Origin of the sequence: Amycolatopsis decaplanina DSM 44594 (assembly GCF_000342005.1) — a bacterium.
In the GTDB taxonomy this organism is placed as follows: Bacteria; Actinomycetota; Actinomycetes; order Mycobacteriales; family Pseudonocardiaceae; genus Amycolatopsis; species Amycolatopsis decaplanina.
Window position 1 is genome coordinate 223,570 of sequence record NZ_AOHO01000026.1, and the last position, 56,626, is coordinate 280,195.

The following is a 56,626-nucleotide window of genomic DNA, read 5'->3' on the forward strand; positions in this document are numbered from 1 at the left end:
GGCGCGGAGTTCTTCTTCTTTGGCCTCACGGATCGCGATCGTGCCCTGCATCCCGCGGACGACCCCGACGGTGAGCGGCACGGCCGTCATCACGACGGCCACCGTCAGTGTCCCCATCACCTGCACCGCGGAGAACTGCTTGCCGACGATCTGCCCCGCGACGGTCACGTCGGGGTGGCGGTTGGCGTCGCCGAACAAAGCCCACGCCGTGGCGATGTAGACCAGTACGGACCCGATCCATATGAAACGGTCGCGGCGGCGCGCGGCCAAGGCGGCGAGGGCGACCAACGCCGCCAGCGCGTCGGACCGGAAGCAAAGCGGCGGAACCAAGGTGATACCGAGAACGAGTTCCGGCCATTTGTGCCGCCAGCAGAGCATGACAGCCGCCGCGATCCCGGTGAAGAATCCGAGCGCGGACCACCACGTCGGGTCGAACGATTGCGTCGCCGGAAGATAACCCTGGGCACTGAAGACGAAAATGCTGCTGATCACGCACGCCGCGACCGCCACCACGGTGAGCACCACACCGAGCACACGCCTTGCCATGCGCTGAGCGTACGCAAACCTGCCAGGCCAACCGCATCAGCGGAACCGATCCTTCCGGAAGCGCGAATCAAGACTTTCGTCGTAACGGGTTCGCGCGCCGAGGACGACGCGGCCGCCTCGCGATCACTGGTTGTATGCCGCCTCGTTCATCCCTTTGGAAAGGAAAACCCCGTGACCCAGCAAACCCCCTACACGCCGGCCCCGCAAGCCCCAGCCAGCCCGATGCCACCCCGCAACGGCATCGGCGTCACGGGCTTCGTCCTCGGCCTGGTGGGGCTGGTCTTCTCCCCGATCCCGTTCGTCGGCGTCATCGCGTGGCCGCTGGTGATCCTCGGCCTGATCTTCTCGATCATCGGGCTGATCCGCGTCAAGAACGGGAAGGCCTCCAACAAGGGGCTCTCCATCACCGGTATCGCCTTGTCCGCACTCGGGCTCGTGGTCTGCGTGGTGTGGATCTTCGTGTTCAACGCGGCGGTCAACGAGGTCAACAACGAAATCAACCGCACCGCGAAGGTGTCCTACGAGGTCACTGGCGACGCCACGAACGTGGAGGTCATCTACGGCGAGGTGCTCAACCCCGTCACCGAAACGGTTCCGGCGCTGCCGTGGAACAAGGAAGTCGAGAACAAGGGCGTCTACAAGGGCGGGACGCTCACGGTGACCACGGGCGAGACCGGTGGATCCGTCACCTGCAAGATCACCGTCGACGGCGCGGTGGTTTCGACCAAGACCGCTTCCGGCGAATTCGCCATGGCCGCCTGCACCGGAGTGTGACGGTCGGACCGTGAAAGGCCTCCTTCGCCATTCTCGGGGTGGCGGGGAGGCCTTCGCGATTCCGGCATGATGCGGTCATGACCGAGCCCGTCCATCCGTTCGCCCCGCCCACCCACGAGCGTCACTGGATCGACATCGTCACCGAACTGGCGAAGGACTTCGCGGCGAGCGCCGCCGAGTTCGACGAATCGGCCGAGCTGCCCATCGCCCACCTTCGCGCCTTGCACGCGACCGGGCTCGATAGGGCGATGCTGCCTGCGGAGTTCGGCGGCGAGGATCTCAGCTATCGGACCTACGGCGAGATCGTCCGTATCCTCAGCGCCGCCTGTTCCTCCACCGCCTGTGTATGGGTGATGCACATCGGTGCCGCCGTCGGGCTGGCCCGATTGTCCGTTTCCGATGTGGGCCGCTTCTATGCCGAGGAACTCATCGGCGGCAAGCGGTTCGCCAACGCGCTGTCGGAACCGAGCAGCGGCAACATGTTCCTGATGCCGCAACAGACCGCCGAGCCCGTCGACGGCGGGTACCGGCTCACCGGCGCCAAGCGGTTCGTTTCCGGCTGCGAGGTCGCCGACCATTTCCTGGTCAACGCGCTCGTCGGCGATGTGCCCACCTTCTTCGGCGTGGCGCCGGACGACACGATGACCTTCGTGCCCATCTGGGACACGATGGGGCTGCGCGCCAGCCGGAGCCAGCTAGTCTCCTTCGAAGGGACCGTCCTGCGGGAGGACCGCAGGTGCCCGCCCTCGACCGAGCGGCGCCCGAACCACATCGGGGCAGGCCTCGCCTTCTTGTCACTGGGGATCGCCGACGCGGCGGAGGACGCTCTGGTCGCGCACGCGCGAAGCCGCGTCATCCCCGTGACCGGGCAGCCGCTCGCCGAAATGCAATGGCTGCAGTTCGAAGCCGCGGACGTCCACACCCGCCTCGAAGCCGCGCGTATGTATTCCCGTCACATGGCGTGGCTGGCGGATCAGAACTCGGCGGAGTTCCTGCCCGCGACCATGATGGCGAAGGTGCTCGCGAACGACATCGCCCGCGACGTCGCCCAGCTGGCGTTGAAAGCGGGCGGTGGTTCGGGGTTTCTGCGCACTTCGCCGATCCAGCGGCTGTTCCGTGACGCGCAGGCGGGCGGGCTGATGGCGTATTCGGCCGAAGTCTGCAAGGACCGGATCGGGAAGACGGTGCTCCTGCCGCGGGACTGACCTCGGATGGCCGGCCGGGTGACGTCAAGCCCGGCCGGTCCCGCCGAAGCGGGTCAGCAGCAGCCAGTGCCGCAGCAGTCGCAGTCGCACCAGTCGTCGTTCAGCATGGTCGTTCACCTCCCCCCTCGAGTTCGTGGTCGGGCGGGCACCAGGCGCCGGGAAGCGGATCCGCGCATTTCTCGCCGGACATCCCGGACAGCATGGAAGTGAGTTCGGCGCGCAGTTCGCCGAGGCGTGCCATCTCCGCTTCGATCTCGGCGAGATGGCGTTCCAGCATGGTCTCGGCGGGTTCGCACGGGCACGCCCCGGTGTCGCGCACGCTCAGCAGGTCACCGATCTCCGTCAGCGTCAGCCCGAGCCGCTGGGTGCCGCGGATGAACCGCAGCCTGTCGATGACGCCCTCGTCGTAGCGCCGGTGTGCCCCGGTCGTCCGCGCAGGCGTGGGCAGAAGGCCGATGCGCTCGTAGTAGCGCACGGTGTCCGGCCGCACTCCGGCGCGGGAGGTCACCTGCGACATGGTCAACGCCGTCAGCGCCTTCGTCGCTTCGGTTCGCATGGTGCGAGGGTAGAACTTGGACCCGGCTCCGGAATCAAGTCCGGAGTTCGACTGGGCTCACGAAGAGAAGACGACGGCCCGGCGCGTCCGCATCATTCGAAAGGGTGGAAACGGCGAGAGGACGGCACGGTGACTGACTTCCGGTACGTGATCAGGGACCTCACCACGGAGGGCGAACAGGTCGACGCCCTGGTGGCCGGCCTGGACGACGCGGGATGGGATCTGCCCACGCCCGCGGCGGGCTGGACGGTCAAACACCAGATCGCGCATCTCTCCTTCATCTTCAAGATCGCCGGGTTGTCCGCGGCCGAGCCGCAGAAGTTCGCGGAACTCGCGAAGTCCTCGATGGCGCGCGGTTTCGACGCCGCCGTCAACGCGGCCCTCGACGACTACCTCGGGGACCCCAACGAGGTCCTGCTGAGCCGTTGGCGCAGCGAACGAGACACCGGCATCAAGGCGCTCGCCGCGGTCCCGGCGGACCAGGTCGTCCCCTGGCTCGTCAACCCGCTGCCGCCGGCCATCCTCGCCTGCGCCGGGATGATGGAACTGTTCGCCCACGGTCAGGACGTCGCGGACGCGCTGGGGGTGCGGCCAGAGCGGACGGACCGGCTCGCGTACCTCGTCGGCTTCGCCGTCCGGGTGCGGGACTTCGGCTACGAGGCACGGGGCCTGACCCCGCCGGAGCAGGAGTTCCGGTTCGAGATCACCTCGCCGTCCGGGCAATTGTGGACGTTCGGACCCGAGGACTCGCGGCAGCGGGTCACCGGGAGCGCGGAGGACTTCTGTCTCCTGGTCACGCGGCGCCGTCACCGCGACGACCTCGACGTCCGCGCCGAAGGGGCGCTGGCGGACCAGTGGCTGGACATCGCGCAGGCGTACCGCGGTCCCGCGGGCGAGGGCCGCTCGCCGGGACAGTTCGGCCGCTGAAAAATCTCGCACCTCCCGGTGATCAGGCATCCTGGAAGTCGCGATCAACTCCGCTCGGTGCGATCGTCGATGGCACACGGGGTCTAGGAGGCGATCGTGGCACGGGTCTGGCTGATCAGACATGGGGAGAGCGAGTCCAACGCGGGGCTGCCCGGTGGGGAGCCGGGTGCCTCGGCGCTGACCGAACTCGGCAGGCGGCAAGCCTTCGAAATCGCGGACTCGCTGGCCGAACCGCCTCGTTTGATCGTGACATCGCCGTTCTTACGGGCGCGACAGACCGCCGAGCCGACGATCGAGCGATTCCCCGGCGCGGAGCGCGAGGAGTGGCCTGTCCAGGAGTTCACCTTTCTCGGCGAACTTCATGGACAGGTCACCACCACCGCCACCCGTAAGCCGTACACGGAGGCCTACTGGTCGCGTGCCGATCCGCACCACGCGGTGAACGGCGCGGAATCCTTCGCTGCCCTCTTCACCCGCACCCAGGAATTCCTGGCGCGGCTGGGAGAACGGGAACCCGGGCCGATCGCCGTCTTCACACACGGGCTCTTCATCCGTGCGGTCATGTGGTCGCTGCTGACCGGGGTCACCACCCCGGACAGCGAGGCCATGCGCGGATTCCGCGCGTTCGCCGACACCTACCTCGTGCCGAACGGCAACATCACCGAACTGCGGTACACGCCCGGGAAGCGGGTCCCGCGAGTGGTGGTCCCGCTCGCCTCCCGGTTCGCTGACCGCTAGGGCTTCAGCAGCAGTTGGAGCTTGTTCACCCCGGTCATGTTCGGGCTGGGGATGAACGACGGCGGAACCGCCGGATCGGTGCGCAGGTCCGGGAAGCGGTCCAGCAGGATGTTGAGCGCCGTCTTGCCTTCCAGCCTGGCGAGCGGGGCGCCGATGCAGAAATGGATCCCGCGGCCGAAGGCCAAATGCGGGTTGTGCGCCCTCGCCGGATCGAAGGTGCCCGGATCCTTGAACGTGCGCGGATCGCGGTTCGCCGCCGCGACCCAGATACCGAGCATGCTGTCCGCCGGGACCGTCTGGCCGCCCAGTTCGACTTCGGTCGTCGTGGCGCGGGCGACGAGTGCGAACGGGCTGAGGAAACGCAATGATTCCTCGATGGTGGCGGGCAGCAGCGCACGGTCCTCGCGGACACGCCGGTACTCGTCCGGATGGGAATCCAGGCACAGCACCGTGTTTCCGAGCAGCATCGTGGTGGTGATGTGCCCGGCGAGCAGCAGCACGTTCGCGAAGTTGACGACTTCGTTCTGCGTGAGTTTCGCACCGTCGACCTCGGCCTCGACGAGTTTGGTCAGCAGGTCCTCGCGCGGGTTCCGCCGTCGGTCATCGACGTGCTCGGCGAGGTAGTTCACCAGGTTCTTCAACTGCCCGACCGTTTCCTCGGAGGCCTTCTTGTCCTCCTCGGTCTGCTGGATCAGTGACCGCTGCTGACTGTTCCGCAGCAACGTGTCGACCCATTCCTTGAACAGGTCGCGATCGCTCGCCGGGATGCCGAGAAGTTCGGCGATGACGATCACCGGCAGCGGATAGGCCAGGTGGGTCACCAGTTCCATCGAGTCCGCGCCGTCGACGGCGTCGAGGAGTTCGTTCGTCAACGTGGCGATCCGGGGTTCGAGATCCGCGACGACCTTCGGTGTGAAGGCGTGGCTCACCAGCGTGCGCAGCTTCTTGTGATCCGGCGGGTCCATCACGAGCAGGTTGCCGTCGACGAACAGGTCCTTGTCCGGTGCGATCTCCTCGGGGATCAGCCGGGTGGTGTCGGAGGAGAACACCTTGGGATCACTCAGGGTCTTCAACGCCTCGGCGTGGCCGTAGACGTTCCACATGCCCGTCTCGGGGTCGAAACGGACCGGTTCGGCCGGGAACTCACCCCGAAGCCAGAACTGGCCTTCATGGACGCCCCAGGTTTCGGCGATCGTGGTCATGGCTTGCCCCCTTCTTCTCGTGGTGGAGGAGCTCGGATCAAGCGGGCTCCTCAGGGCCGTCCTTCCGGTAGATCCAGGCGCGATAGGACGAGGTCAGATCCTGGAACGCCAGGATCACTTCGGCCGCGGTGGCGGCCAGATTCGCCGTGGCCGGTGGCTCCGGCGGCTCGAACGCCGTCCGGATGATGTGCGCGAGAGCGTCGGCCTTCTCTTCGGGTGCGAGGTCGGCGCTGTCAGTGGTGAAGCTGTCCATCAGGTAGAACCCCAGCGCAGAGGCGCGCAGGGAAAAGAGCAGGTTCGGGATGTCGTCGCGAAGCAGACCCCGGTCGGTCATCGTTTTCAGGTACCGCTCGGTCACGACCGCGTCCTGATCCTGCAAAGGATGTTTCTTCAACCGGCCCAGCAGTTCGGTGTTGCCGGTGAGGAGCGCGCCGAGCAGCGGGTTTCGCTGGGTGAACAGGTAAGCGGCCCGCTGGAACCGATGCGGGACGACTTCCGCCGGATCTTCGGCCAGCCGATCGAGGAGATTCTCGGCGGCACGGAGGGATTCACGCAGGAGCAACGCTTGGAAGAGGTTCTCCTTGGTGGGCCAGTGCAGGTAGATCGTGCCCTTCCCGATGCCCGCCTGACTCGCGATGTCCTCGATGGTCACCTTGCGATAGCCCAGCCGCGACAGCAGGACGCCGGCCGCGTCGAGGATGCGATCGGCGCGGCCGGCGGTGCGGTCCGGACGTTCTGCCACGTGCGCTCCCAGTCTCTGACTTTATGACCGGATTCGTTTATCTGGTCATCGGTCGGTTCGACGGTAGCGCCGGGCGTACGGGTCCAGCAAGGAAATCGACGAGTTCTTAACGCAGTTGGTGGGCGAGCATGAACTTCCAGATGACCGGAGTCGCGTCGATGACGGTCGGCGTGGCGGAGTCGTTGTTCGGTGTTGTGCTCGGCCAGACGTGCCCAGCGCCTTCGACCCGGTAGTGCTGGAGAGAGCAACCGAGCCACCGCTGCACGGTGACGTCGGTCTTCGGCGAGTACTGGACCGGACGCGGGAAGCAGCTGTTCCGGTCCGCCCACGCGGCGAGCCAGTCCGGCAGTGTCGGCAGACCCTTGGCGGGATTCCCGGTGTAGGGGATCGTCGCGTCGGCCGTGCCGTGGAAATCGAGAATCGGAGCGGGACGCGACGGATGGCACTCGCCGCCTTGCGGGTAGAACGCGCCGGCGACCGGGGCGAAAGCCGCGATCCGGCCCGGCATCCGGCAAGCGAGGACGCCGACGAACCCGCCGCCGTTCGACTTGCCCGTCGCGTAGATCCGGCGGGAGTCGACGCACAGTTCACGCTGGAGCGTGTTCAGCAGATCGCTGGTGAAGAGCACGTCGTCGGCGGCCGCCGAATACGGCGCGCCAGTCCATGCCGACTCGCCGTCGGTACCCGGAAGTCCTTGCGGGTAGACGGAAATCGCGTCATACGCGGAAAACCCGGACAGCTCCTCCTGATATTTCGACGTCCGTTTGTGGCCGTGGAACGACAACACCAGCGGGTACGGCCGCGAAGGCCGGTACTGCGCCGGAACGTGCACCGTGTACTCGCGGACCAGACCTCCGGACGTCAAAGTCCGCAGCGTCGTCGTCCCGGCGGGAACCGGGGACGGACGCTGACAGCCGGTCGTCCGCACCGGATGGTCGATCGGCGACGGCGCGGCCGATGCCGTCGGGGCGGCGAGCAGGCTCAGTCCGGCAGCGACGGCGGCCGTCAGCGCGAGACGACGCAGGTGCTTCGTGGGACCAGGCACGCGATCCTCCTTGATCGGGCGGCAGGGCGGTGATCAGGGTCACTCCTGTCGCGGGCCTGGTCAGCATTGTGTTCATTGAGTTTTCGGACCGCTCTTCACGTCACCCTGCCGGGCGACGTGGCCTGCTCCGCTCGCCAGGGGCCTGCGGCCGGTCAGCCGCAGGCACGTTTCGCCATGAGCACCCGGGTCAACGCCTCATCGACTCGGGCGGCCGGGAGATCGCCGGACGCAAGCGCTTGCTCCAACGTTGTCAGCACTATGCCGACGTTGCCGCCGGAGGACCACAACGCCTGATCCGCGCCCGCCTGCAAGGCCTTGAGTACAGCAGTCTGCAGCGGGTACTGCGACGTGATCGCCTTCATCGCTCCGAGATCGTCCGTGATCACCGGGCCGTCGAACGCGTAGTCCTTCCGCAGCAGCCGGTACGCCGGCGCCGACAGGGTCGACGGTGTGCCGCCGGTCAGATCGGGCACGTCCAGATGCCCGACCATGACGCCGACCTCGCCGTACTCGCCGATGTCGCGGTACGGCACCAGATCGACCTTCCGCAGCGAGGCCAGCGGCGGCGTCCGCACCAGTCCCTTGTGGGAATCCCCGGAGGCGTGCCCGTGCCCGGGGAAGTGCTTCAGCACCGGCTGCACCCCGGCGTCCCGCAGGCCTTGCGCGAACGCCAGGACATACTTGCGCGCGACTTCCGGATCCGCGCCGAACGATCGATCGCCGACGATGTCGCGGTCCGGCTGGTCGGTGATGTCGGCGTCGGGCGCGTAGTCGACGGTGACGCCACGGGCCCGCATCTGCCGTCCTCGCTCGGCGGCCTTCGCTCGCACCTGCGCCGGCGTCAGGGTCGAGGCCATCTTCCGGGCGCTGGGCATGTTGCCGTCGAGGTCATCGATCCGCTGAACACGACCGCCTTCCTCGTCGATCGCCACCGATACCGGTACCTTCGCGGCGCGTTGGACCTCGTCCAGCGCGCGGTTGCGCAGCAGGGCCGTCTCGTTGCCGCCGAGAAAGATCCCGCCGACTTGCTGATCGCGCACCAGCTTCACCGCCGCCTGCGGGTCACCGGCGTTCACGCCGACCACCACAAGCTGGGCCAGCCGCTGCCTTGGGCTCATCCCGGCGATGACGGCTTCGCAGCCTGGAACGGGCGCCTGCTCCGTCCTCGGTGACGGCGAGGGCGTGGGCCGGTCGGAGCTGGGCGGGCTCGAAGCCACGCTGCCGCGTGGCGGAGATACCGTCCCCGCCGGCTGTGCCGATCCGGCCTCGTCGTTCGCCGTACCGCACTGCACGCTGGTGAGTAGAACAGTCGCTGCTCCCAGGATGACGGCCGTCCATCGCTTCATCGTCTTCGGTCGCCCGGAGTTCATCAGCTCGTTTCGTTCGTCGTCCATGCCGGTGTCGACGGTATCCCCAGCTGCCCGTTCGTACGCGCTCGCGTGTCCTTTGGTGCTCGATCGCGTCGGGCCGGGCTCGGTCCTGCCTCCTTCCTCTCTCGCGTTCTCCCTCGTCAAGTCGGTGTTCGTGCTTGACAACTCGATCTGCTCCGCCGTAGATTACCACATGGTTATGGAACCGCAAGGTTATCCATCTTCGCGGCAGGTGCCGAGGAAACGATCGTGAGAACTCGAACTCGTGAGAACGGAAAGGCGGGCGACCGTGGCACAGGATCTGCTCGATGTCACCTTCGCGGCGCTCGCCGACCCCACCCGCCGCGCGATCCTCGCGCGGCTCGCGCGCGGTGAGGCCACGGTGACGGAACTGGCCGAACCGTTCGCGATGAGCCAGCCCGCCATCTCCAAGCATCTGAAGGTGCTGGAGCGGGCGGGGCTGGTGGCAAGGGGGCGCGACGCTCAGCGTCGCCCCTGTCGGCTGGTGGCCCAGCCGCTGAAGAACGCGAACGAATGGCTCGGTGGTTATCGCCGCTACTGGGACGAGGCCTTCTCGGAGCTGGATCTCGTCTTGGAAGGGGAGATGCAGCACCCGGAGCGGCGGGACAAGACCGATTGACCACCGCACGAGAGGAAAGGAACAGCACGATGGGACGAACTCTCAGCGTGACGAAATCCGGCGATTTCGAGATCGTCATGACGAGGTCCTTCGACGCGCCGAGGACGTTGGTGTTCGACGCGTGGACGAAACCCGAGCTGGTACGCCGTTGGTTCGGTCCACGCGACTGTGAGGTCGTCGAATGCGAGATCGACCTGCGGGTCGGCGGCAGATGGCGCTACCGGCTGCGCCACGGCGGCGGGATGGAGATGCTGCTGCAGGGCGTCTACCAGGAGATCGACCGTCCGGGAAGGCTCGTCTCCCTCGAGACGAACGAGGACTGCGAGGCGTCGGAAGGTCAGGCCCTGGCGACTCTGACGTTGGTCGAACACGATGGGGTCACCACGCTGACCCAGGTGGTGCGGTACGGCTCGGAGCGGATCCGGGACGCCGTGCTCGAATCGGGGATGGAGCGAGGCATGGGTGAGGGCTTCGACAAACTGGCCGAGGTCGTGGCCGCTCCGGCGAGGGCGTGAACACGATGAACGCCATCGCGGACCGTTATCGCGTTCGGGCCGACGCCTTCGAGAGCAAGGTCGCCGCCGTCGAGGCCGGGCAGTGGGAGAACAAGTCACCGTGCGAAGAGTGGAACGCCAGGGATGTCGTCGGGCACATCGTCGACATGCACGGCGCGATGCTGCGTCCCTTCGGACGTGCCCTCGGGCCGGCGCCATCGCTTCTGGATGACCCGCTGGGCGCCTTCCGGGCGGCTCGGGCCGATGTCGAAGCCGTCCTCGCCGACCCTGTGCTCGCGGCCACGGAGCACGAGACGCCGGCGGGGAAGATGACCGCCGAACAGCACATCGACCAAGTCGTCAGTGCCGACATGGTGGTCCACGGCTGGGATCTGGCCCGGGCCACCGGGCAGGACGACACGATCGATCCGGAGGAGGTCGCCCGGATGTGGCCGGCGGCGCAGGCGATCCCCGATCAGATGAGGATCCCCGGCGCCTTCGGACCCGGCATCGTCGTCTTCGGTCCGGAGGTGAAGGTGCCCGAAGACGCGCCCTTGCAGGACAGGCTGCTCGGACTGATGGGCCGAGACCCGAACGCCTGATACGGGTCAGACATGGATCCCGCGGTGTCGACGGACGGGCCGGGCGGGAACCGGTACCTCGGCGGTATCGGTTCCCTTGGCCGCGGCCAGGACACGTTCCAGAACCGACAGAGAGGTGGTGAGCAAGGAGATCTGGTTCTGGATCCGGGTCTTGGCGATCTCCAGTTCGCCGGTCATCCCCGGCGAGGGCACCAAATGCGTGTGGTCCCCGGAAACACAGGGAAGGAGTTCCGCGATTTTGCCGCTGCACAACCCGGCCGAATAGAAGAGCTGGATCTGCAGAACCCTGGCGATGTCGTCTTCGGTGAACGTCCGGTAGCCGTTGCCACATCGATCGGGATGCAGCAGGCCCTCCGTTTCGTAGTACCGCAACGAGCGGACACTCACTCCGGTCCGCTTCGCCAGTTCGCCGATCCGCATGAGTCCACAGTAGCCGCGGAAACCGAGGTTGACCGTGACGCCGGTGTCAGGGTTTAGCTTCGCGTTCATGAGGTTGCTCGAAGCATTCAGCGGCACCGCGATCCAGTTGCCGAACCGCATGGCGATGGCCCCGATGACCCGGGGGCGCGCCGACGATGTCACCGGCGTGCCACATCCGCGGACGGCCGAGTATTACGCACAACGTGCGAGCGCCGGTTTGATCATGAGTGAAGGTGTTTGGGTGAACCAGACCGGTAAGAGCGGCCCGGGTATTCCAGGACTGGTGACAGAGCAACAGACCGAGGCATGGCGCGAGGTGACGACGGCCGTGCACGAGGAAGGCGGCCGTATCTTCGCGCAGCTCTGGCACGCTGGCAGGGTCAGCCACCCCGGCGTGATGGGCCGGAGGCCGGTGGCGCCGTCGGCGGTCCGGCAGGCCGGGCGGATCTTCTCGGCTGAAGGCTGGACGGACACGGTCGAACCCCGTGCGCTCGGCGAGGAGGAGATCGGCGAGGTCGTCCAGGACTTCGCCGCGGCGGCACGCCGGGCCGTCGAGGCGGGATTCGACGGCGTGGAACTCCACGGTGCCAACGGCTACCTCATCCAGGAGTTCCTCGCCCGCAACACCAACCGCAGAGAGGACCGCTACGGAGGTTCGATCGCCGCCAGGCTCGGCTTCCCGCTCGAAGTGGTCGCGGCTGTGGCCGAGCAGATCGGTGCGGCCAGGGTCGCTCTGCGGATCTCGCCGGGTAACCCGGAGAACGACATTGTGGAAGACGATTGGAAGGAGGTGTACTCACGACTGCTCGCCGAATTACGCCGGTACGAGCTCGCGTACCTGCACGTCATCGACACTCCTGACGTCGAGGTGCTGTCGCATCTGCGCCCATTGTGGCCAGGGACGCTCATCGCGAACCTGCGGTCCGAGGAGCCGACCTCCCGGGAGGAGGGTGAGTCCTTGATCGAATCCGGACTGGCCGACGTGGTCGCCTTCGGCAGGTTGTTCATCGCGAACCCGGACCTGCCTGCCCGATTCGCTCTCCGCGCCCCGCTCGCTCGGGCGGACCACGACGTCTACTACGGCTCCCGGCTCGACGGCTACACCGATTTCCCGGCGCTCGAACCGGACACGGCGAAGTTCGCCTGTTCGGCGCGCAGCTGATCTTCGCCACCCATTCTACAGTGCGGGGATGGTCAAGACGGCAGTGGAAATCGCGGCGGCTGTGCGTGCCAAGGAACTCGACCCGGTCCAGGTGACTCGTGAGGCGTTGGCCCGGATCGCGGCGGCGGACGGGGTGGTCGGTGCGTTCCGCCGGGTCAGGGCCGAGGAGGCACTCGCCGAGGCCGCCGCCGTCGCCGAACGTGCGGACCTGGCCGACCTGCCCTTGGCCGGGGTGCCGGTCGCGGTCAAGGACGTCGTTCCGGTCGAGGGCGAATACGCCTCGTGGGGGTCGCGTGGGGGTTCGTCGGCGCTGTCCACAGAGGACGGTGAGATAGCGCGGCGGCTACGCGCGGCAGGCGCGGTGATCGTCGGCCTGACCCGGGTACCGGAGCTGTGTATCTGGCCATCGAGCGACGATCCGGACGGGGTAGCGCGTAATCCGCGCAACCCGTCCTACGCCGCCGGCGGTTCGTCAGGCGGGAGTGCCGCGGCCGTCGCGTCCGGACTGGTGCCCATCGCGCACGGCACGGACGGGTTGGGCTCGATCCGGCTGCCGTCCGCGATGTGCGGGATCGTCGGTCTCAAGCCGGGTAAGGGCGTGGTCCGTGTACCGGGGGAGGACGGCTGGTTCGGCCTGTCCACGCACGGTCCGATGACGACCACCGTTGCCGACGCCGCCGTGCTGATGTCGGTGCTCGCCGAACAGCCCGGCCTGGCGGACGTCTCCGACCCGAAGCGGTCCCGCATCGCCCTGTCGACTCACGTCCCGTTGACGAGGGCGCCGCTGCCGCGCGCGTTCAGCCGAGCCGTCACGCGAGCCGGAGAGCTGTTCCGTGCGGCTGGGCACACTGTTGCGCCCGGAACGCCCCGGTACAGCGCAGGAGCGATCGGTGGTCTCCTCGCGCGCTGGGTCGCGGGTCCGGCCGAACAAGCGACCGAGTTCGATCTCGGCGCACTCCAACCCCGGACCCGTACACACGTCCGGCTCGGGCGGCTGATGGCCAAACGTGTCCGAGAGAGCACCAGGGAGCTCTGGCTGGAGCGTGCCGAAGAGTTCTTCGCCGACCATGATGTCCTGGTCACGCCCATGATCGCGACTCTCCCGCTCAAGGCACGCACGTGGCATGAAAGCCGTTGGATCGCCAATGTGCTGCCATCCGCGCGTGTGGCGGGTTTCGCCGGCCTGTGGAATCTCGCGGGCTATCCGGCGATGTCGGTGCCGGTCGGTGTACACCCCTCGGGCATTCCGGCCTGCGTTCAGCTCGTCGCCGCGCCCGGCGGGGAAGCACTCCTCCTGGGCCTCGCCGCCCAGCTCGAAGCGGCCAATCCCTGGCCCCGCACCACCGCCTCCTGCCAGCGCCCGAAAGAGAGCAAGGGACCTTTGCTATCACTCTCCAAAAGAGAGCGGCAGCAAAGGTCCCTTGCTACTTCGCGCTGGTCAGGAGCCGGTTTTGGCCGGTGACGGCTTTTGCCCGTTCGCCTTCGGGCCGTTCTGTTCGCTCTGTCCGTTCTTCGGCGCAGTGGCGGCAGGCGCCGAAGAAGCGGGCTTGGCGGGAGCGGGTTTGGCGGCGGCCGGGGCGGTGGCCTTCGACGCGGGCGGCTCGGCGGGCTTGCCTGCCGGCTTCGTCTCCTCGGCCTTGCTGTCGCCACCGACGAGCTTCGAAGCGTGCGGGATCACCGACTCCTCAGGCAGGGCCGCGAGCATCGCCTCACTGCCCTTGAGGACCTCGTCGGCCTGCATGAGGCTCTTGCGGGCCTGCTCGCGGATCTCCGCCAGCCGCTCGACCTTCCGCTGGGCGGCTGTCGTGCGCTGGGCGGCTGTCGTCGTTGCCTCGTCGAGCCGGCGCTTGGCCTCGGCTGTCGCCTCGTCGATGCGGCGCTTCGCCTCCGCGGTGGCCTCGGCGATCCGGCGTTCGGCCTGGTTTTTGCTGGCCGTCTGCTGGTCGGCGATGTGCTTCTCGTGCGACGCGCGCTGAGCCGCGATCGTCTGCTCGAACTCGCGCTCGATCTTCCGGCGCTTGCGCTCGGCCTCGTTGTCCAGCAATTCCCGGCGCTGGGCGGCCTCGACGGTCAACCGCTGGACCTCGGCCCGCGTCTCGGCGAGGGCGGATTCGTGCTCGGAATGCAGCGCGTCCGCCTGCTTGTCCAGCTCGGCGACGAGCCGCGTGTAGCGTTCACGGAGCTTCTTCGAAGCCTCGCTCGACGACGCCCAGTGTTTCTCGGCGGCGACCTCGGCACGCTTCGTGATCTCATCCGCACGCGCCTGCGCGAGCGTGACGGTGCGCTGCATCCGCTCGTCGAGGTCTTCGAGCCGCTCCGGTGGTTTCTTCAGCTCCTCGATCCTGGCGTTCAGCTTCGCCACCTCGTGGCGGACGGTTTCGAGTTCGCGCGTGGCCGATGTCGCCTGCGCGATCGCGGCGTCGCGGTCGGTGATCACGCGATGCAGCTGGGCTTCGAGGTGATCCAGATACTGGCGCACTTCGTTCCGGTCGAAGCCGTGCCAGGCCTGGGTGTACTCGCGCCGCAGGGGCAACAGGCCGTTGTCTCGCTCGGGAACCATGGCCACGACGGTACCTGCGTACTCGGGGTCGCCGTTGTCAGGCTTGGCGATTCACCGACGTGTGTCGTCTCTCAGCTGCGATCCCTCACCTGAACGGCCGCCACCCGTGTGCGCAGTGTCACCAATGGAAGCCGCGGCTGAGCCGGGCGAGCGCCATCGCCGCACGAGACAGATGCTGCTCGCCCTTCCCGATCTTGAGCCCGCCCTCGCCGCCCGCGGCCGCGGAATCCGGGAACACGCGGAATCCTTGGTAGGCCACGGCATCCGTGAGCCCCGGCGTGAGCGTGTATGCGAGCCCGATCGCCTGCCCGGCGGGCGTGCCGATGTGCTTCGGGCGTTCCCTCAGCGCCTTCATCACCATGTCCGCGGCCTGATCCGGGGATTTGGTCGGAAACGCGTCATAGATCTTCGTCGGCCGGATCATCGGCGTGCGCACGAGTGGCATGTGAATGGTCGTGAAGGTGATTCCGTCACCGTGGGTCTCGGTCGCGGCGATCCGGGAGAAATAGTCCAAAGCGGCCTTCGACGCCGCGTACGCAGAAAAGCGCGGCGCGATTCCTTGCACGCCGATCGACGAGACGTTGACGATATGCCCGAATTTCCGCTCGGACATATGCGGCAGCACCGCGAGGATCAACCGCACCGCGCCGAAGTAGTTGATCGCCATCGCGCGTTCGTAGTCGTGGAACCGGTCGTACGACAGTTTGATCGACCGCCGGATCGAACGGCCCGCGTTGTTCACGAGCATGTCGATCCGGCCGTGCTCGGCGAGCATCGCGTCGACGGCCTTGTGCACCGATTCCTCGTCGGTCAGGTCGGCCGGGTACACCGACGCCGTGCCGCCCGCGGCGATGATCTCGTCCCGAACCTCTTCGAGTTCGTGCCGGCGCCGCGCCACGAGCAGTGGTACCCCGCCGGCGGCCGCGACCTTGATCGCGGTCGCCCGGCCGATGCCCGAAGACGCGCCGGTGATGATCACGCGGCGGCCGTCCAGTTCACCGCGCGGGCCGTGCTTGCGGGCGCGGAACGGGTCCAGGTGCTCACGCCAGTAGCGCCACAGGGTGGGCGCGTAGTCCTCGATCCTGGGTACCTCGACGCCTGAACCGATCAGTGCCTTGCGTGTCGACGCCGACGAGAACACCGACGGGAACGCCATGGTCTCCAGCAGCACCGGCGGAATGCCGAGCCGCTCCATCACGGCGTCGCGCGCGATCGTGAAGCCGGGGATGTGCTCGCTCAGTTTCACCAGGTTGACGATGCCCTTGGACACGCGTTCGTTGAGCTGTACGGAAATGGTCGGCGCGCCCGCAGCCTTCGCGAAGGCGTTGTAGACCGAGACGACCGGCTGGGGTTCCGGGTTGACCAGGTGGAACGCGCGCCCGTCGAGGCCCTTCGTGGTGATCAGGGCGTTCAGCGACTCGGCGACGTAGTCGACCGGGACGACGTTGGTGTCGCCGAGGTCGGGGCCGACGATCGGCACGTCGGGCAGCCCGGCCAGCCTGCTGATCGCGGGGAACAGGTAGTACGGGCCGTCGATCTTGTCCATCTCGCCGGTCTCGGAGTTCCCGACGACGACCGCGGGCCGGTACACCCGCCACGGCACGTCGTGCTGCTCGCGCACGAGCCGCTCCGCCTCGAACTTCGTGCGGTGGTACGGCGTGACGAGCCGCTGGCCGACGTCGAACATCTCCTCGGTGAACATGCCCTCGTGGTCCCCGGCGACGGCGACCGAGGACACGTGGTGCAGACAGCCCGCGTTCAGATCGGCGGCGAGCGCGATCACCTGCGCGGTGCCTTCGACGTTGGCCTTGATGCTGGCTTCGTCGTCGGCGGTGAGGTCGTAAAGGGCGGCGAGGTGCACGACGTGATCGACACCGCGAAGCTTCTCTCGGTCCTCTTCGCCGATGCCGAGCAGAGGTTCGCCGAGATCACCGGTGACGAGGGTGACACGTTCCGGATGCGGCCAGGCGTTCACGAGTTTCGCGAGTTTGTCCCGTGAGGACTCGCGGACGACGAGCGCGACCTTGTCGACGTCCTCCCTGGCGAGCAGCAGCCGGGTGAATTGGCGCCCGATCAGTCCGGTCGCCCCGGTCACCAGAAAAGTCGCCATCTGCTTCACCCTTCACCGTGCTCGCCCGTCCACAGGCATTCTGCTGCATTGTCACGGTGAGGACCACCGCCGCGTCCCGTGAAGTTACTCACGGGTAACTAGGCGGGGTCGGCGATGACCACCCGGTTCTCGGCGTAGCCGGTCTCCCCGCCCACCCAGCGGCCGCCGCAGGTGACGAGGACTATCCGATGTGGACCGGACTGGCCGAACAGCTCGTCCGCCCGCTGCGGCAGTTCGTTCTTCTTCAGCGTGATCAGCTGGGAAACCTTGTACTGCCAGGGTTTCCCGGCCTTGTCGACCACGGTGACGGTGCCGCCGATCCGCTCGGTCCACAGTTCCGCGAACGGACCCGTCGCGCCCTTCCAGTTCACGTGGCCGGCGAACACGCTCGCGCCGGTGGCCGCGCTCAGCTCGGCGCCCCACCAGGTCACCTCGCCGAGGTTCTCCGGCACCGGAAGCTCCGCGCCCGGCCCGAGTTCCTTGCGCACGAGTTTCGCCGCGCCGCCCGCGGGCAGCCGGATCGTCCCCGGTCCCTGCGGTTTCGGGGCTTCAGGCTCCTTCGACGACGGCGGCGGGGCGGCCGTCGGCGTCGTGGGGACGATGTCCGGTGGAGGCGGGACCTCCTGCTGTGCGGGAGCGGCGGGCGCGCCGCCCGCGACAGCGACGGAGACGGGCTGAGCCGTCCCCGTCACCACGGTCGTCGGCGGCCAGATGAGTAAGGCCGCGACGAGGTCCGCGCACAGGACCGTGACGGCTCCCAGCGCGAACCCACGTCGTACTGACATTCCAGAACCCTCTTAGCGTCGCGAAGACCGCCGCGCGGCCACGCCCACCATCATCGAACCGAGCAGCGCGAGCGCGCCGACACCGAGGATGCCGGCGGTCGACGCCGAGGTCTCGACGGTGCCCTGCATCATCGCCACCGGCCGGTCGCCGGCGGGGATGGTGCGCGGTACCTCGTTGGGCGTGTTGGCGACCTTGAGCGCCAGCGTCTCACCCGGTTTGATCTCACCGCAGGCGGACGGCGGATTCTTCGGGTCGAACGCGTTGGTGTAACCCGGCGGCGCGCTGACCTCGACCACGCAGATCTCCTGCGGGGTCCGCAGATTCTCCACGGTGACCGTGCCGTTCTCGCCCTCGGTGGTGACGACGGCGGGCTTGCCGTCAGCGCCGTTGAGCGGCTTGCCGTCGTGGCCGACGGCGGCCGTGGACTTGTCCTTGGCGGTGATCCGCAGCGCGGCGCCCGCGATGCCCTTGCCGGTCTTCGCGTCGACCTTGGTCACCTGGACTTTGCCCGGCTTCGAGACGACTGCGACACCCTGGGCCTTCAGTTCCTTCTCGCCGCCGGTCGAGACGACCTTCTGCACCCCGGTCTCGACCGGGAACTGCACGTACGGCCGGTCCGCGGGGGCGGACAGCGAGCTGGCCAGCTTCGGCTGGTCACCGGTCGGAGTCACCTTGACCGTGACGGTGCCGTCCTCGCCCGTTTTCACCGTGGTGGCCTTCTCGGCTTTGGCGTTCGAGGTCGACGCGGGCGTGGTGCTCTCGTCACTGTCGACGGTCGCGTTCGACGGAGTGAGCTGCACGGGCACGCCGGAGACGCCCTTGCCGTTGGCGTTCTTGACGCTGATCGTCCACTCGCCCGCGGTGCCGATGTGCTGGTCTTCCTTCGGCGGCGCGATCGCGGTGGTCCACGGGCCGCGGTTGGCCTCGGCGTCCTTGGTCAGCTTCTCGACGGCCGTGGCGGCGTCGGCGTGCTGTGCCTTCAGCTTGTCCAGGTGGCTCTGGACGTCGTAGCCGATCTTCTCCGGAGGAAGGCTCGGTTTGAGGTCGTCGGCGGAACGCGGCTTCGACGTCCACGAGTGCAGCAGGTGCGCGAGCGCCGCGGCCTCGGCCTTGTCCTGGGTGCCGCCGTAACGCAGCAGCAGGTAGGAGATGTTGGCGGCGGTGTCCTCGGGGAGCTTCGCGCCCCACTTGTCGAGGAGTTCGTCACCGGGTTTGTACTTCTCGTCCGTGTTCGGCGCCTTCAACTGGAAGGAGACGCAGAACACGTGCTTGCCGTTGACGACGTAGGAGCCGAGCCAGTCCCGTGTTCTCTGCTTGCCGCCGACCGTTTGGCCGGGCGTGACCTCGTAGCCGACGCCTTCTTCCTTGGCGGCCGAGGCCGGTGTCGCCGCGACGGTTGCGGACAAGGCGCCGAGGAGGCACGTCGCGATCAGGCTGGTCAAGGCGCGCGAACGCACGCTCGGGCGTGTGGTCCACCCCATGGTGTGTTGACTCCTTTGGCCGTGCTCCGCCCCGGCGCATTTACGTCGGCGCAGGTCACACGATCGATAGGTTCCCCGACACGCCTTCGGTGATTGTCCGAACACGCAACGTGGAGGGTGACGTGTGATCAGCGGTTTTGGCAATAGGGCATCAGGTGGGGTATCGGTGAACGGTCGGTGATCTCCGCCGCATACGGTGTGGGAGATGGTCGTCGCGCCGATTGTGAGTAAAGTCGTCTTTACTTCGACGGGAACCGGGCGGCCCACGCGGTCGTTGAACCCGATGCAGGTGCCAGTAGATCCAGGAGGATCAGGTGCGATCCAGTAGCAACCCGGCGTTCCGGAACCTGCCGCGCGGCGCGGCGGAGTACGGACCCAACGTAGGCTTCAACCAACCCCAGGGCGGCGTGCCCGGCTACGGCCCTCCGCAGACCTCCGCCGGCGCCGACGACCGTCCGATGACCGTCGACGACGTCGTCATCAAGACGGCGCTGAGCCTCGGCACCGCGCTGGTGACCGGTGTGCTCACCGCGATCTGGGCCATCAGCCAGATCCCGGTTTCGGCGTCCGGCAAGATCACAGGCATACCGGGCTCCGTCATCGGCTTGCTCGTCGGCGGCATGATCGTCGGCCTCGTGATCTCGCTCGTGATCATCTTCAAGCAGAAGCCGAGCGGCCCGCTCACGCTCGCGTACTCGGCTGCCGAGGGTGTTTTCCTCGGTGCGATCAGCGGTCTGTTCGAAGCGCTCTACCCGGGGATCGCGATCCAGGCGATCATCGGTACCGCGGGTGTGTTCATCGCGATGCTGGTCGTCTACAAGACCGGTGCGGTCAAGGTCACCCCGAAGCTGACCAAGTGGATCATCGGCGCCGTCGTCGGCGTCGCGATCCTGATGCTGGTCAACCTCATCACCAGCTTCTTCGGTTTCAACCCGCTGCGTGACGGCGGGCCGATCGCGATCATCTTCAGCCTCGTGGTGATCGGTGTCGCGGCGTTCAGCTTCCTGCTCGACTTCGACCAGGCCGACCGGATGATCCGTGAAGGCATGCCGTCGAAGTGGGCGTGGTTCGCCGCCTTCGGCCTGATGACCACCTTGGTCTGGCTGTACCTCGAGATCCTGCGGCTGCTTTCGTACTTCCAAAACGATTGACGCAGATTCTTCGCGGATGGGCGCTCCGAGCGATCGGGGCGCCCTTTTCCGTTGCCGCGAATACCCTGGCCCCATGACCGAGCACAGCGGCGGACCCGCCAGGCCGAGGCGTTCCCTATGGTTCTGGGTGGGCATCCTGGTGCCGGTCGCGATCGTGGTGCTCAGCGCGTCGTCGTGGATCGTCGGGTACCTCTCGAACACCGACGACGTCCGGGTGGGCGACTGCTACGCGATCACCACGTTCGGCGACGTCGACGCGGATCCGGCCAAGGTGGACTGTGGTTCGATCGAGGCCAACGCGAAGGCGGGGGCGAAGACCGACGCCGGCGGTGCGTGCCCGGCTGGCGAGTACGACCAGCTCGTCGTCGACAAGACGTTCGCCTCGTACAAGCTCTGCATGATGATCAACGCGAAGCAGGGCGACTGCCTCGAGAACTTCCTCGCCGACAGCGTGGCCTATCAGAAGGTTCCCTGCTCGGATCCCGCGAGGGACGCGGAGGTGCTGAAGGTGGTCGACGGTGTCATGACCTGTGACGACACGGAAGCGACTCATCTCAAGAGTTACTCGACGCCTCCCTCGACGGTCTGTGTGAAGAGCACCAAATAGTGGCCTCGACCTGAGGTTTTCACTCTTTTGGGGGGTCGGTCCGTGGGGTTGATCACGATGAGTGTTTGATACCGGGGTTCTCATTCCTCTTCACACCTGTGAGGTTTCTCGGTGACCACTTCCCAGCCGGCCCCTGGGGGCCAAATGCCGGTGGGACAGCCCGACGCTTTCGGTCCGCCGCCCGGCGGTCAGCCGATGGCGCCCAAGCGCTCCAAGATCGGTTGGCTGCGCTTCGCCATTCCGGTGCTCGTCGTCTTGATCGGCGGCGGCCTATTCCTCTTCAACTACTTCACCGGGACTGGCAGCGCCCAAGCCGGCGACTGCCTGAGCGTGACCGAGTTCTCGAGGAAGGCCGACGACCCGAAGAAGATCGATTGCGGCGCGCCGGAGGCGAACGTCAAGATCGGCGCACGTGTGGCCGGCGACGAGTCCTGCCCGGAGGGCGACTACGACACCATCTCGATGACGGGCCGGATGTCGTACAAGTTGTGCCTGATCATCAACGTCAAACAGGGCGACTGTCTCAAGGGCTTCAAGTCGGACACCGCCGGCTACCAGAAGGTGTCCTGCACCGACCCCGCCAAGGATGCGGAACTGGTGAAGATCGCCAACGCCGCGGACAAGGCGTCCTGTGAGGGGACCGAAGCCACGCTGGTGGCGACGTACTCGACGCCTCCGACGACACTCTGCCTCAAGACGGCGGAGTAAGCCCAAGCGCGTGAAGGCCCCCTTCTCTCGGATCGGCAGAGGGAAGGGGGCCTTCACGCGTATCAGGGGAGCAAGGGACCTTTGCTACCACTGCCATCCGGCCCTGCGCGCACCTCCGTTCGTCGCACAGTGTGGGACGGGCTGCGATCGGGCGGTCACCGGTCCTAACGTTGCTCGTCCCCCACCCCGCCGATCGATCTGGAGTCCTGGTGGCGACGACGGAAACCCAAACCGGTGAGAAGAAGCTCCTCGACTTCCCGACCTCCTGCGCCGCCCCGGTCCCGCAGCCGGAGGAGCCGGTCAAGGTCGTGCCGCTGGCTGTCGCGGGTGCCCTCGCGATCGGACTGACCTGGTACGTCTGGGCGACGCACGGGGCGAAGTTCGGTGTCCTGCTCATCCTCGGCCTGCTGCTCGGCCTCGCGCTCTTCCATTCCCGGTTCGGGTTCACCTCGGCCTGGCGCCGGCTGATCGCGGTCGGCAACGGCCAGGGCCTGCGGGCGCACACGCTGCTGCTCGGCACGGCCGCGACGTTGATCGCGCTGATCGTCGGCACGGGATCCGGCATGTTCGGCAGCAAACCGAACCCGGTGGCGGGCGGGCTGGGGCTCGCGCTGTTCGTCGGCGCGACGATCTTCGCCATCGGCATGCAGTTAGGTGGCGCGTGCGCTTCGGGAACGCTGTTCGCGGTCGGTTCCGGGCAGTCGACGATCGTGCTGACCCTCGGCGGGTTCATCACCGGGTCGGTCCTCTACACGTGGGCGTATCCGCTGCTTTCGGGCTGGCCCGAGTTCAAGGGGATCCTGCTCGCCGACCACGTCGGCTGGTTCGGTTCGTGGGCGATCACCGTCGCCGTCCTCGCCGCGATCGTGCTGGGCACCCGGTTCGTGCAGAAGCGCCGCAACCCGCCGCCGGTCGACGTCGTCCCGACCGCGCGCGGTTTGGCCCGGATCTACCGCGGCTCCTGGCCGGTCCTCGTCGGCGCCGTCGTCCTCGGGGTGCTGGCGGGGGCCGTGTTCCTCGTCTCCGGAGGGATCTGGGGAGTCACGAGCGCGTTCAGCCTGTGGGGCGCCAAGATCCTGCAGGTGTTCGGCCTGCACCCGGAGACCTGGGAGTTCTGGCGGCTCAAGGCGAACGCGGCTTCGCTGGCCGGGCCGATCTGGAAGGACAAGAACAGCCTCACCGACATCGGCATCATGATCGGCGCGGGTGTCGCCGCCGCGGCGGCGGGCGCGTGGAAGATCCACAGCTCGATCCCGTGGCGGACCGCCGTCGCCGCGGTGCTCGGCGGGATCCTGATGGGCGTCGGCGCGCGGATGGCGGGCGGCTGCAACATCGGCGCCTACCTCGGCGGTATCTCGGTCGGCAGCCTGCACGGCTGGCTGTGGGGCGTCTTCGCGCTCGGCGGCACCTGGATCGGGCTCAAGCTGCGGCCGCTGTTCGGTCTCGGCAACCCGGCACCGACGGACAGCGTCTGCTGATCACTCTTCGTGACAGTCCGTATGCGGACCTGCCCTTTAGGTTCGCGTACGAGGAAAAAGTTGGCAGGTAAAACCTGTGTTCGGCTACCCTCGGCTACATGCCTGAGCTTGTTCATTAATGCACAAGCTCGGTTGGGGAAGGCTCGGCGCTGTGCCGGGCGTCGATTCCGTAGTCGCGACCACGGGGGTTGTCGCGTCCCGGGGAACACTGAGCATCAGGGACGGATTTTTCATGTCAACGCAAAGCCCGGCCGCGCCGGGCGGCGACAAACTCGACGCGGGCGTACTCAAGGTCGCCGGCGTCGTCATCCTCGGCGCGATCATGGCGATCCTCGACACGACGGTCGTCAACGTCGCGCTCCAGAAACTGACCATCGAGTTCCAGACCTCGTTCGACACCATCCAGTGGATCGCGACCGGCTACATGCTCGCCCTGGCGACGGTCATTCCGATCACCGGCTGGGCCTCGGACCGGTTCGGCACCAAGCGGCTCTACATGACCGCGATCGGGCTGTTCCTGATCGGGTCGATGCTCGCCGGCATGGCCTGGGACGTCGAATCGCTGATCATCTTCCGGGTCCTGCAGGGCTTCGGCGGCGGCATGCTGATGCCCGCCGGTATGACGATCCTGACCAGGGCCGCCGGACCGCACCGGATCGGGCGGGTGATGGGGGTGCTCGGGGTGCCGATGCTGCTCGGCCCGATCGGCGGCCCGATCCTCGGCGGCTGGCTGGTCGACGCGGTGAGCTGGCGCTGGATCTTCTACATCAACGTGCCGATCGGCCTGATCACCATGGCCATGGCGTGGCGCCTGCTGCCGAAGGACCGGCCGGAGCCCAGCGAGCGGTTCGACTTCATCGGCATGCTGATGGTCTCGCCGGGCCTGGCGGCACTGATCTTCGGTGTTTCGAACATCCCCGCGGCGGGCGGTGTCGGCGCGGTGGACGTCTGGCTGCCCGCGCTGGCCGGGATCGCGTTGCTGGTGGCGTTCGTGTTCCGGGCGAACCAGGTGGCGAACCCGCTGCTCGACCTGAAGCTGTTCAAGAACCGGTCGTTCTCCGTCGCCATGGTGACGATGACCTTCTTCTGCGTCGCGTTCTTCGGCGCGATGCTGCTCCTGCCGACGTACTTCGTGCTGGCGCGCGGTGAATCGGCGATGAACGCCGGGCTGCTGCTCGCCCCGCAGGGATTCGGCGCGATGCTGACCATGCCGATCGCGGGCCGGTTCGCGGACAAGATCGGCGCGCGGAAGATCGTGCTGCCGGGGCTCGTGCTGATGCTCGCCGGATTGATCGCCTTCACCCAGATCACCGCGGCGACGCCGTACTGGCTGCTGCTTTCGGCGCTGTTCGTGATGGGGCTCGGCATGGGCGCGACGATGATGCCGATCACCTCGGCCGCGTTGCAGACGCTCAAGTCGCAGGACATGGCGAAGGCGTCGACGGCGACGAACATCCTGCAGCAGACCGCGGGGGCGATCGGTTCGGCGGTGCTGTCGATCATCCTGGCGGCGTTGCTGGCGGGGAAGTTCGGCGTGCCGACCGCGCAGGGGCAGTTGGCCGCGACCGCGGCGGTGATGAACCCGGCGACGCGCGAAACGGCCGCGGGGCTGACCGCGGACGCGTTCTCGACGACGTTCCTGTGGTCGATGATCCTGCTCGCGCTGTGCCTGATCCCGGCGGCGTTCCTGCCGAAGACCAAGCCGGCGCTGCCTGAGGGTGCGGTCGACGGCGAGGTCTCCGCGGCCCCGCCGATCATGACCCACTAGGCCCGGAAGGGAGCAAGGGACCTTTGCTCGCGTTCGTTAGCACACTAACCAACGCGAGCAAAGGTTCCTTGCTCTATTTCTGCAGGTCAGAGGGTCAGGAGAGGCGCTCCAGGACCATCGCCATGCCCTGGCCGCCGCCGACGCACATCGTCTCGAGGCCGAACTGCTTGTCGTGGTGCCGCAGCGAGTTGATCAGCGTCGAGGTGATCCGCGCGCCGGTCATGCCGAACGGGTGGCCGACGGCGATCGCGCCGCCGTTGACGTTCAGCTTGTCGAGGTCGATCCCGAGGTCCTTGTACGACGGGATGACCTGCGCGGCGAACGCCTCGTTGATCTCCACGAGATCGATGTCACCGATCGACATCCCGGCACGCTCGAGCGCCCGCTTCGACGCCTCGACCGGGCCGTAGCCCATGATCTCCGGCGACAGTCCCGAAACACCGGTCGAGACGACGCGGGCGAGTGGCGTGAGACCGAGTTCCTTCGCCTTGGTGTCGGACATGATGATCACCGCGGCCGCGCCGTCGTTGAGCGGGCAGCAGTTGCCCGCGGTGATCCGGCCGTCGGGGCGGAAGACCGGCTTGAGGCCGGAGACGCCTTCGAGGGTGACGCCGGCGCGCGGGCCGTCGTCCTTCGAGACCACGGTGCCGTCCGGCAGGGTCACCGGCGTGATGTCCTTGGCCCAGAAGCCGTCCGCGATGGCCTTCTCGGCGAGGTTCTGCGAGCGGACGCCGAACTCGTCCATCTCCTCGCGCGAAACGTTCTTGAGACGCGCAAGGTTTTCGGCGGTCTGGCCCATCGCGATGTAGACGTCCGGCAGTGCGCCGTTCTCGCGCGGGTCGGTCCAGCTGTCGGCGCCCTCGGCCGCGACCTGCGCGGTGCGGGCCTCGGCGTCGGCGAACAGCGGATTGTGCGTGTTCGGCCAGGAATCCGAGCTGCCGTTGGCGAAGCGGGAAACCGTTTCGACGCCGGCGGAGATGAACACGTCGCCTTCGCCAGCCTTGATCGCGTGCAGCGCCATGCGGGTGGTCTGAAGGCTGGAGGAGCAGTATCGCGTGATCGTGCAGCCGGGCAGGTGGTCGTAGCCGAGTTCGACGGCGACGGCACGGCCCATGTTGAAACCTTGCTCGCCGCCGGGGAGACCACAGCCCAGCATGAGGTCTTCGATCTGCGTCGGGTCCAGTTCGGGGACCTTGTCGAGCGCGGCGCGGACCATCTGCACGGTGAGGTCGTCCGGGCGGATGCTCACCAGCGATCCCTTGCCGGCGCGGCCGATCGGGGATCGGGCGGTGGAGACGATGACGGCTTCGGGCATGGAACGACACTCCCTTGTTTTCGATCCAGACACGCGCTAAGCGGTTGCTCACCTCGCATCCTCCACCGGAGGGAGGTGCGGGTCAAAGGCGAACGCGATCCACGCCACTCTTCAGAAGTGCGGTTCTCACCCCGCCCGGTTGAGTGGACACATCGCGACCTGCGGCGTTTAGGCTGTCAGAGTGGAATACGTCGAGCACATCGTGGACCTCGTGGGCAACACCCCTCTGGTCAAGCTGAACGCACTGGCAGAGGGGCTGCAACCGCTCATCCTGGCCAAGGTCGAGTACGTCAACCCCGGCGGCAGCGTCAAGGACCGCATCGCGCTGCGGATGATCGAAGCCGCGGAGCGTTCCGGCGCGCTGAAGCCCGGCGGCACCATCGTCGAGCCGACGTCCGGCAACACCGGCGTCGGGCTGGCCATGGTGGCGCAGCGCAAGGGATACAAGTGCGTGTTCGTCTGCCCGGACAAGGTCAGCGAGGACAAGCGCAACGTGCTCAAGGCCTACGGCGCCCGCGTCGTGGTCTGCCCGACCGCGGTGGCGCCGGAGCACCCTGACTCGTACTACAACGTCTCCGATCGCCTCGTGCGCGAGATCGAGGGCGCCTGGAAGCCGAACCAGTACGCCAACCCGGAGAACCCCGCCAGCCACTACCACTCGACCGGCCCGGAACTCTGGAGCCAGACCGAGGGCAAGATCACGCACTTCGTCGCGGGCGTCGGCACAGGCGGCACGATCTCGGGCACCGGCAAGTACCTCAAGGAGGTCAGCGACGGCCGCGTCCAGGTCATCGGCGCGGACCCCGAGGGCTCGGTGTACTCCGGCGGGACCGGGCGGCCGTACCTGGTAGAGGGCGTCGGCGAGGACTTCTGGCCGGACACCTACGACCGGAACATCGCCGACCGGATCATCGCGGTTTCGGACGCCGACTCCTTCGACATCACCCGTCGCCTCGCGCTCGAAGAGGGCCTGCTCGTCGGCGGTTCGTGCGGCATGGCCGTCGCCGCCGCGCTCAAGCTCGCCGAGGGCCTCGGCCCGGACGACGTCGTCGTCGTGCTCCTGCCCGACGGCGGCCGCGGCTACCTCACCAAGGTGTTCAACGACAGCTGGATGTCCTCCTACGGCTTCCTGCCGCCGGACTCCAGCGGCGCGACCGTCGGCGACGTCCTGATGAAGAAGAGCGGCTCGCTGCCCAGCCTCGTGCACAGCCACCCGAACGAGACCGTCGCCGAAGCGGTGGCGATCCTTTCGGAGTTCGGCGTCAGCCAGATGCCCGTGGTCAGCGCGGAACCGCCGGTCATGGCGGCCGAAGTCGTCGGCGCGGTCAACGAACGCGACCTGCTCGAAGCACTCTTCACCGGCAAGGCCCAGCTGGCCGACCGGCTCGAGCAGCACATGTCGCCGCCGCTGCCGACGATCGGCGCCGGTGAACAGGTGAGCGCGGCGATGAACGCGCTCACGGGCGCGGACGGCGCTCTGGTGCTGGTCGACGGCAAGCCGGCGGGCGTCGTCACCCGGCAGGACCTGCTCGCGTTTCTCGCCGGACGGTAAAGAGGCATTTCATCGGATGGCCGGGCCGGGGCGTTACGAGCGGCCCACCCGGCTATCCGATAGCGTGTCGAGTGAGTTGAACTTTTATGTCCTCGTCAAGGGGGTTCAAGACCCAAATGAGTGCTCCGCAGCCACCGAATCAGCCTTGGGGTGGCGCCCAGCCACCGCAGGGACCCCCGAGTGGCCCTCAGCCGCAGCAAGACAACCCGTTCGGTTCCCCGGAGCCGACCCAGGTGGTGCAGCCCGGTCAGCCGGCCCAGCCCGATTACGGGCAACCGCAGTACGGACAGCAGCCCTCCTATGAGCAGCAGCCCCAGGGTGGTGGGTTCGGCGACACGCCGGAGCCCACGCAGGTCGTGCAGCCGGTCCAGCCGGGTTCCGGTGACGCGAACGCGACCCAGGTCGTGCAGCCGGTGAGTGGTGGCGGGGAAAGCCCCACCGCCGAATCCACCCAGCTCGTGCCACCGGGTTCGCAGCCGCCCGCCATCCCGTATGCCCCGCCGCCGAGCGCGGCCGACAACCCGGCGGCCGGTGCCTACGGCGCCCAGGGTGGCGGTTTCGGTCAGCAGCAGGGCTTCGGCGGGCCCCAGCAGGGCGGGTTCGACCCGTCGCAAGGCCAGCAGCAGCCTGGTTTCGGCCAGCCGCAGCAGGGCTTCGGCGGACCGCCGCAGGGCGGTTTCGGCCAGCAGCCCGGTTTCGGTGGACCGCCGCAGGGCTACAGCCCCGCCGCCTCCGGCGGTGGCGGCGGGAACCCGATGTTCGGGTTCATCGCCGGTGGTGTGGTGGCGTTGCTCGGCCTGATCGCTTTGATCGTGTCGTTCGTCTACTTCGGTGACGCCAGCGACTACTCGAAGCTCTTCGACAGCGTTCCGAACCAGGAACAGGTCGACAAGTTCCTCGACGAGGCCGGCGTGGCCGGTCCGGGCGCCACCTGGTTCTACGTGATCATGCTCCTGGTGGGCTCGCTCGTTTCGCTCGCCGGCGGTGTCGGGCTCGCCCTCGCGGGCAAGCTCCCGGGGACGGTGAAGAAGATCGCGCCGATCGTCGTCGCCGCCGGTGGCGCGCTCCTGGTGCTGTTCGGTGTCCTCCTGATCAGCGGTTCGACCCCGTCGTCGGACTTCCTGGACAAGCTGCCGCCTTCCGCCAGGGGCGACGCCGGTATCGGCGGCGGCCTGCTGCACCTGCTCCTCGGCATCGTGATCCTGATCGTCGGCGTGCTGGGCCTGATCCCGGCCACCGCGCAGTTCGTCGGTCTCGGCGGCGGCGGTTCGGTCCTGGGTGCCCCGCAGAGCGGCCAGCCCGGCGGTTTCGGTGGCCCGCCGCAGGGTGGCTTCGGTCAGCCCGGTCAGTACGGCCAGCCGCAGCCGGGCGGCTTCGGTCAGCCCGGTCAGCCCCTTCCGTCTTCGGGTGGTTTCCCGCAGCAGGGTCAGCCCGGTGGTTTCGGGCAGCAGCCGGGCCAGCAGGGTCCCCCCAGCGGCGGGTTCGCCCAGCCGGGGCAGCCGCAGGGTGGATTCGGCCAGCCTCCGCAGCAGCCCGGTGGTTTCGGGCAGCAGCCCGGTCAGCAGGGTCCGCCCAGCGGCGGTTTCGGCCAGCCGGGCCAGCAGCCCGGTCAGCCCCCGCAGCAGTGGTGATTCGCCGCCACTGAACGGTTTCGTTCGGAACACCCCCGGCCCGCGGCCGGGGGTGTTCTGTTTTCGCCGGGGTATGCCGAATCGCCTGCCACGGCCAGGGCCCGCGGGCTAGGGTGAGCGCCGTTAACCGCACACCTGGCCGACGGGAGCGACGTGACCGGTCCGTACGGATATCCCGCCCAGCAGCCCGGACCGCCAAGTTTCGGGTATCCCGCGCAGCAGGCCAGGCCGTCCGGGGCGACGGCGATCATCGCCGCGGTGCTCGGCCTCGTCGGGTCCCTCGCGTCCGGTTTCATCCCGATCCGCTACTTCATCGAGCTCCCGTCGGGGTTCAGCCTCTCGAACCTGCCCGGATTCGCGCTCGTCGAGCTGGTGCTGTACCTGGTCGCCGCTTTGTTCCTGCTGATGGGCGCGCTGGCGACCTTCTTCCGTTCGCTGATCGGCGCCATCCTGCTGATCCTCGGCTCGCTGCTCGCCATCTTGGCGGTCGTGCTGGAGCCGATCGCGTTCCGCGTGCCGTACCGGATCCATCTCGACATCCTGCTCCGGTTCGCGACCTTCGACGGCGTTCTCCGGCTGGCCATGGTGGTGTTCGGTCTGGTGGCGCTGCTGCTGGCGGTTCTTCCGCCGACGTTCAGGTACCTGCGCTGGCGGCCCGCCCCGATCCAGCCGTATCGGCCGCAGAATCAGTTTCCCCAGCAGGGTGGATGGTGAGATCCTGAGACTTCCGGCTCGGCTTGGGGGAGTTCGATGAGTCAGAACCAGTCTTCGGGGACCGCGATCGGCGCGGCCCTCCTCGCCTTCCTGTGCGGTGTCCTGTTACTACTGCGCAAGCCCTCGGCCGCACCCTCGTCGCCGCAGGGGCGGCGCTCGCGCTGGTGGCCACGCTCCTCGCGAACGGTGCGGTTCGCGCCTACTTCTTCGCCGAAGTGGACGGGGAGGCACTGGTGATGGGTGACGAGGTCGCGTTCGTCCTGTTCGTGATGACCCTCTCCGCTCTGGTGCTGTCGGTGCTCAGGCCGACCTCTGACTGGCTGGAGGGAAAGCGGAGTGACGACGAAGAGCCGTCGAAGCACGATCGGCTTCCCGGCTGGTAGCCGGGGCGGCGGGATGAAACAAGGATTTCGGCAAGGGGAGAAATGACTTTCCAGCAGTACCCACCGCAGGGCGGATACCCGGCACCCGGTGCCCATCCGCCGCCGGGAACGGCGCGGCGACCGAGCGGTGCGACCGGGATCATCGCCGGGATCCTCGCGATCCTCGGCGGGCTCTGGTTCCTCGCCGGAGCCGCGTCCCACGTCATCGAACTCTCCCATTACGTCATTTCGTTCCTCGTGATCGGCGCGGCGCTGGACCTGGTCAGCGCCGCCTTGCTTTTGAGCGGTGGGATCCTGCTGCTCCTGCGCAAGCGCGCCGGACGAGTGCTCACCGTGATCGGAGCCGCGTCCGCGATCGGTTTCGTGGCACTGACCTTCCTGCTCCGGGCGATCGGCTCGCATTTCTACTTCTCGTACGGCGGGGTGAACCTGTATTTCGGTTTCGGCTTCGGCTGGCTCCTCTTCGTGGTCCTGATCCCGGCGATCGCGACCCTCGTGCTGGCGCTGGTCCCGCCGACGGCGCGCTGGCTGGCGGCCAAGCCCCCGGCCGCGGGCGGCGTGCAGCCGCCGAACTTCGGATATCCGCCCGCTCCCGGTGCCCAGCAGCAGGGACAGCCACCCGCCCAGTGGTGAGTTCAATCCCAGACGATGGGAGCTCGAGTGGGTGGCCGTACCCTTGACGGTATGGCCGACGATTACTCTCTGCTGGGCTTCGAGACGCGCGCGATCCACGCCGGGCAGACCCCTGATCCCCGGACCGGCGCGGTCATCGTGCCGATCTATCAGACCTCGACTTACGCGCAGGACGGCGTCGGCGGCACGCGCGAAGGCGACTATGAGTACTCCCGCACCGCGAACCCCACGCGCACCGCGCTGGAGGTCGCGCTCGCGGCGCTCGAAGGCGCACGGCACGGTCTGGCGTACGCGTCGGGGATGGCGGCCAGCGACGTCCTGCTGCGGGCGACCTTGCGGCCCGGAGACCACCTCGTGCTCGGCAATGACGCGTACGGCGGCACGTTCCGGCTGATCGACAAGGTGCTCAGCCTGTGGGGCGTCGAGCACACGGTCGCCGATCTGGGCAACATCGCCGAGGTCCGCGCGGCGATCCGGCCGGAGACGAAGCTGATCTGGTGCGAGTCACCGACGAACCCGATGCTGGGGATCGCCGACATCGCCGCGCTGGCCGAGGTCGCGCACGCCGCCGGCGCCCGCTTGGTCGTCGACAACACCTTCGCCACCCCGTACCTGCAGAACCCGCTCTCGCTGGGCGCCGACGTCGTCCTGCACTCGACGACCAAGTACCTCGGCGGGCACTCCGACGTCGTCGGCGGCGCGATCCTGACGAACGAGGACGAGCTGCGCGAGCAGCTGTTCTTCCTGCGCAACGCCGCGGGCGCGGTGCCCGGCCCGTTCGACGCGTGGCTGACCTTGCGCGGGATCAAGACGCTCGCGCTGCGGATGGAGCGGCACAGCGACAACGCCGAACTGATCGCCCGGATGCTGCTGAAGCACCCGAAGGTCGAGCGCGTCTACTACCCGGGCCTGCCGGAGCACCCCGGCCACGAGGTCGCTTCGAAGCAGATGCGGCGCTTCGGCGGGATGATCTCGTTCACCCACGTCGACGGTGAGCAGGCCGCGCTCGACGTCGCGTCGAAGACGAAACTGTTCGTCCTCGCCGAGTCGCTGGGCGGGATCGAATCGCTCATCGAGCACCCGGGCCGGATGACCCACGCGAGCACCGCCGGGTCCACCCTGGAGGTGCCGGACAACCTGCTGCGCCTGTCCGTCGGCATCGAGGACGGCAGCGACCTGATCGACGATCTGGCCAAGGCCCTGGGCTGACCGCCGCCGAGCCCAGGGAGTGAGCAAGGGACCTTTGCTGTCGTCAGCGTAGCCACGCCAACTAAGTGGAAGCAAAGGTCCCTTGCTCTGTTCGCGCTGGTAAGCGCGGTGTGGTGGGAGGAAGCGCCCGGTTACGGGCGGAAGTTGCTGGGTGTGACGCCGCTCTTCGCGTCCGCCTCGTGGGAAGTCCCCTGCGGCGCGGCGGGCAGCTCGGAGCCGTCGACGCAGCCGCCGACGAGTTCGATGTGGTTGTCGTGCCGGATGTACTGGCCCGGGTCCACGCAAGCGGCGCGGTCGACCGTGTAGACGGCGGCTCCGGTCAGCAGCGCGGCCGAGGTGAGGGCCAGCACGACCGGGAGCATCCCGGCGGAACGGGTCGCCCGGACCCTGCCGATGTTCCCCCGTGCCATGCGCGCTCCCTGGTCGCCTTCGCCGCCGCCATCAAGAGTACCCGGACCGTGAACCTGTCACGTGACGTATCCGCCAGGTGACATGATCCGGCCATCCGATCCGCCGTGAATCGCCGGATCCTAAGTGGACGGTTGACCGGTGATGGCGGTGACCGCCAGTTCCCGTTCGGGCTCGCCGACCTCGGGCAAGGTGAACCGTAAAGCCCGGATGTGACCGAGAAGCTCGGGATCGGGCGCCACGTCGTGCTCACGCAGGTAGTAGGCGACCGCGCCCGGCCAGTACCACCGGCCGTCGGTGCGGAAGTTCAACGGCACCAACGGTTCCCTGTCGGGGTCGAAGGCGTCGGCGTCGTAGGTCCGCGACGCCAGTACGACCGGAGCGCCGTCGAGGTACTCGAGTACGCGATCCCGCTCGGCTGGGGACAGCGGCTCACGGTTCACCACCGGACGCCCGGACTCGTCGAGACCGTCGTGGACACGCGGTGAGCGCAGCGCCTCCGGGGTCTCGGCGAGAGGAGTGGCCACCGACGGCTCGGCCGACGGCGTGGCATCGAGCCCGGCTCGCTGTCGCAGCCACTGCGGGATGCTCTGCTCGGCGCGTGGGAAGAAGCGCAGTTCGTCCTGGAAGCCGATCTGCGGCGGCGCCTGCCGCCACGGCGGCTCCACGTCCGCGAGGAAGTCCGTACTGAGCACGGTCGCCGAACCATAGATCAGGATCGCGCTCAGCCAGGTCCCGCGACCAGGCTGGTACATCCCCGCCCGCAGGTTGCCGAGCAGCTGCACGGCTTCCGGGCTCGGCTGCACCGGGCGCGGCAGACCGTCCTGACCGGTGACGAGCAGGTCGACCTCGACATGCCTGCCCGCCGCCCGGTACTCGACGCGCATCTGCTGCCAGCCGGGTGGCAGCGGCGTCGCGAGGGCATGGCCGATCTGCCAGACGAGCTGCTGTTGCTGCTGCTGGTTCAACGGCTGCTGTGGTCGGCTCATGTCCCCTCACTCACCGATGGTCAGTCCGCCTGGCCGGCGGCACGTCGCTGAAGCCACTCCGCGCGCTCACCGGTCCGCGGGTAGCGCTCCAGCTCCTGTGCGAAGAATTGGGCGGGCGGGACGTGATCCCAGACGGGCTCGTTGTCCCAGTTGTACTGGGCCGAGTACCCGCCCGGGTGCACGAGGTGATAGCGGATCGAGCTCCAGGCGCCTTCGCCCGGCTTCGCCATGCTGTCGCGCAGTTCGACGAAGAAGTCCGCGACTCCTTCCGGCGGCGTCCACTGGGTTCCGGTGCCCATCACGGTCAGGACCTGCGCCGAGATCTCGTAGTAGTCGCCGACGGAACGGAAGATGATGAACAGCTGCTCCCAGTCCGCGGGTACGGAGTGCACCATCCAGGTGGTGAAGTCCTTGAACAGCTCGTTGGCCTGTGCCGCGCTCGTCGGCACAACGGGCATCGGCATCAGTTCTGCTCCTTCTCTTCCGCCGCCGCGAGTTTCGCGTTGAGCCAAGCCGGGATGTGGTCGGGATCCCTGGGGAACATCTTCAGGTCTTCGACGTAGTGTTCCGGCTCCATGGGCGGAGTGAGGGTCGGTTCGTAGTCGTTGTTGTAGTTGAAGAAGATCGCTCCCGGCGGATTCATCGAGATCCGCGCGGAGAACCAGGTGCCGCGACCGGGCTGGTACAGCAGCGTGCGCAGCTTCGCGAGGATGACGTTGAGTTCGGCGGGCGGCGCGATCTCCGGGCGGGAGCCGTCGTCCATGATCACCGTCAGGCCGAGATCCTGTGCGGGCACGGTCATCGCGCTGACCAGGTCGATGCGCCGCCAGCCTTCTTCGGGGACGAGGTCCAGCAGCGCGATGCCGAGCTGCTGGATCAGGTCCTCGTGACTCTCACCCCCGGAAGTCATCGGGCCAGAGTGGGTTGTTGTGGTCATTGGGGAAACTCCTGACGATTACCGAGATCCGGCCTTCGGTGTCTCGACCGTAGGCCCGGTATTGACGGGTGTGCGCGTCGTCGATACCGGAATCCCGAAGTTCGAAGATGTCTTCGTTCTCCAACCTACCCGCGAGGCCGGTGTCGTCCCTATCCCGCTCCATCCGGTACCAGCTGTCGTCGGGGTCGTAGGTCTCCTCGAGCTCCTTGGCGCCCGCGTTGCTGTTGTCCACACGGCCTTGCGGGCCTTGGTTGATCGCCTCACCGGAGCCGCCGACGGACGTGCCGCGGTGGTGGCCGCCGTCGTCGATGTTCTTCCCGGAGGCGTCTTTGCCACCCATACCGCCGACTTGGCTCTGAGCCGAGCCGTCTCGCCGGATGTTGCTGGCGCCGCCCGGATCCGGAGGAGCCGAAGTCACGACGGTGTTGCCCCGCGCGTCCGTCCGGTGGATCTCACCGGGCGACTTCCTGCCCAGCGGGTTGCCGTCGGCGTCGTGCATTTCCAGGCCGTGGTCTACCCGGACCACCGCGTTCGGCGGCGGGTTGTTCATGTCCGCGTTGAACGGCTGCCCGGTGTGCATGTGGGTGATCTTGCCGTCCGGCCCGGTCTGGAACGAGCCGTAGGGCAAGCCGTCCTTGTCCACCAGGTGGATCCGGGTGTTGGGCGGCAGGTTTTCGCGGCCCGCGATCGGGTCCTTGTGCGCGAGCTTGTCGCTGATCGCCTTCTGCTGGGCGTCGGACATCGAGCTCGGGTCACCGTCGGTGAACCCTCGTGGTTGCTTGTTCTGGTGGGCGACCGCGTCCTCGCTCTTGGGCGGAACCTGGTGCGAGTAGGTGACTTCGCGCTCGGGCGCGGGCCACGAGTCCTGGACGTTCTTGGCGTTCCTGGTTCCGTAGTGACCGTCCTGGGTGATCTTCGCGCCGTCCGGGGCGGCCCCGACCTCCGGGTTGGTCCTGGCCCGCTGGCCACTGGTGGTGTCGACGTGGCTGATGTGCCCGGTCCCGTCGGTCTGGAACTCGCCGCGTGGGTGCCCGAACTCGTCGGTCACCCGGTTCACGGTGTTCCGCCCCAGCGTCGGCTCGCCGTCCGCGTCGAGCTTGGGGTTCCCGAACTCGTCCGTGTGCTGGCGGTTGAAGGCCTCGTCCTGCTTGACCGCGTTCGGGTGGTCGCGCGGAGTTCCCGTCGGCTCGGGCGCGTCATAGGTCTGGCCGTGTTCCGGCCGCCCGTCGGGTCCGACGCGGTACTCCTGGTGGAGCGGGCCGCGGTCGACCCGGTAGTTGCTGTCGGGAAGTGGATTCTTCAGCTCCGGGTTGTTCGCTCCCTCGTGGGTGTCGACCCACTTGACCTTGCGGTGCTCGTCGGTTTGGAAGCTGCCGCGCGGGTTCCCGTCGGCGTCCGTGACGTGGTAGCGGGTGTTCGCCTCCAGATCGGTCCGGTGGCTGAACGGCTTGTCCGCGCGCGGCGCCCGCGGGTCGTCCGCCTCGATCCGCACCTCGTCACGGGGCTTCGGCGGGGATTCGATGTCGCCGACCCTGGTGATGTCCCGGGTGCCTTGCGGGGTCTTCACGTCAGTGTGCGTCACCGTGCGGACGTTGCCGTCCGCGTCGGTCGGGAAGGTGTCGTGCCGGTGGCCGACCTGCACGCGGTAGTCGGTGTTCGGCGCCGGGCGCATGATCTCCGGGTTACCGGGACCGTTCAGCTTGTTCGGCGCGACGGCGTCGACGTGCGTCACGTTGCGGTTCGCGTCGGTGTAGACCCGGCTGCGCACGTTGCCGTCCGCGTCGGTGATGTCGTACCGCGTCTCCGGGTCGAGCTTGCGCGGAGGCGTCGTCGGATCGAAGAAGGACTGATCGTCGCGTAGCTGGACGGGGCGGGCGGGCGGCGTGAAGTCGGGCTCCTCCCAGCGTCCTTCGATCTGATGCTGGGGGTTGAGATCGTCGCCCTGGCCGCGGTCGCGGGCGCTGTCGGCGTCCACGTCCTGCTTGTCCGCGTGCGAGGTGTCCGGGGTGAAGCCGTCGTCGCTCGCCCGGCGTGCGGTGCCGTCGGGGCTGTGGACGTCCCATTCGCCGTTCGGCGGGATCTTGGGCCGGGGGCGGCCGTCGGGACCGATCTCGTAGTCGGACGAGAAGACACGCCCGTTCGAGTCGGTCCAGGCCGGCTTGCTCGGCGCCATCACCTCGGTGTCGAGTTCCCGCGACAGACGGCGCGCGAAGTCGTTCGAGCCTGCGTCGCAGCCGATCAGCCGGATCGGGCGGCCGTCGTAATCCCCGTTGCGGCGCAGGATGTCCGCGAACTCTTCCGGGGTGTAGGTGCGGTTGCCGATGCGGGCGTGGCCGTCCGGCGTGACGTGCACGTCGACGGTGTAGCGGCCGTCCGGATCCGGTTGGACCCGGTGCGGCAGGTCGCCCATGTCCGCGTCGCCGCGGTGGTACGAGCTACCCGCGGGCGTGCCCTCGGAATGCCGCTGGTTGACCTCGTCCGGCGTCAGCGGACGATCGGGTTCGCCGTCGGGGCCGCGGTCGTGCGGTGAGCCGTCGGGGTGGCCGTTCGGGTCCTGGCGCGGGCCATGCCCGTCGGGGCCGTGACCGTCCGGCGAATGCGGCGGACCGGAGTGGCCACCGGGTCCGCGGCCGCCCGGCCCGGTGTTGCCGGGACCGGTGCCGCCGGGCCGGTTGCCGGGGCCGTGCGTGCCCGGCGAACCGGGGGTGCCGGTGTGCGGCTGGGTGCCGGGTCCGAAGTCGTTGCCGCGGGCCACCGGCTGCGGCTGATGCGGCTGGTTCGGCCTGCCGCCGGGACCGGTCTGGCCGGGACCGCGGCTGGGGCCGGTGTGGGTGTCGGGCGTGCGCGGGGCGTGCGTGTCCGGGGTGCGCGGTGAACCGGGCGTGCCCGTCCAGCCACCACCCTGCGGCCTGCCGCCGGGCGAACTTGGGGTGCCGCCGGGAGTGCCACCCGGAGCGCCTTGGGGCGGCATGCCGCCGGCGATCGGCTGCCCCTGCGGCGGGACACCGTGCGAACCGTCGCCGCCGGTACCGCCGCGCTGTGAAGGCACGTGTGACGGGCCGGCGTCGCCGAGACGCGGTGCCGTGGGCGCGGTACCGCTGGTCGTCGTGCCGCTGTCGGTCGGCCGGGTGGGGCTGCCGCCGTCGTTGCCGCCGTGGTGGCCGGGCGACGGGTCGGAACGAGGTGTGGGCGAACCGCCGCCGTCACCGCCGTGCGTCCGGGGCGAGCCACCGCCGTCACCGGTGTGGCTGGGTGAGCCGCCGGTGTCGGCGCGGGTGTGCGGTGTGGGGGAGCCACTGTCGGGTGTGTGGCTCGGGGAGCCACCACTGTCCGTCCGCGTGTGCGGTGTGGGAGAGCCGTTGTCGGCACGAGTGTGCGGGGCGGGGGAGCCGCCGTCGGGTGTGTGGCTGGGCGAACCACCGGTGTTCGCGTGGTTCGGGGTGGCGGAATCGCCGGGAGAGCCACCGTCGGACCGGGTGTGCGGAGTCGGCGTGTCGGAGCGGGCGGTGCTGGGGGAACCGCCATCGCCGCCCGGCGTGCCGCCGGAGTTTCCGTCCGAAGTGGACGGTCCGTCGCCGCCGGCGCGGTCGGGAGAACCGCCGTCGGACCGGGACGAGCCGCCACCGTCCCTTGTGGAAGGTGAGCCGCCACCGTCGCCGCGGGTGGTGCTCGACGGGCTGTCGCCGCCGGAATCACCGGAGCCGCCGGAATCACCGGAGCCGCCGGAGTCGCCCGAACCGCCCGAGTCGCCATCGGAGCCATTCGAACCGTTGGAGCCGTCGCCCGAACCGTGGGAGCCGTCACCGGAGCCGCTGCCGGAACCGTCGCCGTCCGGACCATCACCGGAGCCCGAGCCGCCACCGCCGGACCCACCGGATCCGCCGCCGCTGCCGCCGCGCTGGATGAAGCCGCCCGGCTTGATGTTCCTGGTGTTGATCACGTCCAGGCCGGTGACCTTGCCCGCGATCTTGCCGAAGATCTTGATGATCTTCTCGAAGACGTCGGCCAGCTTGCCCAGTAGCGGCGAGACCCGCCGCATCGCGTCGCAGAGGTCCTTGAGCTTGTCGGCGATCTTCGCGGCCCACTCGGCGATCGCGGTGACGGCCTGCGCGACCACCACGGGCGTGCCGAAGCCGAGGGAGAACACCGTCTCCATGACCCATGCGATGAGCTTGCCGACCGCGTCCGCGATCAGCTGGCGGATGAACTCGCGGACGAACGCGACGATCTCGCCGAAGATCATCACGACGGTGCTGATCGCGCCCGCGACCGTGGCCGCGCCGCTGATCGCCTCGGCCTGTTCCGCGGCCTGCTTGCGGTACTGGTCGGCCGCGTCGCCCGTCCAGCCCGACGTGCCGTTCTTGACCGCGTTCGAGAACTCGACCTGGGTGTCTTCCAGCTTCTTGGCTACGTTGCCCCAGGTCTCGGAATACGACTGGATGACCGGCGGATCACCGGCGACCGCGTCCAGCATGTCCTTCAGCGGCTGCATGTGCTCCATCAGGAACGACGCCACCGACGACATCAGGTAGCCGAACGGGTCGATCGCGGCGCTGGCGATCTCGCCCGCGAGGCTCAGCACGCCGAGCCCGCCGCCGATCCAGTCACCGTTCGAGATGCCGTTGAAGGCGTCCATGGCCGACTCGGCGACACCGATGCCCGCCGCGTAGCCGTACTCGCTGTTCCCGGCCGTCAGTGGTCCCGGGCCGTCGCCATCGGTCGGTGCGTTCGCGACGAGCGGGTTCCCCTCGGGCATCAGTCAGGCACCTGCACGTTCTTGAATTCGGCGGCGAAGTTCTCGTCCTGTGCCTGGTAGGCGTTCGACGCGGACCGCACGTTGTTGGCCACCGCCGTCGCGGCCTCGACGGCCTTGTTCAGCGCGTTGATGCCGAACTCCTCCACCGGGTCGAGCATCATCCGGAACGGCTGGCAGATGATGCCGTACGCGTCGGTCGGCATGCTCACCTGCTGCGCGGCGTCGACCGCCGTGCGCAGGCCGTCGGCGATGCCGTCGATCTGCTTGGCGTGCGCGTCGAGGTCCGCACCGAGCTCGTAACCCTTGCCTGCCATGGTTTCTCCCCTCTACCAGGCCGGATGAACGTCTACGAAAGGATGCTGCCGCCGAAGTCGTCGTCATCGTCGTCCTGCGTGCGGCGGCGGCGCGGGATCGGCTTCGGCTGCGGCGGATTCGCCTGCGCGGGCGGCGGCGGAGGCTCTTCTTCCTCCGGGCCGAAGCGGTGGTGCCGCTCGGGCTCCGGCGGTGCCGGGTCCTCCTCCGGAGGAGCTTCCGGGAAGGTGCTCTGCGCTTCCGCGATCACCCGGTTCGCCGTCTCGTCGGTCGTGCCGACCGTCTCGGCCATCGCCGCCTGCAGCAGTTCCGGGATCCGCGACTGCGCGAGCTGGACGAGGCGCATGACCTGCGACGAGACCTCCGCCATCCGCTTGCCGCTCGCGGCTTCGGAGATGACGAGATTCGTGAGCAGGCCCTTCGAATCGACCGTGACCTCGATGGTGTTGTCCTTCGACCGCTCGGTCACGGTCTGGCCCTGCATGCGGGCGGCCATCGCCTGATAGCGCGCGGCGGTCTCCTGGATCTGCTTCGTCCAGTTGTCCACCATTCGTTCGCTGGCGTCGACGTTGTCCGGCATCGGGACCCTTCCACAAGCTGCATGCTGGCGTCTTCACACTGACGGCCCGAAGACGCCACCGGTTCCGGCGTTCTCGAAGTTTTCGTCGAACAGCCTAGTGCTCATCCGGTGTACCACTCCGGGACGACAAAGCCGGCCCCGTCACGCAGCGAAAGGGCCCCTCACCGCACGAAGTGCGATGAAGAGCCCTTTCACGCCCTGCGAACTGCCGGGGTCAGAGATTGCCTCGGCGCTGCGCCGATGGCGCCTCGCCGTCAGAGATTGCCTCGGCGCTCCTGCTCACGCTCGATGGCCTCGAACAGGGCCTTGAAGTTGCCCTTGCCGAAGCCGAGCGAACCGTGCCGCTCGATGAGCTCGTAGAACACCGTCGGGCGGTCGCCGATCGGCTTGGTGAAGATCTGCAGCAGATAACCGTCCTCGTCGCGGTCGACCAGGATGCGGTGCTCCTTGAGCTTCTCGATCGGCACCCGGACCTCGCCGATCCGCGCACGCAGCTCCGGGTCGTCGTAGTAGGAGTCCGGGGTGTCGAGGAACTCGACGCCCGCGGCGCGCATCGCCGTCACCGTCGCGACGATGTCGTTGGTGGCCAGCGCGATGTGCTGGCAGCCTGCGCCGCCGTAGAACTCGAGGTACTCGTCGATCTGCGACTTCTTCTTCGCGATCGCCGGCTCGTTGAGCGGGAACTTGACGCGGTGGTTGCCGTTGGAGACCACCTTGCTCATCAATGCCGAGTACTCGGTCGCGATGTCGTCGCCGACGAACTCCGCCATGTTCACGAAGCCCATGACACGGTGATACCAGTCGACCCAGTAGTCCATCTTGCCGAGTTCGACGTTGCCGACGCAGTGGTCGACGGCCTGGAACAGCCGCTTCGGCGCGCCTTCGGGGCGGACGACGCTGCTCTCGCGCGGCTCGTAGCCGGGCAGGTAGACACCGGTGTACCTCGACCGGTCGATCAGCGTGTGGCGGGTCTCGCCGTAGGTCGCGATCGCGGCGATGCGCACGGTGCCGTGCTCGTCGGAGACGTCGTGCGGCTCCTCGAGAACGGTGGCGCCCTGCGAGCGGGCGTGGTCGATGCACCGGTCGACGTCGGCGACCTCGAGCGCGAGGTCGATGACGCCGTCGCCGTGGCGACGGTGGTGGTCGAGCAGCGGGGAGTCGGGCTTGACGCCGCCGGTGATCACGAAGCGGGCCGAGCCCGACTTCAGCACGAACGACTTGCGCTCGAAGTTCCCGGTCTCGGGGCCGGAGTACGCGACGAGCCGCATGCCGAACGCGACCTGGTAGAACCACGCGGTCTGCGTGGCGTTGCCCGCGATGAACACCACCGCGTCCATCGACTTCACCGGGAAGGGGTCGGTCGAAGAGTCGTGATCGACGAGGCCGACGAGCTGACGCAGCTGGTCGTAGCTCACGTCGTCAAGAGCACCCTGGGGTTCCACTGTGTGCGTCATGCCGTGAAGCATCCGAGCGCGTGGCAAAATGCGCAATGGTCAAAGATTTCACTGCGCACTATGACCAGTCGAGGAGTGGGTGTCGCAGTCAAAGTGGACAACCTGTGTAGGAGGTAGGCCCGATGGCGGAAGCGCTCGACGCGCTGGACGCACGGCTGCTGCTGTTGCTCACCGACTCGCCCCGGCTCGGCGTGCTCGAATGCGCCCGCCGTCTCGGCGTCGCACGGGGCACCGTGCAGGCGAGGCTGGACCGGCTGACCGAACGCGGGATCCTCGGCGGGTTCCCGCCAGAACTCGACCTCGCGGCGATGGGGTACGGCCTCACCGCGTTCGCCGTCCTGGAGATCGCGCAGGGCCGCCGGGCCGAGGTCGCCCAGGCACTGTCCGCGATCGACGAGGTGTGCGAGGTCCACGCGACGACCGGTCAGGGCGATCTCTTCGTGCGGATGGTGGCGCGCAGCAACGACGACCTGCAGCGCGTGGTGGACGAGGTGGTCGGCGCGCCGTACGTGCGGCGGACGTCGACGTCGATCGCGTTGTCGACACCGGTTCCGCCGCGCGTGCGGCCGCTGCTGGAACGGCTGGCGCGAAGCTGACCTCGTGAGTGGTTAGGACGGTTAGAACCGTCCTAACCACTCACGAGGCGGCTAGCCCACCTGGCCGAGGTAGCGCTTCGCCGACCGCTGGACGGCCTCGTGCCCGTCGGTGCGGATGATCGCGTCCCACCAGGCGCCGTAGATCGCCTCGAACTCGTACGGTTCGAGCATCTCGGCGGCGCGGCGGACGACCTCCGGACGTTCCGGGATCAGGTTCGGGTAGCTGTACATCATGCCGACGAAGCGACGGTCCGGGATGACCTGCAGGATGTCGCCCGAGAGCACCGCCCCGCGGCCGTTCTCCCCGCCCGGCCAGTGCAGCACGGTCCCGCCGGCGAAATGCACGCCGAGGTTGATCAGCCGCAGGTCGGGGGCGACGTCGAGGGTCGCGCCGCTCCACAGCTTGATCGCCGGATCCGGCCTGCCGATCCACTGCCGGTCGCCCTCGTGCAGGTAGACGGGTACGTCGAAGGCGTGCGCCCATTCGACCATGGTGGTGTAGTAGTGCGGGTGGCTGATCGCGATGCCGGTGATCCCGCCGAGTTCGCGGACCTGGGCGACGAGGTCATCGTCGATGAAGCCCGCGCAGTCCCACAGGAAGTTGCCGGATTCGGCCTTGACCAGCAGTGCGCGCTCGCCGATGGCGAAGTTGGGAGTGGAGCCGACCCCGATGAGGCCGGGCCCCTGCTCCTCGACGCGAGCCTGGTACGTCCCGCTCGCGCGGACGGTGTTCAGATCGGTCCACCGCTGTCCGGCCTGGGGGACGTACTGACGTTCGTCCAAGCAGATCGGGCAGTCGGACCGGGGTTCCGCGTACTGCATGCCGCAGGCGACGCAGATGGGTAGCTCGCTCATAGTTCCCTCCAGAATTCTCCGGAGGTCACGCTAACGGCTCATATGCGCGCCCGGCCATGTCGGGCCGGGCGCGCAGTGTCGATTGTGGCGCGCTGACGGAAACTCGCCGAAGAGGCGCCGGTTCGCAGTCAACTCGCGCTGCGTGCGGAGGGCGCCTCTTCATCGAGTTTCCGCGGCCTTCGGCCGCGAAGCGGCGCGCGCCTGGTGAAGTCTCCGTCGGGCGCTGGGCGCCCTTGGGGAGACCAGCCGCTCACTTGCCGGTGTACGGCACGGCCTTGACGAGCGTCACCTTCTGGATGCTGCCGTTGGGCAGCTCGTACTCGCGGGTCTCGCCCTCTTTGGCGCCGAGCAGCGCCTTGCCGAGCGGCGACTCCGGCGAGTAGACGTCCAGGTCGCCCTCGGTGCCCTCTTCACGGGTCGCCAAGAGGAAGTTCTCGTTTTCGTCGTCACCGTCGTAACGGACGGTGAGGACCTTGCCCGGTCCGGCGCTGCCGTCGTTGGCGGGCGGCTCGCCCACCTTGGCCGAGCGGAGGAGCTCCTGGAGGTGGCGGATGCGGGCCTCGTGCTGGCCCTGCTCTTCGCGGGCGGCGTGGTAGCCGCCGTTCTCCTTGAGGTCGCCCTCTTCCCGGCTGTCGTTGATCTTCGCAGCGATGACCGGGCGGAGCTCGATGTAGTGGTCGAGTTCCTGCTTGAGCCTGTCGTAGGCATCCTGGGTCAGCCAGGTCACCTTTGTGTCGCTCACGGTCACCATCTCCTAGTAGGGCCTGCCAGGCTTGGATGTACAAGCCGGCCACCAGAACCGGCGTGGCGCGTCGGTCTGGCTGAGATAAAGGAAAAACACGGCCCGTCTTGGGCCGTGCCGGTAGATCAGAGTAACACGGCGCGAGGTATCGCCGCCGGTGGAATTCGGTCGCGCCTCGGCGTTTGGCGCCTGTTTCACCCCGTTGGCCGCTATGGCCTTGACAGGTACCGTGGTACGTCGTATGAGCATCCGAAGATATCAGCCGTGACCGGCTTTCCGATGCTCTTGATGGTGGTCGTCACCCTGCTGTTCTTCGAACCAGGTTGAATCAGGACCTCTTTGCGTCCGCTCTCCGCCCCGGCCTTGTCGCGGACCCGGACGACGCACACACCCGGACGGTTCACGTCGTCCCTGGTCACGTTGATGGTGATCTCCATCGCGTCGCCAGGCTTCTCGTCGAACGAGACGCGTTCGCCCTCGATGGGCGCGCTGCCGAAGTTCGTGTACGCGACGTAGGCGATACCGCCGCTGACCAGCAGCGCGACCACGCCGAACACCAGCCGTCGCCAGCGGGCGGGCTTCGCGGCACGGGTCTTGCCGTACCGGCCCTCGGGCACGTCCGTCCGGGCGCTTTCCGCGGTGGGAGCGTCCTGTCCCGTGCTCAACCCGGGCCTCCCGGTAGGTGTCGTCGTGCTCGCAGGGACAATGGGGTCGTATGCGAGTGGTTCCCCTCGAGTATCCCCGCCCGGCCGGGCGGGCCGTCAGGCAGGGTCGCAGGGGAATAGGGAACGAGAAGGGGACGTTCGGAGCATGGTGCCAGCCAATGAACCGCCGAAGTCACGCCTCCGCCTGATGGCGGTGCACGCGCATCCCGACGACGAGTCGAGCAAGGGTGCCGCCACCATGGCCAAGTACGCCGCCGAAGGGCACGAGGTCATGGTCGTGACCTGTACCGGTGGCGAAGCGGGCAGTGTGCTGAACCCGGCCATGGACCGTCCCGAAGTACTGGCCAACATGACCGAGATCCGCCGGGAGGAGATGGCCCGCGCGGCCAAGATCCTCGGCGTGAGCCACACGTGGCTCGGGTTCATCGACTCGGGACTGCCCGAGGGCGACCCGCTGCCCCCGGTCCCGGAGGGCTCGTTCGCGGTCATCCCGCTCGAAGAGTCCACCGGTGCCCTGGTGAAGGTCATCCGCGAGTTCCGCCCGCACGTGATCGTCACCTACGACGAGAACGGCGGGTACCCGCACCCCGACCACATCCGCACGCACGAGATCTCGGTCGCGGCCTTCGACGCCGCCGGCGAGGCGGAGCGCTACCCGGACGCGGGCGAGCCGTGGCAGCCGATGAAGCTGTACTACGTGCACGGGTTCTCGCGCGCCAGGATGACCGTGTTCCACGAGGGCCTGCTCGCGCGCGGCCTGGAGTCGCCGTACGAGGAATGGCTCAAGTCGTGGGACCCGGACAAGGCCGACGTCATGGAGCGGGTGACCACCCGCGTCGAATGCGGCGAGTACTTCGAACAGCGTGACGAGGCCCTCAAGGCGCACGCCACCCAGATCGACCCGAACAGCCGCTGGTTCGCCGTCCCGCGCGACCTGCAGCGCGAGGTCTGGCCGACCGAGGAGTACGAGCTGGTCCGCTCACTGGTGGACAGCACCCTGCCGGAGGATGATCTGTTCGCCGGCTTGAAGGAGAAGGTGGGCTAAATGAGTTTCGGTGTGCCGGCGTTCGCCGTTGTTCCAGTGACGGTGTCGTCGCAGTTCCTGGCCCAGCAGCCTGGCAACGGCGACAACGGCGGCCAGGGTGAGGACTTCGGCAAGTCGTCGCCGGTGGGTTTCCTGATCCTGATCCTGTTCCTGATCGCCGTCGCGCTGCTGGTGCGGTCGATGACCAAGCACCTGAAGCGGCTGCCGGAGACCTTCGACGAGCCTGTTGCGGAGGCCCCTGCCGAGGAGGCTCCGGAGGCTTCCGAGAAGGCCGTCGCCAAGGAGCCCGCCGCGAAGGCGGAGAAACCGGCCGCCAAGTCCGACTGACTCTCGTGAGTGGTAAGGACGGTTAGAACCGTCCTTACCACTCACGAGCGAAGCGGGTCAGAGGCGCGGGTCGACCGGTTCCGACTCCAGCGCCAGGACGGCGAACACGCACTCGTGCACCCGCCACAGCGGTTCCCCGCGCGCCAGCCGCTCCAGCGCCTCCAACCCCAGCGCGTACTCCCGCAGCGCCAGCGCCCGTTTCCGGTTCAGCCCGCGTTTGCGGAGCCGCGCGAGGTTCTCCGGCAGTGTGTAGTCCGGCCCGTAGATGATCCGCAGGTACTCCCGCCCGCGCACCTTCACCCCCGGCTGCACCAGCCCACGCGCGCCCCGCGTCAGGTTGGCCGCCGGTTTGACGACCATGCCCTCGCCGCCCTCGCCGGTCAGGTCCAGCCACCATTCGACGCCGCGCGCCACCGACGCCGGGTCCGTGGTGTCGACGGCGAGTGTCCGCGTGCGCGTGAACAGGTCGCCGGCGAGCCGGTCCAGCAACGACAAGTGCCACTCGTGCGGCCGGTCGTGGTACGCGTGTCCCTCCGAAGCCAGGATCTGGAACGGCGCCAGCCGGACGCCGTCGAGGCCGTCGGTCGGCCAGCAGTAACGCCGGTACGCCTGCCGATAAGCATCCACAGTGGACTCGCGAACCCGTGTCCGTGCCAGCAGCTCCGACACGTCCACCCCGCGAGCGGCGGCCGCGTCCAGAGAGGCGACGGCGGCGGGCAGCACGGACTGGGCCGCCGCACCCACGGCCGCGTACTGGCCCGAGATCAGCGACCCCGCTTTCGCGCTCCACGGCAGCAGTTCCGTGTCGAGCAGCAGCCAGCCGGTGTCCAGTTCCTCGAACAGCTCCGACGCCGCTTCCCGCACGCGGGCGAGCAGCCGCGCGTTCTGTTCCGGGGTGAAGAACGGCCGCCCGGTGCGGGTGTAGACCGCGCCGGGACCGTGGATCCCGAACCGCGCGGGAGCCACGTCGTCGTCACGGCATACGAGCACGACGGCACGCGAGCCCATGTGCTTCTCTTCGCAGACGACGTGATCGACCCCCGCCGCGCGGAACTCGGCGAAGGCCTCCTCGGGACGTTCGAGGTAGTCGTCCGTGGCGGACGTCGAACACGGCGCCATGGTCGGGGGCAGGTACGGCAGCGTGCGCGGGTCGACGGCGAACCGGCTCATCACCTCGAGTGCCGCCGCCGACTGCTCGGCGGAGACCCCGACCCGGCCGTGATGCCGGGTTTCGACGATCCGCTTCCCGGTGACGTCGCCCAGTTCCAGCACCGCGGGTTCGCGTCCGCCCAGCGGCCGCGCCGGTTCGAGCGGGCGCGAGGGCTCGTACCAGACCTTCTTCGCCTTCACCGAGACGACTTCCCGTTCCGGGTAACGCAAAGCGGTCAGCCTGCCGCCGAAGACACAGCCCGTGTCGAGACACATGGTCCCGTTGACCCATTCCGGCTCCAGCGTCGGCGTGTGTCCATAGAGGACCATCGCGGTGCCGCGGTAGTCGCGCGCCCACGGCAGCCGCACCGGCAGGCCGTACTCGTCGGTCTCTCCTGTGGTGTCGCCGTAGAGCGCGGTGCTGCGCACCCGGCCGGACGCGCGCCCGTGGAACTTCTCGGGCAGGCCCGCGTGCGCGACGACGAGCTTGCCGCCATCCAGGACGTAGTGCGCTATGAGTCCTTCGCAGAAGGCGTGCGCTTTCGCGCGGAAGTCCTCGTCCTGCGTGGAAAGCTGTTCGAGTGACTCCGTGAGGCCGTGCGTCGTCCTGACCTTGCGCCCGTTCAGCGCGCGGACCAGTTTCTGTTCGTGGTTCCCGCAGACGACCAGCGCGCTGCCCGCCTCGGCCATCGCCATCACGCGGCGCAGCACACCAGGCGTGTCGGGTCCTCGGTCGACGAGGTCGCCGACGAACACCGCGGTCCGTCCCTCCGGGTGCACGCCGTCGACGTAACCCAGTTCGGTGAGCAGTTCGTCCAGTTCCTCGCGGCAGCCGTGGACGTCGCCGATGACGTCGAACGGTCCGGTCAGCTCCCGGCGGTCGTTGCGCAGCGGCTCGACGACGATCTCCGCTTCGGCGACCTCGGCTTCGCTTCGCAACACGTGCACGCGACGGAAACCCTCGCGCTCAAGCGACTTCAGCGAGCGGTGCAGTTCCCCCCGCTGACGGCGGACGACGTGCTCGCCGAAGTCGCGATCCGGCCGGGACTCGTTGCGCTCGTGGCAGACCTTCACCGGCAGGTCCAGCACGATCGCGGTCGGCAGGACGTCGTACTCCTTCGCCAGTTTCAGCAGGCTCGCCCGGGAGGCGCGTTGGACGTTCGTCGCGTCGATCACCGTGATCCGGCCCGCTTCGAGCCGCTTCGCCGCGACGTAGTGGAGCACGTCGAAAGCGGCAGCCGAGGCGCTCTGGTCGTTCTCGTCGTCGGCCACCAGACCGCGGAAGTAGTCGCTGGACAGCACCTGCGTCGGCGCGAAATGCGTCCGCGCGAAGGTCGACTTGCCGGAGCCGGAGGCCCCGACGAGCACGACGAGGGACATGTCGGGAATGGTCAGTTTCATGCCACGGCCTCCTTTCGAGACGTGAAGACCGCCATTTGGGTCGGCGGTCCTGATTCCTGGGACTCCTGTCCCACCGGCAGGTGGCGGACGTCGTAGCCACGCCGTGCCGCGACCCCCTCGGCCCAGGAGCGGAACTGCTCGCGTGTCCATTCGAAACGGTGGTCGGCATGCCGGAACCGGCCTTCTTCGAGGAATGCGAAGTGCCGGTTGTACTCGGCGTTCGGCGTCGTGACGAGCACGGTCCGCGGCGCGGCGACGCCGAACACGGCGTGCTCCAGTGCGGGCAGGCGCTCCTCGTCGACGTGCTCGATCACCTCCATCAGCACGGCCGCGTCGTACCCGGCCAGCGACGGGTCCGCGTAGGTCAGCGCGGACTGTCGCAGCGTGACGCGCGATTTGTCCTTGAGTCGCTTGTCGGCGATGTCCAGCGCGCTCGTGGACACGTCGACGCCGACGATCTCGGTGAACGACGGCTCCTTCTGGAGCACTCGCAGCAGCGCGCCACCACCGCAGCCGAGGTCCAGCACGCGTCGCGCGCCTGCCGCCCGGAGCGCCGCGAGCACGCTCCCGTGCCGCTGGAGCGCCAACGGCTCGGGCCGGTCCGGCAGTTCGGTGACGCGCGCTTCGGCCTCGGCCGGCACGTCGTCCGCTTCCGCCAGGCGCGCGAGCGCGTACGAGACGATCGGGCGGCGTCGTTCGAGGTAGCGATCGGTGATCAGGTCCCGTTCCGGATGGCCGGCGAGCCAGCCTTCGCCGACGCGTAGAAGCTTGTCGGCCTCGTCCTGGCCGATCCAGTAGTGCTTGTCGCCGTCGAGAGCGGGCAACAGGACGTACAGGTGCCGCAACGCGTCGACGACGCGCTGGGTCCCGCTCAGCCGGAGATCGACGTAGCGGGAATCGCCCCATTGCGGAAATTCCGGATCCAGCGGGATCGTCTTCGCTTCGACCTGCCAGCCCAGGGGCTCGAACAGCTTGTGGACGACCTCGGCGCCGCCACGCGCGGTCAGCGACGGGACGTGGATCTCCAGCGGGAAGGGCTCGTCGACCAGCTCCGGCCGGTTCGCGCACCGGCCCGCCAGCGCCGTGGTGAAGACCGCCCGCAGCGCCACCGCCAGATACGAGCCACCGGCGTACGGCCGGTCGTTGACGTACTGGGTGAGCGACGTGCCGCCGCCGCGCACGAGGTCGACCGGGTCGATCTCGACCAGAAGCGCGACAGTGCAGCGTTCTTCGGCCGCCTCGGGGTAGAAGACGTGCGCGGTCCCGGCAGAGAGCGTGAACGACTGCGCCTTCTCCGGATGCTTGTGCAGGAGAAAGCCCAGGTCGGTGGCGGGTTCGCGGGTGGTCGTCATGGTCAGGAGCACCGGATGAGTGTCGCGCAGAAGGCCGTTCCGCGCGCCCGCTTTTCCGCATGCGACCCTGGTGGCATGTCGAACCGCCTGAAGGCCGCGACCAGTCCGTACCTGCTGCAGCACGCCGGGAACCCGGTGGACTGGTGGCCTTGGGGTGAAGAAGCGCTGGCCGAGGCGAAACGGCGGAACGTGCCGATCCTGCTTTCGGTCGGCTACGCGGCTTGTCACTGGTGCCATGTCATGGCGCACGAGTCCTTCGAGGACGAAGCCACCGCGACGCTGATGAACGCGAACTTCGTCAACATCAAGGTGGACCGCGAGGAGCGCCCGGACATCGACTCGGTGTACATGGCGGCCACGCAGGCGATGACCGGTCAGGGCGGCTGGCCGATGACGTGTTTCCTGACCCCGGAGGGCGAGCCGTTCCATTGCGGCACTTACTATCCGCCGTCGCCGCGGCCGGGTATGCCGTCGTTCTCGCAGCTGCTCGTCGCGGTCGCCGAGGCCTGGGACGAGCGTCCCGGCGAATTGCGTTCCGGTGCCCGGCAGATCATCGCCCACCTCACCGAGAAGAGCGGACCGCTGCCGGAGTCCGTTGTGGACGGTGCGGTGCTGGAATCCGCGGTCGCTTCGCTGCGCAAGGAGTACGACGCCGAGAACGGTGGCTTCGGGGGAGCGCCGAAGTTCCCGCCGACGATGGCGTTGAACTTCCTGCTCCGTCACCACGAGCGCACCGGCTCCGGCCTCTCCATGGTCGAGCACACGGCCGAGGCCATGGCACTGGGCGGGCTGAACGACCAGCTCGCCGGTGGTTTCGCGCGCTACTCGGTCGACGCGCGCTGGGAAGTACCGCACTTCGAGAAGATGTTGTACGACAACGGTTTGCTCCTGCGCTTCTATGCGCGGTTCCACGGTGTGACCGGATACGAGTACGCGCGGCGAACGGTCGAGGAGACCGCTGAGTTCCTGCTGCGCGACCTCGGAACGGCCGAAGGCGGTTTCGCCGCGTCGCTCGACGCGGACACCGATGGCGTCGAAGGGCTCACCTACGTCTGGACTCCCGCGCAACTCGCCGAAGTCCTCGGCGAGGAGGACGGCGCCTGGGCGGCCGAGCTGTTCCAGGTGGCCGAACCGGGGAACTTCGAGCACGGCGCGTCGACCCTGCGGCTGCGCGAGCCGCACCCCGAGGACGCGGAGCGCTACGAGCGGGTCCGTCGCGCGCTGCTGGCCGCGCGCGGCCAACGTCCCCAGCCCGCCCGCGACGACAAGGTGATCGCGGCGTGGAACGGGCTCGCGATCGGCGCGTTCGCCAACGCAGGCTCGCGCCTGGGTCGTCCACAGTGGATCGACGCGGCGACGCGTGCCGCGGCTTTCCTGATGGACAAACATTTCGTGGACGGACGGTTGCGCCGGACTTCACGCGACGGCGTCGTCGGTACGACGGCCGGGGTGCTGGAGGACTACGCGTGCCTCGCCGAGGGGCTGCTCGAACTCCATCAGTCGACCGGGGAGCCGCGGTGGCTCGCCGACGCGATCACCTTGCTGGATCTCGCCTTGGCCCATTTCGGCGTCCCGGACTCGCCGGGCGCCTACTACGACACGGCCGACGACGCGGAAGTCCTGGTGCAGCGGCCTTCCGACCCGACCGACAACGCGAGTCCGTCCGGGGCATCGGCACTGGCGAACGCGTTGCTGACCGCGTCCGTGCTGGCCGGGCACGACCAGGTGGGCCGCTACCGCGAGGCGGCCGAGCAGGCGCTGGCGCGCGCGGGACGGCTCGCCGCCCACGCGCCCCGGTTCGCCGGGCACTGGCTCACGGTCGCCGAAGCCGCCGCTGCCGGTCCGGTGCAGGTGGCCGTCGTGGGACCGGATGCCGCTTCGCGCGCGGATCTCCTGGCCGCGGCCGTCGCGTCGTCGCCGGACGGCGCCGTCGTCGTGAGCGGGACTCCCGACGCCGACGGCGTGCCGCTGCTCGCCGATCGCCCGCTGGTCGAAGGTGCCGCCGCCGCGTACGTGTGCCGCGGGTACGTGTGCGAGCGGCCTGTCGCCACCGCGGAGGAACTGCGCTCTCAGCTCGGCTGAAAACGCGTCCACGCAGGTCATGGCGTTGCCTCAGGTTTCGCCGGGGGAGAACACGCGTGAATGTCGGCCGTTGCGCGCGTAGCGTAGGTAGCGTTGTAATCATGTAATCGCGGAGGCGAGCATGCAAACCTACTTCAGGACGGCGAGGCACATGGGACGCGGTGGCTGGAAGGGCAGGGGCGGCTGGCAGCAGGCGGACATCCCGTCGGCGGACGACGCGGCCGCGTGGTTCGGCGGGCGGCTCCCCGAGGGCTGGTTCGCCGGAGACCCCGAGGTCACGGTGGATCGCGAAGAGATCGTCATCGTCGGCGAACTCCAGCCGCTCACCGGTGAATACGCCGACGACGCAGCACGCGCGGCGGCCGAGGACGGCCGGATCAGCCGGTTCCGCGAGGAGACCCGCGACGAGCGGATCGAGATCGCGCGCCAGGCCGAGCACCGGTATCAGCGCAAGGTCGCCTGGGGCGCGAGCCTCGGCGGTACGAGGCACCTGTTCACCACGCATTCGGCGCCGGTCATGACCAGGCTGCGGCAACCGGAACGCCTGGTCCTCGACACCCTCGTCGACGCCGGCGTCGCGCGGTCGCGGTCGGAGGCACTGGCCTGGGCGGTCCGGCTGGTCGGGGAGCACGCGGACGCCTGGCTCGCCGAACTCCGGGAGGCGATGACCAAGGTCGACGATCTCCGCTCACAGGGACCGGACCTTTCCTGAGGCCGGGGTCCGCCCTTAGAGTCGGGATTCCGCCGTCTTCACCGAAGTCCTCTTGCGAAAGAAGGCGTCATGGACGGCAGATTCTCCCGGCGTTGGCTGATCAAGGGCGGTCTCGTGGTGGCCGCGAGTCCCCTCCTCGCGCCCACCGCCTCGGCGGCCCCGGTCCCCGTTCTTCCCTGGCCCGCGGCCAACGACATCGTCGCGCGGACGAAACTCCCGGTCTTCCCGGACCGGACGTTCTCGATCCTCGACTTCGGCGCGAGGGGCGACGGGAAGACCGACAACACCGCCGCGATCAGGAAGGCGATCGAGACGGCCAACGCGCGCGGCGGCGGACACGTCGTCGTGCCGAGAGGCACCTTCGTCACCGGTGCGGTGTACCTCAAGAGCGACGTGGACCTGCATCTCGCGGCGGGCGCCGTCCTCGCTTTCGATTCCGACGCCTCGAAGTTCCCGAACGTGCTCACGCGCTACGAGGGCATCGAGTGTGTCAACCGGTCGCCGATGATCTACGCGTACAAGGAATCCAATATCGCGGTGACCGGCCAGGGCACGCTCGACGCGGCGGGCACCGCGTCCTGGAACAAGGGCAAGGACCGCGAATACCTGGAATCGCTGGTGGCCAAGGGAATCCCGCCGGAGCGGCGGATCGTTCCCGGCTCCGGGCACACCATGCGGTCCACGTTCGTCGAGCCGTACTCGTGCGACACCGTGCTCATCCAGGGGATCACGCTGAAGAACCCGATGTTCTGGCAGCTGCATCCCACGCTGTGCCGGAACGTCACGATCGACGGCGTCCGCACGGACGCGAGCACCGCGCACTCCAACACCGACGCCTGCGATCCCGAGTCCTGCGACCACGTCGTGATCGTGAACTCCCATCTCGGCGCGCACGACGACAACATCGCGCTCAAATCGGGCCGGGACGCCGACGGGCGCAGGGTCGGCGTGCCGTGCCGGAACATCGTCGTCGCGAACTGCGTGATGGACGGCAACTGGGGAGCGATCACCTGCGGCAGCGAGCAGACCGGCGGCATCCGTGACGTCTACGCGTACAAGCTCACCGTCACCGGCGAGACGAAGTACGGGCTGTACGTCAAGTCGAACACCTTGCGCGGCGGGTTCACCGAGAACGTCAACCTCGACAGCGTCTCCGGCACGTTCGGCCGCTCGGTCGTGTACGTCCTGCCGGACTACAACGGCCAAACCGGCGAGTACGTCCCCCGGTTCGGGCCGTTCACCCTCGGCAATTCCACCGGCACGAGGTGCGGGCAAGCGGCGTTCGACGTCCGGGGGTTGCCCAACTCACACGTTCGGGGGCTGCGGGTGCGCGATTGCCGCTTCGACGGCGTCGCGAGCACGGAGAACACCCTGAAACACATCGATGACCTGCGGTTCGAGAACACGACGATCAACGGGAAACCGGTCTGATTCGTGCTGCGGCCCTCGATGCGGTGCGGCAGGCTGAACGCAGACCGCACCGCATCGGAGGAATCGTGGACACACCAGGACTTCCCGCGAAGATCGACCCGGACGCGCTGACCACCGTCCTCGATGGACGGTGGGCCGGGCTCCGCCGCGCGGTGCGCGCGCAGATGGCGGCCGAGGACTTCAAGGACCCCGTCGACCTCGACGTCGAAGCGCACCGCGCCCAAGTCCTCGAATGGCTGCGCCTGCTCGCCCGCACCGACCGGCCGGGGCTCGGCTTCGACCCGGCGTACGGCGGTGGCGGCGACGTCGGCGGCTCGGTGATGTCGTTCGAGATGCTGGGATTCGGCGACCTGTCGCTGATGGTCAAGGCCGGTGTCCAATGGGGCCTGTTCGGCGGCGCCGTGCAACTGCTCGGCACCGAACGCCACCACGAACGCTATCTGCGCAAGATCAAGGACCTGGAGCTCCTGGGCTGCTTCGCGATGACCGAGCACGGCCATGGCTCGGACGTCCAGCACCTGCGCACCACCGCGACCTACGACCCGGCCACGCGCGAATTCGTCGTGCACACTCCGGACCGCGGCGCGATGAAGGAATACATCGGCAACGCCGCCCGTGATGGCGAACTCGCGGTGGTGTTCGCGCAGCTGATCACCGGTGGCGAGTCGCGCGGCGTGCACGCGTTCGTGGTACCGATCCGCGGCGAGAACGTGAGCGGTGTCGAGATCGAGGACTGCGGGCGCAAGGCCGGGCTCAACGGCGTCGACAACGGGCGGCTCACTTTCACCCAGGTGCGGATTCCGCGCGAGGCGCTGCTCAACCGGTTCGGTGACGTCGCCGAGGACGGGACGTACACGAGCCCGATCGAAAGCGACGGCCGCCGGTTCTTCACGATGCTCGGCACCCTCATCCGCGGCCGGGTCAGCGTCGCGGGCAGCGCCGGCAGCGCGACGAAGCGCGCGCTGGCACTGGCCGTCCGCTACGGCGAGCAGCGGCGGCAGTTCGCGCGGCCCGACGGCGAGGAGGTCGTCATCCTCGACTACCGCGCCCACCAGCGGAAACTGCTGCCCGCGCTGGCGACGTCGTACGCCCTGCACTTCGCGCAGGAAGCACTCGTCTCGCAGCTGAACGACATCGCCGAGGACGCGCCGGAGGAAGAGCAGCGAGAGCTGGAATCACGCGCCGCCGGGATCAAAGCCGTCTCGACCTGGCACGCGACGGCGACCATCCAGGCCGCCCGTGAGGCGTGCGGTGGCTCCGGCTATCTCTCGGAGAACTTGCTCGCCGGGCTGAAAGCCGATACCGACGTCTTCACCACCTTCGAGGGTGACAACACCGTCCTGCTGCAGCTGGTCGCGAAGGGCCTGTTGACCAGCTACAAGGACCATTTCGAGGACCTCAGCCCGCTGGCGACCGCGCGATTCGTGGCGGAGCAGCTCGTCGAGGCCGTGATCGAACGGACGTCCGCGCGCAAGGTCGTCGAGCGGCTGACCGAAGCCGACGACAGCGACGTGCTGTACTCGCGCGAGTGGCACCTGAAGCTGTTCGAAGACCGCGAAGAGCACGTACTCGGCGGTGTGGCGCAGCGCCTGCGTAAAGCCGGGTCGGATCCTTTCGGTGTCTTTAACGACGCGCAGGACCACGTCCTGCGCGCCGGACGCGCGCACGTCGACCGGGTGGTGCTGGAAGCGTTCGTCGACGCCATCGAGCGCTGTGCCGACGCGGAGGCCCGTGAGCTGCTGGAGCGGGTCTGCGACCTCTACGCGCTCGCGAACATCGAGGCGGATCGGGGCTGGTTCCTCGAACACGGTCGCCTGACTTCCGGGCGTTCGAAGGCCGTCACCGCCGCGGTGAACGCGCTGTGCGCCGATCTGCGCCCGCACGCGCGGACACTCGTGGACGCCTTCGCTATCCCCGAGCAGTACCTAGCGGCTCCGATGCTGCGGGACTGACCCCGGCACGCTGCTCGGCGAGCTCGGCCCGCAACGCCTTGACCTCGCGGGTCAGCTCGTCGAGATGCTCGCGGGTCACGGCCTGCGCGTTCTCGTCGGCCTCGGTCACCCGGCGGATCAGCCACGACGCGAGCGTCGCGGTGACCACACCGAGCAGGGCGATCCCGGCCACCATCAGCCCGACCGCGACGACGCGGCCGGTGCCGCTGACCGGATAGCGGTCGCCGTAGCCCACCGTGGTGATCGTCGTGATCGACCACCACACCGCGTCCGGGAAGTCGGTGATCGGCGCGTCCGGCGCGGCGCGTTCGGCGTCGAGCACGGCCAGCGCCGAACAGAACACGATGAGCACCGTCGCGCCCACCGTGTAGA

Annotated in this window: 53 protein-coding genes (2 of these 53 running past the window's edge); 27 read left to right on the plus strand and 26 right to left on the minus strand. The window is 68.3% G+C overall.

Annotated elements, in window-relative coordinates; all coding sequences use genetic code 11:
* Positions 1 to 546, minus strand: the 5' portion of a protein-coding gene (locus tag H074_RS04510; RefSeq protein WP_200865749.1) for a sensor histidine kinase. 654 nt of this gene lie to the left of the window's left edge; 546 of the gene's 1,200 nt are visible here — the first part of the coding sequence; its start codon is at positions 544 to 546; its stop codon lies off the left edge, out of view.
* A gap of 222 nt (positions 547 to 768) precedes the next feature.
* Between H074_RS04510 and H074_RS04515 the strand changes: the two genes are divergently transcribed.
* Both H074_RS04515 and H074_RS04520 read left to right on the plus strand, forming a co-directional pair.
* Positions 769 to 1,320, plus strand: a complete 552-nt coding sequence (locus tag H074_RS04515) for a DUF4190 domain-containing protein (RefSeq protein ID WP_007028834.1) — start codon at positions 769 to 771, stop codon at positions 1,318 to 1,320.
* Between the two features lie 77 nt (positions 1,321 to 1,397).
* Positions 1,398 to 2,525 carry an acyl-CoA dehydrogenase family protein gene (locus H074_RS04520; protein ID WP_007028835.1) on the plus strand — a complete coding sequence of 376 codons (1,128 nt, stop codon included), beginning with the start codon at positions 1,398 to 1,400 and terminating at the stop codon, positions 2,523 to 2,525.
* Between the two features lie 100 nt (positions 2,526 to 2,625).
* Here the strand turns inward: H074_RS04520 and H074_RS04525 are convergent, their stop codons facing one another.
* Positions 2,626 to 3,081, minus strand: coding sequence for a MerR family DNA-binding protein (locus H074_RS04525; RefSeq protein ID WP_007028836.1), 456 nt, complete (start codon positions 3,079 to 3,081; stop codon positions 2,626 to 2,628).
* Positions 3,082 to 3,210: 129 nt separating this feature from the next.
* On the opposite strand from H074_RS04525, the gene H074_RS04530 reads away from it, so the two are divergent.
* The gene (locus H074_RS04530) at positions 3,211 to 4,008 is read left to right on the plus strand and encodes a TIGR03084 family metal-binding protein (protein ID WP_007028837.1); all 798 of its coding nucleotides are present in this window, start codon (positions 3,211 to 3,213) and stop codon (positions 4,006 to 4,008) included.
* 96 nt (positions 4,009 to 4,104) lie between these two features.
* Positions 4,105 to 4,746, plus strand: a complete 642-nt coding sequence (locus H074_RS04535; protein ID WP_007028838.1) for a histidine phosphatase family protein — start codon at positions 4,105 to 4,107, stop codon at positions 4,744 to 4,746.
* Here the strand turns inward: H074_RS04535 and H074_RS04540 are convergent.
* From H074_RS04540 to H074_RS04555, 4 genes are all read right to left on the minus strand, one after another.
* Entirely contained in the window at positions 4,743 to 5,948 is a 1,206-nt protein-coding gene (locus H074_RS04540) for a cytochrome P450 (protein ID WP_007028839.1), read from the minus strand. The two genes, H074_RS04535 and H074_RS04540, sit on opposite strands and share 4 nt — an antisense overlap.
* Before the next feature lie 37 nt (positions 5,949 to 5,985).
* Entirely contained in the window at positions 5,986 to 6,690 is a 705-nt protein-coding gene (locus tag H074_RS04545) for a TetR/AcrR family transcriptional regulator (protein WP_007028840.1), read from the minus strand.
* Positions 6,691 to 6,796: 106 nt separating this feature from the next.
* Positions 6,797 to 7,735 carry a CE1 family esterase gene (locus tag H074_RS04550; RefSeq protein WP_007028841.1) on the minus strand — a complete coding sequence of 313 codons (939 nt, stop codon included), beginning with the start codon at positions 7,733 to 7,735 and terminating at the stop codon, positions 6,797 to 6,799.
* A 152-nt stretch (positions 7,736 to 7,887) separates the two neighbouring features.
* Complete coding sequence (locus H074_RS04555) at positions 7,888 to 9,129, minus strand: glycoside hydrolase family 3 N-terminal domain-containing protein (RefSeq protein ID WP_039921451.1); 1,242 nt, start codon at positions 9,127 to 9,129, stop codon at positions 7,888 to 7,890.
* A gap of 265 nt (positions 9,130 to 9,394) precedes the next feature.
* On the opposite strand from H074_RS04555, the gene H074_RS04560 reads away from it, so the two are divergent.
* From H074_RS04560 to H074_RS04570, 3 genes are read left to right on the plus strand one after another with little or no spacing between them, the layout of a single operon-like run.
* A complete protein-coding gene (locus tag H074_RS04560; protein WP_039921452.1) occupies positions 9,395 to 9,745 on the plus strand; it encodes an ArsR/SmtB family transcription factor in 351 nt (116 codons plus the stop codon).
* Between the two features lie 29 nt (positions 9,746 to 9,774).
* A complete protein-coding gene (locus H074_RS04565; protein WP_007028844.1) occupies positions 9,775 to 10,260 on the plus strand; it encodes an SRPBCC family protein in 486 nt (161 codons plus the stop codon).
* A gap of 5 nt (positions 10,261 to 10,265) precedes the next feature.
* Positions 10,266 to 10,841, plus strand: coding sequence for a TIGR03086 family metal-binding protein (locus tag H074_RS04570; protein ID WP_039921549.1), 576 nt, complete (start codon positions 10,266 to 10,268; stop codon positions 10,839 to 10,841).
* 6 nt (positions 10,842 to 10,847) lie between these two features.
* Here H074_RS04570 and H074_RS04575 read toward each other — a convergent pair whose 3' ends face one another.
* Positions 10,848 to 11,330 (minus strand): MerR family transcriptional regulator, encoded by a 483-nt coding sequence (locus H074_RS04575; protein WP_051071880.1) that lies wholly within the window; start codon positions 11,328 to 11,330, stop codon positions 10,848 to 10,850.
* Between H074_RS04575 and H074_RS04580 the strand changes: the two genes are divergently transcribed.
* Both H074_RS04580 and H074_RS04585 read left to right on the plus strand, forming a co-directional pair.
* Positions 11,329 to 12,423, plus strand: coding sequence for an alkene reductase (locus H074_RS04580; protein ID WP_039921455.1), 1,095 nt, complete (start codon positions 11,329 to 11,331; stop codon positions 12,421 to 12,423). The genes H074_RS04575 and H074_RS04580 overlap by 2 nt on opposite strands.
* Positions 12,424 to 12,451: 28 nt before the next feature.
* On the plus strand, positions 12,452 to 13,885 hold the full coding sequence (locus H074_RS04585) for an amidase (protein WP_051071881.1): 1,434 nt from the start codon (positions 12,452 to 12,454) through the stop codon (positions 13,883 to 13,885).
* Here H074_RS04585 and H074_RS04590 read toward each other — a convergent pair.
* The 4 genes from H074_RS04590 to H074_RS04605 form a co-directional block, all read right to left on the minus strand.
* Entirely contained in the window at positions 13,862 to 14,983 is a 1,122-nt protein-coding gene (locus H074_RS04590; RefSeq protein ID WP_007028849.1) for a coiled-coil domain-containing protein, read from the minus strand. The two genes, H074_RS04585 and H074_RS04590, sit on opposite strands and share 24 nt — an antisense overlap.
* A gap of 118 nt (positions 14,984 to 15,101) precedes the next feature.
* Positions 15,102 to 17,093: an SDR family oxidoreductase gene (locus tag H074_RS04595; RefSeq protein WP_007028850.1), complete on the minus strand. Its 1,992-nt coding sequence runs from the start codon at positions 17,091 to 17,093 to the stop codon at positions 15,102 to 15,104.
* A gap of 98 nt (positions 17,094 to 17,191) precedes the next feature.
* The gene (locus H074_RS04600) at positions 17,192 to 17,878 is read right to left on the minus strand and encodes a class F sortase (RefSeq protein WP_007028851.1); all 687 of its coding nucleotides are present in this window, start codon (positions 17,876 to 17,878) and stop codon (positions 17,192 to 17,194) included.
* A 12-nt stretch (positions 17,879 to 17,890) separates the two neighbouring features.
* Positions 17,891 to 19,360, minus strand: coding sequence for a SpaA isopeptide-forming pilin-related protein (locus tag H074_RS04605; protein WP_007028852.1), 1,470 nt, complete (start codon positions 19,358 to 19,360; stop codon positions 17,891 to 17,893).
* 314 nt (positions 19,361 to 19,674) lie between these two features.
* Between H074_RS04605 and H074_RS04610 the strand changes: the two genes are divergently transcribed.
* The 5 genes from H074_RS04610 (at position 19,675) to H074_RS04630 (ending at position 25,072) form a co-directional block, all read left to right on the plus strand.
* Positions 19,675 to 20,511 (plus strand): Bax inhibitor-1/YccA family protein, encoded by an 837-nt coding sequence (locus tag H074_RS04610; protein ID WP_007028853.1) that lies wholly within the window; start codon positions 19,675 to 19,677, stop codon positions 20,509 to 20,511.
* 73 nt (positions 20,512 to 20,584) lie between these two features.
* Positions 20,585 to 21,118, plus strand: a complete 534-nt coding sequence (locus H074_RS04615) for an LppU/SCO3897 family protein (protein WP_039921457.1) — start codon at positions 20,585 to 20,587, stop codon at positions 21,116 to 21,118.
* A 111-nt stretch (positions 21,119 to 21,229) separates the two neighbouring features.
* Complete coding sequence (locus H074_RS04620; RefSeq protein WP_235096656.1) at positions 21,230 to 21,826, plus strand: LppU/SCO3897 family protein; 597 nt, start codon at positions 21,230 to 21,232, stop codon at positions 21,824 to 21,826.
* A 209-nt stretch (positions 21,827 to 22,035) separates the two neighbouring features.
* A complete protein-coding gene (locus H074_RS04625) occupies positions 22,036 to 23,304 on the plus strand; it encodes a YeeE/YedE family protein (protein WP_007028856.1) in 1,269 nt (422 codons plus the stop codon).
* Between the two features lie 232 nt (positions 23,305 to 23,536).
* Positions 23,537 to 25,072, plus strand: coding sequence for a DHA2 family efflux MFS transporter permease subunit (locus H074_RS04630; protein WP_007028857.1), 1,536 nt, complete (start codon positions 23,537 to 23,539; stop codon positions 25,070 to 25,072).
* 94 nt (positions 25,073 to 25,166) lie between these two features.
* On the opposite strand, the gene H074_RS04635 is transcribed toward H074_RS04630, so the two are convergent.
* Positions 25,167 to 26,387: an acetyl-CoA C-acetyltransferase gene (locus H074_RS04635; RefSeq protein ID WP_007028858.1), complete on the minus strand. Its 1,221-nt coding sequence runs from the start codon at positions 26,385 to 26,387 to the stop codon at positions 25,167 to 25,169.
* Between the two features lie 181 nt (positions 26,388 to 26,568).
* Between H074_RS04635 and H074_RS04640 the strand changes: the two genes are divergently transcribed.
* The 6 genes from H074_RS04640 to H074_RS04665 all read left to right on the plus strand — a co-directional run bounded on the left by H074_RS04640 (position 26,569) and on the right by H074_RS04665 (position 32,509).
* The gene (locus H074_RS04640; RefSeq protein ID WP_007028859.1) at positions 26,569 to 27,939 is read left to right on the plus strand and encodes a cystathionine beta-synthase; all 1,371 of its coding nucleotides are present in this window, start codon (positions 26,569 to 26,571) and stop codon (positions 27,937 to 27,939) included.
* 233 nt (positions 27,940 to 28,172) lie between these two features.
* Entirely contained in the window at positions 28,173 to 29,570 is a 1,398-nt protein-coding gene (locus H074_RS04645; RefSeq protein ID WP_007028860.1) for a hypothetical protein, read from the plus strand.
* Between the two features lie 153 nt (positions 29,571 to 29,723).
* A complete protein-coding gene (locus tag H074_RS04650; protein WP_007028861.1) occupies positions 29,724 to 30,284 on the plus strand; it encodes a hypothetical protein in 561 nt (186 codons plus the stop codon).
* Positions 30,285 to 30,448: 164 nt separating this feature from the next.
* Positions 30,449 to 30,667 (plus strand): hypothetical protein, encoded by a 219-nt coding sequence (locus tag H074_RS41390; protein WP_007028862.1) that lies wholly within the window; start codon positions 30,449 to 30,451, stop codon positions 30,665 to 30,667.
* 42 nt (positions 30,668 to 30,709) lie between these two features.
* Complete coding sequence (locus H074_RS41975) at positions 30,710 to 31,300, plus strand: hypothetical protein (protein WP_007028863.1); 591 nt, start codon at positions 30,710 to 30,712, stop codon at positions 31,298 to 31,300.
* Between the two features lie 51 nt (positions 31,301 to 31,351).
* Positions 31,352 to 32,509 (plus strand): cystathionine gamma-synthase, encoded by a 1,158-nt coding sequence (locus H074_RS04665; protein ID WP_007028864.1) that lies wholly within the window; start codon positions 31,352 to 31,354, stop codon positions 32,507 to 32,509.
* 131 nt (positions 32,510 to 32,640) lie between these two features.
* Here H074_RS04665 and H074_RS04670 read toward each other — a convergent pair whose 3' ends face one another.
* From H074_RS04670 to hppD, 8 genes are all read right to left on the minus strand, one after another.
* Positions 32,641 to 32,919, minus strand: a complete 279-nt coding sequence (locus tag H074_RS04670) for a hypothetical protein (protein ID WP_007028865.1) — start codon at positions 32,917 to 32,919, stop codon at positions 32,641 to 32,643.
* Positions 32,920 to 33,039: 120 nt separating this feature from the next.
* On the minus strand, positions 33,040 to 33,906 hold the full coding sequence (locus tag H074_RS04675) for a hypothetical protein (protein WP_039921459.1): 867 nt from the start codon (positions 33,904 to 33,906) through the stop codon (positions 33,040 to 33,042).
* A 20-nt stretch (positions 33,907 to 33,926) separates the two neighbouring features.
* Complete coding sequence (locus H074_RS04680) at positions 33,927 to 34,370, minus strand: hypothetical protein (protein WP_007028867.1); 444 nt, start codon at positions 34,368 to 34,370, stop codon at positions 33,927 to 33,929.
* Positions 34,370 to 34,816 (minus strand): hypothetical protein, encoded by a 447-nt coding sequence (locus tag H074_RS04685; protein WP_007028868.1) that lies wholly within the window; start codon positions 34,814 to 34,816, stop codon positions 34,370 to 34,372. Before H074_RS04685 ends, H074_RS04680 begins: the two co-directional genes overlap by 1 nt.
* A complete protein-coding gene (locus tag H074_RS40650; protein ID WP_007028869.1) occupies positions 34,800 to 39,599 on the minus strand; it encodes a WXG100 family type VII secretion target in 4,800 nt (1,599 codons plus the stop codon). Before H074_RS40650 ends, H074_RS04685 begins: the two co-directional genes overlap by 17 nt.
* Entirely contained in the window at positions 39,599 to 39,913 is a 315-nt protein-coding gene (locus H074_RS04695; RefSeq protein WP_007028870.1) for a type VII secretion target, read from the minus strand. The genes H074_RS40650 and H074_RS04695 overlap by 1 nt, the downstream gene beginning before the upstream one ends.
* Before the next feature lie 32 nt (positions 39,914 to 39,945).
* Complete coding sequence (locus H074_RS04700; RefSeq protein ID WP_007028871.1) at positions 39,946 to 40,491, minus strand: YbaB/EbfC family nucleoid-associated protein; 546 nt, start codon at positions 40,489 to 40,491, stop codon at positions 39,946 to 39,948.
* Between the two features lie 254 nt (positions 40,492 to 40,745).
* A complete protein-coding gene (gene hppD, locus H074_RS04705; protein ID WP_039921558.1) occupies positions 40,746 to 41,945 on the minus strand; it encodes a 4-hydroxyphenylpyruvate dioxygenase in 1,200 nt (399 codons plus the stop codon).
* Between the two features lie 122 nt (positions 41,946 to 42,067).
* Here hppD and H074_RS04710 point away from each other — a divergent pair, with 122 nt between their 5' ends.
* Positions 42,068 to 42,541, plus strand: coding sequence for an Lrp/AsnC family transcriptional regulator (locus H074_RS04710; protein WP_007028873.1), 474 nt, complete (start codon positions 42,068 to 42,070; stop codon positions 42,539 to 42,541).
* Positions 42,542 to 42,592: 51 nt separating this feature from the next.
* Here H074_RS04710 and H074_RS04715 read toward each other — a convergent pair whose 3' ends face one another.
* From H074_RS04715 to H074_RS04725, 3 genes are all read right to left on the minus strand, one after another.
* Positions 42,593 to 43,396: an MBL fold metallo-hydrolase gene (locus H074_RS04715; RefSeq protein ID WP_007028874.1), complete on the minus strand. Its 804-nt coding sequence runs from the start codon at positions 43,394 to 43,396 to the stop codon at positions 42,593 to 42,595.
* Between the two features lie 250 nt (positions 43,397 to 43,646).
* Entirely contained in the window at positions 43,647 to 44,147 is a 501-nt protein-coding gene (gene greA, locus H074_RS04720) for a transcription elongation factor GreA (protein WP_039921462.1), read from the minus strand.
* 200 nt (positions 44,148 to 44,347) lie between these two features.
* Positions 44,348 to 44,803, minus strand: a complete 456-nt coding sequence (locus tag H074_RS04725; protein ID WP_007028876.1) for a DUF4307 domain-containing protein — start codon at positions 44,801 to 44,803, stop codon at positions 44,348 to 44,350.
* A gap of 145 nt (positions 44,804 to 44,948) precedes the next feature.
* Here H074_RS04725 and mca point away from each other — a divergent pair, with 145 nt between their 5' ends.
* Both mca and H074_RS04735 read left to right on the plus strand, forming a co-directional pair.
* Entirely contained in the window at positions 44,949 to 45,848 is a 900-nt protein-coding gene (gene mca, locus H074_RS04730) for a mycothiol conjugate amidase Mca (protein ID WP_007028877.1), read from the plus strand.
* Positions 45,849 to 46,175, plus strand: a complete 327-nt coding sequence (locus H074_RS04735; RefSeq protein WP_007028878.1) for a hypothetical protein — start codon at positions 45,849 to 45,851, stop codon at positions 46,173 to 46,175.
* A gap of 57 nt (positions 46,176 to 46,232) precedes the next feature.
* On the opposite strand, the gene H074_RS04740 is transcribed toward H074_RS04735, so the two are convergent.
* Both H074_RS04740 and H074_RS04745 read right to left on the minus strand, forming a co-directional pair.
* Positions 46,233 to 48,725: a polynucleotide kinase-phosphatase gene (locus H074_RS04740; protein WP_007028879.1), complete on the minus strand. Its 2,493-nt coding sequence runs from the start codon at positions 48,723 to 48,725 to the stop codon at positions 46,233 to 46,235.
* Positions 48,722 to 50,089 (minus strand): 3' terminal RNA ribose 2'-O-methyltransferase Hen1, encoded by a 1,368-nt coding sequence (locus tag H074_RS04745; protein WP_007028880.1) that lies wholly within the window; start codon positions 50,087 to 50,089, stop codon positions 48,722 to 48,724. The genes H074_RS04740 and H074_RS04745 overlap by 4 nt, the downstream gene beginning before the upstream one ends.
* A 63-nt stretch (positions 50,090 to 50,152) precedes the next feature.
* Here H074_RS04745 and H074_RS04750 point away from each other — a divergent pair, with 63 nt between their 5' ends.
* The 4 genes from H074_RS04750 to H074_RS04765 all read left to right on the plus strand — a co-directional run bounded on the left by H074_RS04750 (position 50,153) and on the right by H074_RS04765 (position 56,254).
* Positions 50,153 to 52,159: a thioredoxin domain-containing protein gene (locus H074_RS04750; RefSeq protein ID WP_039921465.1), complete on the plus strand. Its 2,007-nt coding sequence runs from the start codon at positions 50,153 to 50,155 to the stop codon at positions 52,157 to 52,159.
* Between the two features lie 151 nt (positions 52,160 to 52,310).
* Positions 52,311 to 52,871, plus strand: a complete 561-nt coding sequence (locus H074_RS04755) for a hypothetical protein (protein ID WP_007028882.1) — start codon at positions 52,311 to 52,313, stop codon at positions 52,869 to 52,871.
* A 69-nt stretch (positions 52,872 to 52,940) separates the two neighbouring features.
* On the plus strand, positions 52,941 to 54,302 hold the full coding sequence (locus H074_RS04760) for a glycoside hydrolase family 28 protein (protein WP_007028883.1): 1,362 nt from the start codon (positions 52,941 to 52,943) through the stop codon (positions 54,300 to 54,302).
* A 65-nt stretch (positions 54,303 to 54,367) separates the two neighbouring features.
* The gene (locus H074_RS04765) at positions 54,368 to 56,254 is read left to right on the plus strand and encodes an acyl-CoA dehydrogenase family protein (protein WP_007028884.1); all 1,887 of its coding nucleotides are present in this window, start codon (positions 54,368 to 54,370) and stop codon (positions 56,252 to 56,254) included.
* On the opposite strand, the gene H074_RS04770 is transcribed toward H074_RS04765, so the two are convergent.
* Positions 56,211 to 56,626: the 3' portion of a potassium channel family protein gene (locus H074_RS04770; RefSeq protein ID WP_007028885.1), read on the minus strand. The gene runs 331 nt beyond the window's last position; 416 of the gene's 747 nt are visible here — the last part of the coding sequence; the start codon falls outside the window, past its right edge; its stop codon occupies positions 56,211 to 56,213. The two genes, H074_RS04765 and H074_RS04770, sit on opposite strands and share 44 nt — an antisense overlap.

Excerpts from the sequence above, each read along its gene's own strand:
- H074_RS04685 (WP_007028868.1), bottom strand. The coding sequence starts at position 34,816 with ATGACTTCCGGGGGTGAGAGTCACGAGGACCTGATCCAGCAGCTCGGC.
- H074_RS41975 (WP_007028863.1), top strand. The coding sequence starts at position 30,710 with ATGACTTTCCAGCAGTACCCACCGCAGGGCGGATACCCGGCACCCGGT.
- H074_RS04515 (WP_007028834.1), top strand. The coding sequence starts at position 769 with ATGCCACCCCGCAACGGCATCGGCGTCACGGGCTTCGTCCTCGGCCTG.
- H074_RS04600 (WP_007028851.1), bottom strand. The coding sequence starts at position 17,878 with ATGTCAGTACGACGTGGGTTCGCGCTGGGAGCCGTCACGGTCCTGTGC.
- H074_RS04735 (WP_007028878.1), top strand. The coding sequence starts at position 45,849 with ATGAGTTTCGGTGTGCCGGCGTTCGCCGTTGTTCCAGTGACGGTGTCG.
- H074_RS04520 (WP_007028835.1), top strand. The coding sequence starts at position 1,398 with ATGACCGAGCCCGTCCATCCGTTCGCCCCGCCCACCCACGAGCGTCAC.
- H074_RS04760 (WP_007028883.1), top strand. The coding sequence starts at position 52,941 with ATGGACGGCAGATTCTCCCGGCGTTGGCTGATCAAGGGCGGTCTCGTG.
- H074_RS04615 (WP_039921457.1), top strand. The coding sequence starts at position 20,585 with ATGACCGAGCACAGCGGCGGACCCGCCAGGCCGAGGCGTTCCCTATGG.
- greA (WP_039921462.1), bottom strand. The coding sequence starts at position 44,147 with ATGGTGACCGTGAGCGACACAAAGGTGACCTGGCTGACCCAGGATGCC.
- H074_RS04565 (WP_007028844.1), top strand. The coding sequence starts at position 9,775 with ATGGGACGAACTCTCAGCGTGACGAAATCCGGCGATTTCGAGATCGTC.
- H074_RS04670 (WP_007028865.1), bottom strand. The coding sequence starts at position 32,919 with ATGGCACGGGGGAACATCGGCAGGGTCCGGGCGACCCGTTCCGCCGGG.
- H074_RS04540 (WP_007028839.1), bottom strand. The coding sequence starts at position 5,948 with ATGACCACGATCGCCGAAACCTGGGGCGTCCATGAAGGCCAGTTCTGG.
- H074_RS04675 (WP_039921459.1), bottom strand. The coding sequence starts at position 33,906 with ATGAGCCGACCACAGCAGCCGTTGAACCAGCAGCAGCAACAGCAGCTC.
- H074_RS04525 (WP_007028836.1), bottom strand. The coding sequence starts at position 3,081 with ATGCGAACCGAAGCGACGAAGGCGCTGACGGCGTTGACCATGTCGCAG.
- H074_RS04585 (WP_051071881.1), top strand. The coding sequence starts at position 12,452 with ATGGTCAAGACGGCAGTGGAAATCGCGGCGGCTGTGCGTGCCAAGGAA.
- H074_RS04740 (WP_007028879.1), bottom strand. The coding sequence starts at position 48,725 with ATGAAACTGACCATTCCCGACATGTCCCTCGTCGTGCTCGTCGGGGCC.
- H074_RS04590 (WP_007028849.1), bottom strand. The coding sequence starts at position 14,983 with ATGGTTCCCGAGCGAGACAACGGCCTGTTGCCCCTGCGGCGCGAGTAC.
- H074_RS04635 (WP_007028858.1), bottom strand. The coding sequence starts at position 26,387 with ATGCCCGAAGCCGTCATCGTCTCCACCGCCCGATCCCCGATCGGCCGC.
- H074_RS04595 (WP_007028850.1), bottom strand. The coding sequence starts at position 17,093 with ATGGCGACTTTTCTGGTGACCGGGGCGACCGGACTGATCGGGCGCCAA.
- H074_RS04750 (WP_039921465.1), top strand. The coding sequence starts at position 50,153 with ATGTCGAACCGCCTGAAGGCCGCGACCAGTCCGTACCTGCTGCAGCAC.
- mca (WP_007028877.1), top strand. The coding sequence starts at position 44,949 with ATGGTGCCAGCCAATGAACCGCCGAAGTCACGCCTCCGCCTGATGGCG.
- H074_RS04755 (WP_007028882.1), top strand. The coding sequence starts at position 52,311 with ATGGGACGCGGTGGCTGGAAGGGCAGGGGCGGCTGGCAGCAGGCGGAC.
- H074_RS04575 (WP_051071880.1), bottom strand. The coding sequence starts at position 11,330 with ATGAACGCGAAGCTAAACCCTGACACCGGCGTCACGGTCAACCTCGGT.
- H074_RS04555 (WP_039921451.1), bottom strand. The coding sequence starts at position 9,129 with ATGGACGACGAACGAAACGAGCTGATGAACTCCGGGCGACCGAAGACG.
- H074_RS04700 (WP_007028871.1), bottom strand. The coding sequence starts at position 40,491 with ATGCCGGACAACGTCGACGCCAGCGAACGAATGGTGGACAACTGGACG.
- H074_RS40650 (WP_007028869.1), bottom strand. The coding sequence starts at position 39,599 with ATGCCCGAGGGGAACCCGCTCGTCGCGAACGCACCGACCGATGGCGAC.
- H074_RS04710 (WP_007028873.1), top strand. The coding sequence starts at position 42,068 with ATGGCGGAAGCGCTCGACGCGCTGGACGCACGGCTGCTGCTGTTGCTC.
- H074_RS04630 (WP_007028857.1), top strand. The coding sequence starts at position 23,537 with ATGTCAACGCAAAGCCCGGCCGCGCCGGGCGGCGACAAACTCGACGCG.
- H074_RS04680 (WP_007028867.1), bottom strand. The coding sequence starts at position 34,370 with ATGCCGATGCCCGTTGTGCCGACGAGCGCGGCACAGGCCAACGAGCTG.
- hppD (WP_039921558.1), bottom strand. The coding sequence starts at position 41,945 with ATGACGCACACAGTGGAACCCCAGGGTGCTCTTGACGACGTGAGCTAC.
- H074_RS04665 (WP_007028864.1), top strand. The coding sequence starts at position 31,352 with ATGGCCGACGATTACTCTCTGCTGGGCTTCGAGACGCGCGCGATCCAC.
- H074_RS04715 (WP_007028874.1), bottom strand. The coding sequence starts at position 43,396 with ATGAGCGAGCTACCCATCTGCGTCGCCTGCGGCATGCAGTACGCGGAA.
- H074_RS04605 (WP_007028852.1), bottom strand. The coding sequence starts at position 19,360 with ATGGGGTGGACCACACGCCCGAGCGTGCGTTCGCGCGCCTTGACCAGC.
- H074_RS04695 (WP_007028870.1), bottom strand. The coding sequence starts at position 39,913 with ATGGCAGGCAAGGGTTACGAGCTCGGTGCGGACCTCGACGCGCACGCC.
- H074_RS04580 (WP_039921455.1), top strand. The coding sequence starts at position 11,329 with ATGAGGTTGCTCGAAGCATTCAGCGGCACCGCGATCCAGTTGCCGAAC.
- H074_RS04570 (WP_039921549.1), top strand. The coding sequence starts at position 10,266 with ATGAACGCCATCGCGGACCGTTATCGCGTTCGGGCCGACGCCTTCGAG.